Annotated in this window: 40 protein-coding genes and 2 pseudogenes (1 of these 42 only partly in view); 12 read left to right on the top strand and 30 right to left on the bottom strand. The window is 67.6% G+C overall.

The window, feature by feature from the left end; all coding sequences use genetic code 11:
- From TY25_RS05930 to TY25_RS05890, 9 genes are all read right to left on the bottom strand, one after another.
- The coding region (locus TY25_RS05930) for an AMP-binding protein (RefSeq protein ID WP_042254695.1) at nucleotides 1-2,130 on the bottom strand (2,130 nt) is incomplete at its 3' end.
- A complete protein-coding gene (locus tag TY25_RS05925; protein WP_042254693.1) occupies nucleotides 2,117-2,962 on the bottom strand; it encodes a 3-hydroxyacyl-CoA dehydrogenase family protein in 846 nt (281 codons plus the stop codon). The genes TY25_RS05930 and TY25_RS05925, both read right to left, overlap by 14 nt.
- A gap of 73 nt (nucleotides 2,963-3,035) precedes the next feature.
- Nucleotides 3,036-7,361 (bottom strand): condensation domain-containing protein, encoded by a 4,326-nt coding sequence (locus TY25_RS05920; protein ID WP_042254692.1) that lies wholly within the window; start codon nucleotides 7,359-7,361, stop codon nucleotides 3,036-3,038.
- An 8-nt stretch (nucleotides 7,362-7,369) separates the two neighbouring features.
- Nucleotides 7,370-9,226 carry a non-ribosomal peptide synthetase gene (locus TY25_RS05915; RefSeq protein WP_042254690.1) on the bottom strand — a complete coding sequence of 619 codons (1,857 nt, stop codon included), beginning with the start codon at nucleotides 9,224-9,226 and terminating at the stop codon, nucleotides 7,370-7,372.
- Nucleotides 9,223-10,245 carry an HAD-IIIC family phosphatase gene (locus TY25_RS05910; RefSeq protein WP_042254740.1) on the bottom strand — a complete coding sequence of 341 codons (1,023 nt, stop codon included), beginning with the start codon at nucleotides 10,243-10,245 and terminating at the stop codon, nucleotides 9,223-9,225. Before TY25_RS05910 ends, TY25_RS05915 begins: the two co-directional genes overlap by 4 nt.
- Nucleotides 10,245-11,228, bottom strand: coding sequence for a beta-ketoacyl-[acyl-carrier-protein] synthase family protein (locus TY25_RS05905; protein ID WP_042254687.1), 984 nt, complete (start codon nucleotides 11,226-11,228; stop codon nucleotides 10,245-10,247). The genes TY25_RS05910 and TY25_RS05905 overlap by 1 nt, the downstream gene beginning before the upstream one ends.
- Nucleotides 11,225-12,319, bottom strand: coding sequence for an acyl-CoA dehydrogenase family protein (locus TY25_RS05900; RefSeq protein ID WP_042254685.1), 1,095 nt, complete (start codon nucleotides 12,317-12,319; stop codon nucleotides 11,225-11,227). Before TY25_RS05900 ends, TY25_RS05905 begins: the two co-directional genes overlap by 4 nt.
- A complete protein-coding gene (locus tag TY25_RS43480) occupies nucleotides 12,319-12,594 on the bottom strand; it encodes an acyl carrier protein (protein WP_226887313.1) in 276 nt (91 codons plus the stop codon). Before TY25_RS43480 ends, TY25_RS05900 begins: the two co-directional genes overlap by 1 nt.
- A 140-nt stretch (nucleotides 12,595-12,734) precedes the next feature.
- The gene (locus TY25_RS05890; RefSeq protein ID WP_146153960.1) at nucleotides 12,735-13,700 is read right to left on the bottom strand and encodes a tetratricopeptide repeat protein; all 966 of its coding nucleotides are present in this window, start codon (nucleotides 13,698-13,700) and stop codon (nucleotides 12,735-12,737) included.
- A 458-nt stretch (nucleotides 13,701-14,158) separates the two neighbouring features.
- Here TY25_RS05890 and TY25_RS05885 point away from each other — a divergent pair, with 458 nt between their 5' ends.
- A complete protein-coding gene (locus TY25_RS05885) occupies nucleotides 14,159-14,890 on the top strand; it encodes a hypothetical protein (RefSeq protein ID WP_052382833.1) in 732 nt (243 codons plus the stop codon).
- A 63-nt stretch (nucleotides 14,891-14,953) separates the two neighbouring features.
- On the opposite strand, the gene TY25_RS05880 is transcribed toward TY25_RS05885, so the two are convergent.
- Nucleotides 14,954-15,652, bottom strand: a complete 699-nt coding sequence (locus TY25_RS05880) for a GntR family transcriptional regulator (protein ID WP_042254682.1) — start codon at nucleotides 15,650-15,652, stop codon at nucleotides 14,954-14,956.
- 122 nt (nucleotides 15,653-15,774) lie between these two features.
- Here TY25_RS05880 and TY25_RS05875 point away from each other — a divergent pair, with 122 nt between their 5' ends.
- The 3 genes from TY25_RS05875 to TY25_RS05865 are packed head-to-tail and all read left to right on the top strand — an operon-like array spanning nucleotide 15,775 to nucleotide 17,842.
- Complete coding sequence (locus TY25_RS05875; protein WP_042254681.1) at nucleotides 15,775-16,005, top strand: hypothetical protein; 231 nt, start codon at nucleotides 15,775-15,777, stop codon at nucleotides 16,003-16,005.
- On the top strand, nucleotides 16,002-16,958 hold the full coding sequence (locus tag TY25_RS05870; RefSeq protein ID WP_042254679.1) for an MBL fold metallo-hydrolase: 957 nt from the start codon (nucleotides 16,002-16,004) through the stop codon (nucleotides 16,956-16,958). Before TY25_RS05875 ends, TY25_RS05870 begins: the two co-directional genes overlap by 4 nt.
- Nucleotides 16,955-17,842 carry a fumarylacetoacetate hydrolase family protein gene (locus TY25_RS05865; RefSeq protein ID WP_042254678.1) on the top strand — a complete coding sequence of 296 codons (888 nt, stop codon included), beginning with the start codon at nucleotides 16,955-16,957 and terminating at the stop codon, nucleotides 17,840-17,842. The genes TY25_RS05870 and TY25_RS05865 overlap by 4 nt, the downstream gene beginning before the upstream one ends.
- Here TY25_RS05865 and TY25_RS05860 read toward each other — a convergent pair.
- Nucleotides 17,829-18,632: an LLM class flavin-dependent oxidoreductase gene (locus TY25_RS05860; RefSeq protein ID WP_042254676.1), complete on the bottom strand. Its 804-nt coding sequence runs from the start codon at nucleotides 18,630-18,632 to the stop codon at nucleotides 17,829-17,831. The two genes, TY25_RS05865 and TY25_RS05860, sit on opposite strands and share 14 nt — an antisense overlap.
- Nucleotides 18,633-18,819: 187 nt before the next feature.
- Here TY25_RS05860 and TY25_RS05855 point away from each other — a divergent pair, with 187 nt between their 5' ends.
- Both TY25_RS05855 and TY25_RS41470 read left to right on the top strand, forming a co-directional pair.
- A complete protein-coding gene (locus TY25_RS05855; protein ID WP_042254674.1) occupies nucleotides 18,820-19,599 on the top strand; it encodes a hypothetical protein in 780 nt (259 codons plus the stop codon).
- 340 nt (nucleotides 19,600-19,939) lie between these two features.
- Complete coding sequence (locus TY25_RS41470; RefSeq protein WP_162184185.1) at nucleotides 19,940-20,392, top strand: ATP-binding protein; 453 nt, start codon at nucleotides 19,940-19,942, stop codon at nucleotides 20,390-20,392.
- Here TY25_RS41470 and TY25_RS05845 read toward each other — a convergent pair.
- Nucleotides 20,389-20,841: an STAS domain-containing protein gene (locus TY25_RS05845; protein WP_146153959.1), complete on the bottom strand. Its 453-nt coding sequence runs from the start codon at nucleotides 20,839-20,841 to the stop codon at nucleotides 20,389-20,391. The genes TY25_RS41470 and TY25_RS05845 overlap by 4 nt on opposite strands.
- 42 nt (nucleotides 20,842-20,883) lie before the next feature.
- Entirely contained in the window at nucleotides 20,884-21,582 is a 699-nt protein-coding gene (locus TY25_RS05840; protein ID WP_042254738.1) for a TetR/AcrR family transcriptional regulator, read from the bottom strand.
- 292 nt (nucleotides 21,583-21,874) lie between these two features.
- On the opposite strand from TY25_RS05840, the pseudogene TY25_RS05835 reads away from it, so the two are divergent.
- Nucleotides 21,875-22,303 (top strand): annotated as a pseudogene (locus TY25_RS05835) (TetR/AcrR family transcriptional regulator C-terminal domain-containing protein); the annotation flags it as partial.
- A gap of 86 nt (nucleotides 22,304-22,389) precedes the next feature.
- Here the strand turns inward: TY25_RS05835 and TY25_RS43895 are convergent.
- The 7 genes and pseudogenes from TY25_RS43895 to TY25_RS05800 all read right to left on the bottom strand — a co-directional run bounded on the left by TY25_RS43895 (nucleotide 22,390) and on the right by TY25_RS05800 (nucleotide 28,454).
- Nucleotides 22,390-23,288: pseudogene (locus TY25_RS43895) on the bottom strand (LLM class flavin-dependent oxidoreductase).
- Nucleotides 23,289-23,365: 77 nt separating this feature from the next.
- Entirely contained in the window at nucleotides 23,366-23,695 is a 330-nt protein-coding gene (locus tag TY25_RS05825) for a hypothetical protein (protein ID WP_226887312.1), read from the bottom strand.
- Nucleotides 23,696-23,811: 116 nt separating this feature from the next.
- Nucleotides 23,812-24,894, bottom strand: a complete 1,083-nt coding sequence (locus TY25_RS05820) for a cobalamin B12-binding domain-containing protein (protein WP_042254667.1) — start codon at nucleotides 24,892-24,894, stop codon at nucleotides 23,812-23,814.
- Nucleotides 24,891-26,552, bottom strand: a complete 1,662-nt coding sequence (locus tag TY25_RS05815) for a PP2C family protein-serine/threonine phosphatase (protein ID WP_370466243.1) — start codon at nucleotides 26,550-26,552, stop codon at nucleotides 24,891-24,893. Before TY25_RS05815 ends, TY25_RS05820 begins: the two co-directional genes overlap by 4 nt.
- Before the next feature lie 45 nt (nucleotides 26,553-26,597).
- On the bottom strand, nucleotides 26,598-27,053 hold the full coding sequence (locus TY25_RS05810; RefSeq protein ID WP_052382830.1) for an ATP-binding protein: 456 nt from the start codon (nucleotides 27,051-27,053) through the stop codon (nucleotides 26,598-26,600).
- A gap of 35 nt (nucleotides 27,054-27,088) precedes the next feature.
- A complete protein-coding gene (locus TY25_RS05805; RefSeq protein ID WP_081868692.1) occupies nucleotides 27,089-27,502 on the bottom strand; it encodes an STAS domain-containing protein in 414 nt (137 codons plus the stop codon).
- A gap of 250 nt (nucleotides 27,503-27,752) precedes the next feature.
- Entirely contained in the window at nucleotides 27,753-28,454 is a 702-nt protein-coding gene (locus TY25_RS05800) for a class I SAM-dependent methyltransferase (RefSeq protein WP_146153957.1), read from the bottom strand.
- A 126-nt stretch (nucleotides 28,455-28,580) separates the two neighbouring features.
- Here TY25_RS05800 and TY25_RS05795 point away from each other — a divergent pair, with 126 nt between their 5' ends.
- On the top strand, nucleotides 28,581-29,249 hold the full coding sequence (locus tag TY25_RS05795) for a GNAT family N-acetyltransferase (RefSeq protein ID WP_236639092.1): 669 nt from the start codon (nucleotides 28,581-28,583) through the stop codon (nucleotides 29,247-29,249).
- 258 nt (nucleotides 29,250-29,507) lie between these two features.
- Nucleotides 29,508-30,761, top strand: coding sequence for a cytochrome P450 family protein (locus TY25_RS05790; protein WP_052382827.1), 1,254 nt, complete (start codon nucleotides 29,508-29,510; stop codon nucleotides 30,759-30,761).
- 26 nt (nucleotides 30,762-30,787) lie between these two features.
- On the opposite strand, the gene TY25_RS05785 is transcribed toward TY25_RS05790, so the two are convergent.
- On the bottom strand, nucleotides 30,788-31,420 hold the full coding sequence (locus TY25_RS05785; RefSeq protein ID WP_042254665.1) for an SH3 domain-containing protein: 633 nt from the start codon (nucleotides 31,418-31,420) through the stop codon (nucleotides 30,788-30,790).
- 260 nt (nucleotides 31,421-31,680) lie between these two features.
- Complete coding sequence (locus tag TY25_RS05780; RefSeq protein WP_042254662.1) at nucleotides 31,681-33,357, bottom strand: hypothetical protein; 1,677 nt, start codon at nucleotides 33,355-33,357, stop codon at nucleotides 31,681-31,683.
- 139 nt (nucleotides 33,358-33,496) lie between these two features.
- Here TY25_RS05780 and TY25_RS05775 point away from each other — a divergent pair, with 139 nt between their 5' ends.
- Nucleotides 33,497-34,162, top strand: a complete 666-nt coding sequence (locus tag TY25_RS05775) for a TetR/AcrR family transcriptional regulator (RefSeq protein WP_042254661.1) — start codon at nucleotides 33,497-33,499, stop codon at nucleotides 34,160-34,162.
- Between the two features lie 71 nt (nucleotides 34,163-34,233).
- Here the strand turns inward: TY25_RS05775 and TY25_RS05770 are convergent, their stop codons facing one another.
- A complete protein-coding gene (locus TY25_RS05770) occupies nucleotides 34,234-35,628 on the bottom strand; it encodes an amidase (protein WP_042254659.1) in 1,395 nt (464 codons plus the stop codon).
- A 183-nt stretch (nucleotides 35,629-35,811) separates the two neighbouring features.
- A complete protein-coding gene (locus TY25_RS44410; RefSeq protein WP_226887481.1) occupies nucleotides 35,812-36,270 on the bottom strand; it encodes a CocE/NonD family hydrolase C-terminal non-catalytic domain-containing protein in 459 nt (152 codons plus the stop codon).
- Here TY25_RS44410 and TY25_RS05760 point away from each other — a divergent pair.
- Both TY25_RS05760 and TY25_RS05755 read left to right on the top strand, forming a co-directional pair.
- Entirely contained in the window at nucleotides 36,181-37,818 is a 1,638-nt protein-coding gene (locus TY25_RS05760) for a PucR family transcriptional regulator (protein WP_052382826.1), read from the top strand. The genes TY25_RS44410 and TY25_RS05760 overlap by 90 nt on opposite strands.
- A 427-nt stretch (nucleotides 37,819-38,245) precedes the next feature.
- Nucleotides 38,246-39,553, top strand: a complete 1,308-nt coding sequence (locus TY25_RS05755) for a cytochrome P450 (RefSeq protein WP_226887311.1) — start codon at nucleotides 38,246-38,248, stop codon at nucleotides 39,551-39,553.
- A gap of 617 nt (nucleotides 39,554-40,170) precedes the next feature.
- Here the strand turns inward: TY25_RS05755 and TY25_RS05750 are convergent.
- From TY25_RS05750 to TY25_RS05725, 6 genes are all read right to left on the bottom strand, one after another.
- Nucleotides 40,171-41,010, bottom strand: coding sequence for a hypothetical protein (locus tag TY25_RS05750; RefSeq protein WP_042254653.1), 840 nt, complete (start codon nucleotides 41,008-41,010; stop codon nucleotides 40,171-40,173).
- Nucleotides 41,007-41,744 carry an ABC transporter ATP-binding protein gene (locus TY25_RS05745; RefSeq protein ID WP_042254651.1) on the bottom strand — a complete coding sequence of 246 codons (738 nt, stop codon included), beginning with the start codon at nucleotides 41,742-41,744 and terminating at the stop codon, nucleotides 41,007-41,009. The genes TY25_RS05750 and TY25_RS05745 overlap by 4 nt, the downstream gene beginning before the upstream one ends.
- A 16-nt stretch (nucleotides 41,745-41,760) precedes the next feature.
- Entirely contained in the window at nucleotides 41,761-42,240 is a 480-nt protein-coding gene (locus tag TY25_RS05740; protein ID WP_042254649.1) for an MTB12 C-terminal domain-containing protein, read from the bottom strand.
- Between the two features lie 108 nt (nucleotides 42,241-42,348).
- Nucleotides 42,349-43,161: an SAM-dependent methyltransferase gene (locus tag TY25_RS05735; protein WP_052382825.1), complete on the bottom strand. Its 813-nt coding sequence runs from the start codon at nucleotides 43,159-43,161 to the stop codon at nucleotides 42,349-42,351.
- 341 nt (nucleotides 43,162-43,502) lie between these two features.
- Nucleotides 43,503-44,570: a hypothetical protein gene (locus tag TY25_RS05730; RefSeq protein WP_146153956.1), complete on the bottom strand. Its 1,068-nt coding sequence runs from the start codon at nucleotides 44,568-44,570 to the stop codon at nucleotides 43,503-43,505.
- 72 nt (nucleotides 44,571-44,642) lie between these two features.
- Nucleotides 44,643-46,043, bottom strand: the 3' portion of a protein-coding gene (locus TY25_RS05725; protein ID WP_042254647.1) for an FAD-dependent monooxygenase. It continues 42 nt past the right edge of the window; only the last 1,401 of its 1,443 coding nucleotides appear in the window; its start codon lies off the right edge, out of view; the stop codon is at nucleotides 44,643-44,645.

Below are 46,043 nucleotides of genomic sequence, written 5' to 3'. Positions count from 1 at the left end.
GGGCAGCTGTGCCGCCAGCGTGTGCGTCAGCGCCTCACCGGCGAGCAGGACCCGGCGCACGCTCGAGCCGAACGGCGCCGTTACCGCGAGTCGATGTGCGGCGAGGGTGGCGGGAGTGAATTGCACGGTGGTGACGGCGTTCTCGGTGATCGCATGGGCCACCGCGCTCGGCTCGCCCTGCGCCGCCGCTGCATCGAGGACCAGCCGAGCGCCGACGGTGAAGGGCCACAGCACCTCCCACGCCGAGACATCGAACGACAGCGCGGTCTTGCGCAGCACGGCGTCGGTGCCGTCCAGCCCGTGCAGGTGCTGCATCCAGGCCAGGTGCGTGCACACGGCGGCGTTGGTGACGCCCACGCCCTTAGGCTCACCGGTGGAGCCCGAGGTGAACAGCACGTACGCCAGATTCTCCGGACGCAGCGGTGCGATTCGCTCGGCGTCGGTCACCGGGGCGGCCGACTCGTCGGCGAGGTCGATGTCATCCAGGTGGAGCACCGGAACATGCGGCGGCGCAACGAATCCGGCACGGCGGGTGGTGAGCACGCAGACCGGCTGGGCGAGGTCGAGCAGGTGGGCGTGCCGCTCCCGTGGATGGCCGGGGTCCAGCGGCAGGTACGCGCCGCCGGTCGCCGTCACGGCGTGCAGCGCGACAATCTGTTCCACCGCGGGTTCGAGCGCGAGCGCCACCACTCGCTCCGGGCCGACATCCGCTCGAATCAGCTTGCGGGCCAATCGGTTCGATGCAGCGTGCAGGTCGGCGTAGGACAGGGTGCGCTCCGGGCCGCTGAGCGCGATCGCCGCCGGTGTGCGGGCGGCCTGCGCGGCGAACAGCGCGGCCAGCGTGGTAGACGGCGCGGCCGCGGTATCCGGACGCTGTCCCACGAGCGGACCGGCCTCGTTCGGAGCGGCCAGACCCACGAGGCCCACCGGGGCGTCCGGTGTGCGGGCGAGTACGTCGAGCAGCCGGATGATCCGGTTCCGATGCGTACGGTGTGCTCCGGGCAGTGCGAGCCGCCAGCCACCGGCGGCTCGGTCATCGAGGCACAGGCCGAGAACTGCCCCCGCTCCTCCGACCGCGGTGACGGTCGCCGCGCCGAGACGATCGAAGGCCGCGCCCGGCAGCATCCGCACTTCGAGTGGCCACCGTCCGAACAGTGGGGCTTCGGCCCACGGATCATCGATATCCGGAATATAGCGGTGGCGGCGCGCTTTACGCAGTTCGCGGCCGACCTGTTTGGCGAGCGCACCGAAACTGTCCTGCGAGTTCACCGTGATGCGCAGTGGCACAGTGGTTTCCCCCACCGTGAGGGCGATCACGAATTCGCCCGTCATGGCCAGCCGGGTGCCGTAGACGGCCAGCGCGGCCAGCAGCACGGCGGGCGCGCCGCCACCACACAATCGAGCGATCCTGGTCAACTCGGCCGACGCCGCGACCTCGGCCCACAACCCGTCGGGAGTCGCCGGGTCGCCCGAATCCATGGGTACCGGAAGCGGTTCGGGCCGGAGCGCGACGGCGAGGCTGTCCGTCCAGTATTCGCGGTCGGCGGCCCACGCACCCGCTTCGCGGTAGCGGCGCTCGTGCTCCAAACGTTCTTCGACCGACCCGAACGGTGCACCGGAATCGGCGACCGCACCGGCACCGTCGAGCAGATCGCGCACCCTGGCCGCCAGCGCGAGCAAGCCCGGCTCGTCGACGACCAGGCGGTGACCACGCTGATACCAGCCGACCCGGTTCGCATCGAGTGGGAAGATCACCTGCCGATACAGCCGCTCGCCGGGAATATCCATTGCACGCGAACGCTCTTCGCTGATCCATTCGGCGACGAACTCCGCGGCATCCACCCCGTCGCAAGTCTGTACGAGGGCCGGGACAGGCGCGGCCTCGAACACCTGGATCGTCCCCGTGTCTTCCCGGAATACGCTGTGCAACACCGGACATGCCGCCGCGGCGGTCTCGACGGCCCAGCACAGGGCTGCCTCGGTCACGGACCCGCTCAGTTCCAGATACAGGTCTACGCAGCCCGTTTCGGCACCGTTGCGGTGGGCTCGCGCCGCGAAGGCGGCACGCTGCGCGTCACTCGGCGCCCGTGGTCCGGTCGTCTCGGCGCGGGGCTGCTCAGCGATAGTCATGGAATCCCTGCCCGGTCTTGCGACCGAAGTGTCCGGCGGCGACCAGCGCCGCGAGGGCGGGTGGCACCCGATAGTGTTGCGCGCCGGTCTCTTGCCGCAGTACGGCGATGGTGTCGGCCACGTTGTCGAGGCCGATCAGGTCGGCGGTGCGCAGCGGGCCCATCCGATGCCCGAGGCACTGCTCGAAGAGCGCGTCCACGGTCTCGGCGTCGGTACCGGTGCCGAGTGTGTCGGCGGCCTCGGCGATGCTCAGCATGAGCAAACGGTTCAGTACGAAGCCGGCGCGGTCGCCGACCACGATGGCGGTTTTGCCGAGTTCGGCGAGCAGACTTCTCGCCCGGTCCAGCGTCGCGGTCGACGTCCGCGCGCCGCGCACGACTTCCACCGCCTCGGTCAGCGGCGCGGGATTCATGAAGTGCAAGCCGAGCACCCGGTCCGGGCGGCCGGTGGCGGCGGCCAGCCGGGCGATCGGGATCGCGGAGGTACAGGAGGCGAGGACGGCGTCCGCGGGACACCGGCGATCGAGTTCGCCGAACAGCCGCTCCTTGAGTTCGATGCGCTCGGTGACGCATTCGATGACGAACTCCGCCTCGCCCAGCTCCTCGATGCGCGCGGCCCACCGCACCCGGCGGGCGGCTTCGCGCGCGATCCCGCGGTCGCCGTGCCCGAGCAGTAGCGCCAACCGCACCGATTCGCCGAGGCCGCGCCGCGCGCGCTCGACGGCGGCCGGATCGGGCTCGACGACCACGACATCCCGGCCCACCTGGGCCAGACACTGCGCGATACCGGCCCCCATGGTTCCCGCGCCGATCACCGCGACCACTCCGCTCATGACTGCACCTCGCTGGCGCTCGGTTCCGCCATGCGCACGGCGCGCCGGCACATGATTCGCTCACGATGTTCGCTCATCGGGTCACCTCGGCTTCCGCGACGCAGCGCAGGGCGATATCGGGCACTGGTTCCGCCGGAGTCGCCAGCAGTCCGCCCACCAGCCGGACGAGATCCGCGGCCATCTCCCGCACGGTCGATTCATCGAAAAGTTCCTTCGCGTAGGTCAATTCCAGGGCGGTGCCGTCGGCGCCGCGGTCCAGCGCCAGCTCCGTTACCGCCGTGGGGGCAGTCCGATAGCGGATCGCCGGGTCGCCCGGCCCGCCTCGCGGTTCTGCCAGTGCCGCCGCGGTCCGCTCGATCAACTCGGCCCCATCGGGCTCGTCGGCCAACTCGATCCGGATCACACCCGTCGCCAACCCCATCGGCACCTGATCGGCACCCGCGTACCAGCTCAGCAGCGCCACCCACGCGGCGAGCAGCACGTCGTCGCCGGGTTCGGCGTCGAGTGCTTGGTGAACCGTGCCCGTGGTGTATCGCACGGCCGTCTGGCTTCTCGGCCGATCGGTCGGAATATCCAGTGGCGCACGGTGTTCGATTGCGGCGTCAGCCGACGGCACCGGTGCGGCGGCGAGCTCGTCGATCGGCCGATCCGGTGCCGATCCGACGAGTTCGGTGAGGATCTTCAGATAGGTGGTCGCGAAACCCGCGGCCGTGCGCTGGGTGAACAGCTCGGTGCTGTACTCGAAGCAGGCCAGCATGTCCTGGTTGTCACTACGGTCGTAGGTGATCAGGCTGAGATCGAATTTCGCTGTCCCGGAGGGCAGTCCGCCGAACGCGTTGTGGATCGAGTGATCCAGGTCGAAGAACTCCGTCTCGCCGGTACCGAGCGGGTTGGCGGTGCCGCTGAGTTCCTGATGCACATAGAGCACGTCGAAAAGCGGCGTGCGCGAAAGATCCCGCTGATCGTCGAGCGCGTTGACCACCCGCTCGAACGGGATCTCCTGATTCTCCAAGGCGCCGAGCACGATCGCACGCACCCGGGCGAGCAGGTCGGCCAGCGTGGCGGGCCCGGACAGGTTGGCCCGCAGCGCGACGGTGCTGTTGAAGAAGCCGATCAGCCCTTCCAGCTCACGCCGGGCGCGCCCGGTCGTCGGGGTGCCGACCACGAGGTCGCGCTGCCCGCTGCGCCGCGCCAGCAGCAGGTAGAACGCCGACAGCAAGACCACGAACAGCGAGACCGATTCGCGTTTGGCGACCACCCGGGCCTGCGCGAGCAGGGCGGCCGGCACTGTGAACGGTTCCAGGTCGCCCACGAACGTCTTGCGTTTCGGGCGCGGGAAATCGGTGGGCAACTGGAGTTTCGGGGCGTCGCGCAGCAGGCTCGTCCAGTACGCCAGTTCGTGGTCGAGGGCGCCGGAGTCGAGGAGGTCGCGGTGCCAGCGCGCATAGTCGCGATAGCGCACCGGCAGCGGCTCCAGCTCGGCCGCCCGGCCCTCCTGACGGGCGGCATAGAGCAGCGGGATCTCCCGGGCCAGAATGCCCGGCGTGGCCCCATCGGTGACGCAGTGGTGGCAGGTCACCTGCAGCACATGCGTTTCCGGGGCCAGCGTCACCACGAGCACCCGGACCAGGGGGTCCTGCGCCAGGTCGAACGGTGCGGTCGCGGCCTCTCGGATCAGCGTGCGTCCTGCGGCCACCGGGTCTGGCGCGGCGGAGACGTCGGCGATCCGGAAGAACTCGCCGAGCGAAGGGCGTACCCGCACCACGGGCAGGCCGTCGACCTCCACGAGGTTGTAGCGCAGCGGTTCGTGCCGCGCGGCGAAGTCCTCGAAAGTGCCCTTGATCGCGGCGAAGTCGAGCGCGCCGCGCAGGACGTTGACCACCGGGTAGTTGTACAGGGTGGTGTCCGGCACGAGCTGGTGGTGAAACCACATGCGCTCCTGCCCCGGCGACATGACCAGCTCGTCGGTGCGCGTGATCGGCGGTACGTCGCGGGCAGGTGCGCCGGTCGCGGCGGCCACGAGATCGGCTCGGCCACGCAGCATCTCGGCAAAGTCGGCCACTCTGGGCTTTTCATAGACTTCGAGGAGCTTGGGGCGGAAGCCGTAGCTCTCGGCGACACGTTCGACCAGTTGCACAGCGATGATCGAGTTGCCGCCGAGGTCGAAATAGTCGTCGTCCAACTCGATTTCGGACTCGGTGTGCAGTAGTTCGCGCAGCACCTCGCGCAACCAGAGCGTCGGATCCGTAGGGGCGGTGGGCGCGACGGCCACCACCTCCGGCGCGGTGGGCCGGGCCGACGACGGCAGTTCGACCCAGCACCTGGTGCTGTGCAACGGATGGCCGGGCAAGCGCACGCGGCGGCCGTCGCCGCCGTTCACCCCGGCCCAATCGAGGTCGAGGCCGTGCTCGTAGAGGCGGCCGAGCAAGCCGAGCGCGCCCGATTCCGCAGTGCCGAAGACGATCCGCGCGTCGGAGCGACTCGCCAGATCCTCGGCGAGGAAACGTCCGAGGATGCCGTCGGTGCTCGGGTCGACGAAGACGACCGGACCCTCGCGCAGCAGCGTCTGTGCCGCGGCGAGCAGCCGCGCGCGGTCCACCGCCGGATCGTCGGCTGCCGCGGCCAATTCGCCCGGGTCTACGGGTGCCGTGGATCCGAGCAGTGCGCGGGACAAGAACTTGGACGCTCCCCCACTCAGCACGGCAGCGAATCGAATACCGCTCGCCCGCAACCGGCTGTGCATGGCGAGTTGACCTGCGAGCACGTTGGCGACCGCCCCGGCAGCGGGGATCTGTCCGGGCAGCGGCGCGGTCTCCTGACCTACCGGTCGCGCACCAGGCGAGAGCAGCAGCGCAACGCGCGGCGCGGCCAGCGGCTCCCGATCCGCAGCGACGGCGGGACCGCGCGAATCGAGCTGTTCGGCGATTTCGGCTGTGCTGCCGGCGATCACGGCGAGGCGCTGCGCGAAGTGCCGACGGCCGTGGCCCAGGGTGAAGGCTACATCTGGCAATTCGACCGTCTGTACCCGAAGGTGTTCTGCCAGTTCGCAGCACAGCTCGGTGAGCGCTTCCGGCGTCCGCGCGGACACCCCGACGAGACGAGGGCGCGGTGGTACTGCTTCGAGCGCCGGCTGTTCGGGTGCCTGCTGGACAACGCAATGGGCATTGGAGCCGCCGAGGCTGTACGAGCTGACCCCCGCCACGCGCGGTTGCTCGCCGGCCCACGCTCGCCCTCGGGTGAGCACCTCGATACCGGCCGCCGCCAGGTCGAGATCCCCGGTGGGACGGTGGAAATGCAGGGACGGGAACAGCACGCCGTCGGCGACGGACAGCACCGCCTTGACCAGACCCGTGACCCCGGCCGCGTGGTCGAGGTGGCCGATATTGGTTTTCACCGAGCCGATCGGCAGCGATTCGGTCCGTCCGGCGAACGCGGCGCGCAGCCCTTCGAGTTCCACGGCGTCGCCGAGCCGGGTCGCGGAGCCGTGCGCTTCGAGGTAGCCGGCGTCGGCGGGATCGGCCGCCGCATTACGCCAGGCCCGCTGGATGACCCGGGCCTGCGCGGCCGCGCTCGGCGTGCTGATGGTGACCGCGGCGTGGCCGTTGTGCAGCACGGCGCTACCCCGGATGACCGCGTACACCGGCGCGCGATCGGCGCGGGCCCGCGCCAGCGTGGTCAGCAGCAGGGCCGCGCCACCCTCACCCGGCACCGTGCCGTCTGCGTCGGCGTCGAACGCGCGCACCTGGCCGCTCGGCGAGGCGATCTCGGTCATCGTCTGCGCGGTCCACACGGGGGTGCCGCCGGCGCGCACGCTGACTCCGCCCGCGAGCGCGTATTCCGCCTCGCCGCAGCGCAACTCGCGGCAGGCGTGATGAACGGCAACCAGCGAGGAATTGCAACCACTCTCGATGGCGTAGCACGGGCCGGTCAAACCGAGCAGATGCGCGATCCGGGCGGGCGTGGCGAAAGGCAGGTTGCCGAGCATGCTCAGCGCGCCCGGGTCCACCGCCATCGCGTGGTAGCTCGGCATCGGCGCGCTGAACACCACCGCGGATGTCGCTTCGCGCAGGGTATCCGGCGCGTAGCCCGCGTCCTCGATCGCCAGATGCGCCAATTCCACCGCGATCCGCTGCTGCGGATCCATCAGGGCGGCTTCGCGTTTGGACAGACCGAAGAAGGCGTAATCGAAGCTGTGGATATCGGTGAGGTGGCCCATGGGCAGGTAGTCGACACCGCGGTCCAGCGCCGTGGCCTCGGCTCTGGCGTCGGGCATGGGGCCGATCGAGTCGCGCCCGGCCGCAAGGTTGGCGCGGAATCGCGCCAGATCCGGTGCGTCCGGGAACCGGGCGCCGATGCCGACGATCGCGATGTCGTCGTCACGAAGGGAGAATGCGGTCACGATTTCCTCTACACCTCGAATGTCATCGGCGCACTGTCCACGGGGCCGGTGGGCAGAGCCGGATCTGCTGCCAGCACACCCGCCTGCGCGGCCACGGTGTCGAGATCGAACAGCATCCCCACCGAAATGGCGCCGGGCCAGCGGGCTTCCAGCCGCACGTGCAGCGCCACCACGCGGTGTGAGTTGCCGCCCACATCCAGAAACCGTTCGTCGCGGTCGAATTCGTCGTGCACCAGCACCTCGGACCAGATCGCGCCCACTGCCCGCTCGAGCTCGGTCCAGGTCTCACGCGACGGCGCCGGTCGCCGCGCCGGTGCAACCAGCAGCGCACGCAGGGCGGCTTCGTCGAGCTTGCTGCTGCCCGGCGCGATCGGCAGCACCTCGATCGCGACGAACCGCTCCGGGACCGACTCGGGCGCCAGATGCTGGGCGCAGTAGGCGGTCAACGCGCCGGTGCTCGGCGGGATCGCGGCGCTGTCGGCCGGCACCCAGAACGCGGCGAGGAACACCGCGTCGTCGGCGTCGCTCTCGGCCAGCACCACGGCCTCGCGCACGGCGGGGTGATTCTCCAGCACGGTCTCGACCGCGGCCCGCTCGATCCGGACGCCGCGCACCTTCACCTGGCTGTCGGCCCGGCCGTGGAACTCGATGTCGCCGTTCGCATCCACCCGCGCGAGATCACCGGTGAGGTACATGCGGGCACCGGGTTCGGCGGCGAACGGATCGGCGACGAAACGGGTCGCGGTCAGGCCCGGCCGGGCCGCGTAACCGTCGGTGACCTGTCCGCCGCCGAGATACAGGTCGCCACGGGCACCGGAACGGACCGGTCGCAGCGTGCCGTCCACGAGGTAGGCCGCCGTGCCCGCGGTGGGCGTGCCGATCGGCACGATATGGCGCTTGCCGTCCGAAACCACGTGGCAGATACAGGTAACCGTGGCCTCGGTGGGGCCGTACTCGTTGTGCAGCCGAGTGCCGGGCAGGGTCGCGTAGTGCTCCTCCGCGAGCCGGACCGGCACTGCCTCCCCGCCGAGCGTCACGATCCGCAGCGTCGCGATCCGCTCCGCCAGGCGAGGCAGCAGCAACCGGTAGAACGAGGGTGTCGAGACCAGGTGCGAAACATGCTGCCGCACCGCCAGTTCGGCGACCGCCTCGACGTCCGGCAGCATTCTGGCGTCGGGCAGCACGCTCGTACCGCCCACGGCGAGTGCCCAGGCCAAACCCATCAGCGACCCATCCCAGATCAGCCGCATCGCCGAAAAAGTGACGAGCTCGCCCTCGGTGTGCGGATAGTCGCGCGATCCGATCAGGGTGGCGAGATTCGCGCGCGAGACGACGACGACCTTCGGCAGACCGGTGGAACCGGAGGTGGTGATCACGTAGGCGGGGGCCCGCATGGGCGGCTGAGCGGGCAGCTCCAGCGCGGGTGTCGGTGCGGCCGCGGCGATGTCGAGCACCGTGAGCCCGGCCTGCGGCGCAGCCGTGAGCGTGGCGGCGACTTCCGCGGGGGTGAGCGGGTCTTGTCCGTCGATGAGCACCGCGGCGCAGTCCGTCGCCGCGAGCACCGCCTGCAACGACTGCTCGCCGCGATCCGGCTCGATCACACACCACGCGGCCGCGGCACGCAGCGCGGCGATCATGCCGACGACGGTGTCCAGGTTCTGCCGCTGGTACACGATGACGGTCTGGCCCGGCCGTACGCCGGCGGCCACCAACCTGCGCGCGAGAGACGCTGTGGCGGTATCGAGTTCACGATAGGTGAGCGAGCGCGTCCCCACCACGAGCGCGGTGCGATCGGGCACCCGTTCGACCTGGGACAGGATTCCGCTCAGCAGGTCGGTCGCGCGGCTGTCCACGGTCGTGCTCATCGCCGCACCTCGACGTGGCTGGTGCCGCTGATGGTGTCCGACGGCAAGTGATGGGCCAACAGCATGCGGTCGCCGTGCTCGACCACCTCGAAGCCGGCGAAACGCAGTGACACCAGCATGATCCGGTTGCGCGGCGTCGCCACGAACTCCGCCGCCGGCCGCCGCCCCGCCGCCCGGGCCCGCCGGACCAGCTCGCCGATCAGCGCCGTCCCGACGCCGCGCGACATCACCCGGCACGACATCAGCAGCAGGAGCAGCACCGCGTCGTCGCCGCGATGCTCGGTGACCGCGAGCCCGATCGTGCCGTAGCCGCCGAACCGGTCGGTCAGGGTGGCGACCAGTACCTCGTGCCGAGGCGAGGCACACAGTGCGCGCAGCTCATCGATATCGAACGTGGTGCCCGTCGTATTGAGTTGATGAGTGCGCACAGTCAGCTCATTGGCCCGGACCAGGTCGTCCTCCGTGGCCTCCCGCACCGTCATCACCAAGTCCAAGGAGGTGAGAAACGCCGCATCCGACCCCTCGAACTCGGACCGGGACTCTTCCCTGGCCCGCTCTGCGCGGTAGTACGAACGGCGCTCCCGTGCTTCGGAAGTCGTTGTGCCCGGCATGAACTCGGGCAGGCCGGGTAGGTCGCCGATACGGTCTGCCGGATAGCAACGCACTTCGGGATAGGCAGCCGCCACTTCGGCCAGCTCGACCGGGTCGTTGTCGACGAACGCAATCGCGTCCCGGCCGATGTTCAGCGTCTCGGCGATCCGGCGGATCGCGGCCGACTTCGGGCCCCAGCCGATCTCGACCGCGGTGAACATCTCCTCGATCCCGTGCAGGCGCAGATGCGCGGTGGTGACGTCGGCTTCGCCGCGACTCGCGACGGCATGCAGGATCCCGCGTTCGTCCAGCGTCCGGATAGCCTGCAGCGCTTCAGGTTTGGGTGCCCCGCCGTCGGACTCGAGCACCACGCCCGGCCACACCGTGTCGTCGAGATCCCAGACCAGGCATTTCACCGTCGAATCCATCACACCCTCCGCACCAGGCCGGCGCTCCACGCCGCGACCGGACTGCTGTTCACCAGCAACGCGTACTCGCCGATCGCCCGGGTCACGGCCGCGGCTTCCAGATTGACCAGCATGTCCATCGAACCGAGGTGGCCGTAGGCCGCGAGGTTGCTGCGGCATGCCTTGTCGACTTGGCGGTCCAGCGCCTCCTCCCAGAAGGCGAAGGCGCCCGCCGACAGGTTCTGCATGATGATCGGCCCCACCGCGTCGGCGGGAATACCGTTGCGGTCCAACAGTTCCGTGATGATCGCCTCGAGCCGCTTCTTGCTCTCCACCGCGAGCCGGAACGAATAGGTGGGTTCGTCCGTACACTCCTCGGTCCAGGCGTCGGACGAGATATCGCGGTAGTCGATTCGGAAGAGGTCCGCGTATTTGCCGTCGCTGCGGACGATCTGATCGATGAACTCCCAGCGCCCGGGGCCCGCGGCGGTGACCAGGACGGCGGCCGCGCCGTCCCCGAGTAGTGTCATCGGGGGCCGATAGCGCTGGGGTGTAGGAGTTTTGGCTGCGGTGACGACCAGCACGGAGCGACAGTGCGGGTCCGCGCGCACCAGTGCCGCGGCCATGGACAACGCGGCCGACACCGAGACGCAGCCGAGATCGCCGACGCCCGTGGTGAATGCGCGTCGCGCGCCGAGGCGGTGTTGCAACCGGGTCGCCTCCGACGCCAGCAGATACTCCGGCGCACGACCCGTGACGAGCAACAGCGCATCGATCTCGTCGGCGCTGCGACCGGCCTCGGCCAGCACCGCCTGCGCCGCTTCGGCGGCGAGATCGACCTCCGTGCTTCCGTCTGCCGTCCGCACCGTATCGATGCCCAAGGCCAGGGCGTGGACCCGGCGCGCGGGCGGCAGCGCATCCAGCTCAGCCAGCCCGGACACCGCCGCCGTCGCGGCGGGGAACCAGGTCGCTACCGGCCCGAGTAGTACGGGTCCGTTCCTCATCGCGCGCCCCGCAAGACGTGCTCACCCATCGCCACTTCGGCGACCTCCTGTGCTCCCTCGATGATCTGCATGACTTTGGCGTCGCGATAGAACCGTCCGGCGCGACTGTCCGGGGCGCACCCGGCCGCACCGAGCACCTGCACGGCGCGTTCGCTCACCGACGCCGCGGCACCGGCGGCCACATACTTGGCGGCGATGGTGGCGACGAGCGCGTCGGCCGAACCGGCAGCGCGTGCCGCGGCCGCCCGGGCGCACATCGCCTGTGCGCCTTCGACTTCCGCCGAGCACCGCCCCAGCGTCGCGCGGATCAGCTGGTGTTCGGCGAGCGCGGTGTCACCCTGGGTGCGCGTATTGGCATGGGCGGCAGCGTCATCCAGGCACGCCCGCGCCAATCCGACACAGCCCCACCCGACCGTGAATCGTCCATGGTCCAGGGCGGTGCCGAGGACATGGGAGAGACCGAATCCCGGCGGCGCGAGCAGTTGGGCCACGGGGATGCGCACGCTGTCGAACCGAATGTGCGCCTGCCGCGCGCCACGCAGGCCGAGCCCGCCCTCGACCGGTTGGATCGAGACGCCCGGGCGGTCTCGGTCGACGAGGGCCGCGCACAAGCTGCCCGCCGCGGTGCCGAGCACCAGGAAGACGTCGGCGACCTGGCCGAAGGTCACCCACAGCTTCCTACCGGACACCAGCCTGTCGCTGCCGTCTTCTTCGAAAGTTGTTGCGACGTTGGACAAATCGGTGCCTGCACCGGCTTCGGTCGCGGCCAACGCGGCCACCGTCGTACCTGCGGCGAGCCTGGGCAGCCAGAGATCGTGTTGCTCGACCGTCCCCCACCGATCAACCGCGGCGCTGACCATACCGTGCACCGTGAGCAACGAACGCAAACTAGTGCAGGCGCGGCCGAGAGTGGCAGCGAGCAGGCCGAGTTCGTGCGCGTCGAGACCGCCGCCGCCGAAGCGCACCGGCCGGTCCGCACCGAGCACACCGCTGCCGGCCGCGAGCGCGATCATCTCGTCGGGCAGGCCGTCCCGATCCCAGCGGGCCGCATCCGTCTCGGCCGCCGCGACCAGATGCGCGACGTCGATCACTAGAGACCGCTCCCGGACAGTTTGCGTTCGACGAACGCCGCGGCACGTGCGGCCGTGCGAAAGTTGTCGAGCTCGAGATCCTCGACATCGACGGTGATCCCGTAGGACTGTTCGACGTGGACCACGATCTCCAGCGATCGCAGCGAGTTGACCAGTCCGAGCGCGAAGATGTCCTCGTCCGCGCCCAACTCCCGGGCCGCCATCGACCCGAAGTACGCCAGCAACTCCCCCGTCAACTCCGCTCGGCGCTGCGCCACCCGCTCACCGTGTTCCACCGACACTCGCTCTCTCGACGCGAACCAGACGGTGCGCCGCACAGGACCTGACCGCGTCCACGACACCATCGTCCGAGGTCACGAACAAGCCCTGGTTTCCATTGGCAAAGGAAGAAAAGGGGGGTGCCGCAGCCCGTCACTCAGCCTCGGCGGCGGTCCTCGCGCAGGCGGTCGATCGCCCTGGCTATCAGGGAGGCCCTGTCGACCAGGCCGGACTTCTGTCGTTCGAAAGCGATCAGGCGTTCGGCGGTCGCGCGGCTGCCCATCACCATCTTCAGGAGCACCGCGTAGTCGCCCGCTGAACTCGACGGAGGCTTGCCGACCATTCGAACAGGCACGTTGGCCATTGTCGGCCTTGGCTTTTCAGGAGTCTGCGCGGCCTTGCGGTACCATTCCTGAGCTTCGGCACTCTTCCCGCGCTTGTCCAGCAACTCGGCCAGGCTGCGCATCCTGCTCGTCTCACCGGCCTGGATTGCCCGGCGAAACCAGATTTCGGCTTCGTCGAGTTGATCACCCCGTTGCAGCACAGCGGCGAGACTGCCCATGGCCTCGGGGTGCCCCGCGACCGCGGCACGGCGCAGCCAGAGCTCGGCTTCGTCCAGCTCGTTCTGGTTACGGATGCTGCGCAACCAGCGCATCGGCGGGCTCCGCCGGTCGACCCGCCCTCGAAGCAGTCGAGCGAGATCGTTCATCGCGGCGGAGTTGCCACCCTCGGCGGCCCGACGGAGCCGGTCCGCCACGTTCTGCGGCTGCGGCACAGCGGGTTTCGCAGGGGCGAACCCTGAGGCGGACGGGGAGGGAGCCGGGTCCGGCGGGCCATTGCGGTATACCGCCAACGCGACGAGGCCGACGAGCACAGCGAGCGCACCCACCCCCAACGCGCCCTTCCCACTCTCGTGGCTGTCGCGTTGCGCCCGTACAGCCTGGTCATAGCTGGTGCCGCCGGCCTGCTCGCCGTTGCGGTACGTGTAACAGACCGAATTCGGGGTCATGGGCCGTTCGTCGCACATCGGCGTCGCGTTCGGATCCTGCGACAACAGGTAGACGCCCATACCGATCGAGATCACCGCCACCGGTACCGCCACCACACCCGCCAGCATCGCCACCAGAAACGCCAATTGCCGAAGAACCAACATCCCGCCCCGCTACCTAGTCCTGCGGCGCACCCGCGCCGGCCGCGACCACACGCTAGTTCTTCGCTCAGCGCCGTTCAAGCCGAATGATGCGGAGCAAACGAGGAGTTCGCGCCCGGCGACTATCACATCGCCACTCGCATGCTTCGGAGTTGAAGCCCGGCCGGGTCCGATCCCCAAGCGAGCGTCGAACTTGCCGGCTGGAAGATCAACTGCCACTTCATATTCCGATTCGGGCGGGGCAGTGCCCGTTTGCGCCCCCGGCAATTCCCCACTCAAATCCCCAGTCCGACAGCTTCTTCTGGGCTGTGCATGCTGCACATAATCGTTGTATCAATCAGAAGCATCCACATTTCGGATGACGATCTGTTACCTCGCGGCCGGCGCGTCTCGCTCGGCCGTGCACCCGGAAAGATTCGTGAGGAACGGCGATGAACAGATATTCGGCGAATTTTGTTCGCGTATCCACTATTTCGGCGCTGGTATCGCTGGCGCTGGCACCCGCGGCACTGTTGGCCGGGCCTGCTGCGGCCGACCCGGTGACGGTCAATTTCAAGTGCCAGGCCAAGCCGCCGATCGGCGCGCCGCAGGAATCGACCATGCCCATGCAGGTCACCGGCACGGCTCCGGCTACCGCGTCGCCCGGTTCGGCGGTCGCCATCAACCTCGTCGCGGGCCAGGGACAGATTCCGGCCGATCAGGGCGGATACAAAATCAATTACGTCCGTGACCTGAAACTGGTCGCCCCCTTCCCGACCAACTCCACCTACGTGTCCTCGTCGCTGACCGGCGGCACCGTCAAGGCGACGATCGACACCAGCGGCGGCAAGGCGGCGATCAAGGTGACCGACCGGCTGCCCGGCGGTTCGACGTTCACCTTGCCCGCGCTCACCGTGAATGTCACGGCAGGCAACTCCGGTTCGATCACCACCACGCTGGCCGGAACCAGTTACGCCGACCCGGGTTTGACCATGGTGGTCAACGCGCAGGCGGGACCTTTCGCGGTGAACGTGCCGGTGTCGTGTTATCCGGACCCGGCACCGATCTTCACCACGACCGTGATCGGTTCCGGTAAGTCGTCACCGACGCCGCAGCCGGTCGAGCCGGGTTCCCCCGGCGTCTTCACGCTGCTCCCCAACCTGGGACTGGGACAGGAACGGTAGCGAAAGGACCACAGAAATCCCCTGCACTGCAGGGGATTTCGTCTTTGCAGACCCAAAACACCGCTACCCCAAGGCGTTACTTGCCACCGGGTTGTTCAAACCGGTCGCGGTCAGCGTGAGGTGCCGGATCAGGATCTCGGCCGCGGCATCACCATCGCGGGCCAGCGCCGCCTCCTCCAGGCGGCGGTGTTCTTCCACACCGTCCCGGTCCGGGTTGCGCTGCGCCGACCAGCGCCGGGTCAACTCGCTCGCGGTCCACATCCGATCGAAGGTCTCCAGCAGAACCGCATTGGCACAGCCCTCCAGCAGCGCCCGATGGAAGATGCGATGGGCTTCGGCCCATTCCGCGCTGTAGTGCTCGGGATCTTCCGGCGTGTACGGCGGCGTGCGGGCCAGGCGGTGATGGGCGGCGCGGACCTGCGCCTCCCAGTCGAGATCGCCACGCGCGATGGACATTCGGAGCACGACCGGCTCGATCGTGCGCCGCGCCTCGGCTATCTCCTGCCAGCGCCGGTCGGACGCGGCGGGAACTGCGAAGCCGCGATTGTGCAGCCGGTCGGCGAGCCCGTCACCGACCACCCGCACCAGAGCCTCACGCACGACAGCCAGACTCACCCCCTGCTCCCTGGCCAGATCCTGCGGCTTGAGTGCCGCCCCGGGCGCGTACTCGCCACGCATGATCGCGTCCCGCAGATGTGCGTAGACCTGCTCGGAGAGCATCAACTTCCCCGGTGCGGCCGCGGATTCGTCCGTCTGCGTCATGCCACGAGCATAGACTATTGGACAGATAATCGATTATTAGTGCTATTGTCGATCATGGCTGACGCTTCAGCCCCGGGTGCGGATTGTGTTCCCGCCCGTAGACGCTCTCCCTGGAAGACGCCATGAACAGCAACAACCCCTTCGCCCGCCTCCCCGAGGCCGCGGCTTTCACCGTCACCAGCACCACCGTCACCGACGGCGACGCGTGGTCGCCCGAGCAGTTCTCCGCCGTCGTGCCCGGCGGCAAGGATGTCTCCCCGCACCCGACCCCCGCCTACCCCGGCTTCACCATCGCGGGACATATTCTCGGTCGCGCGGTTTCGACCGCCACCGCCGAGACGGTCGCCGCATGACGACCGAACAGTGGCAGATCGGCGATATCTCGATCACGAAAATCGAAGAGCTACAAGGCTGGACGCCTGTCGAATTCCTGCTCGAGGTGTTTCCGGCCGCAACGCGGGCAGAGATAGCACGAATCGACTGGTTACGCCCGACCTACTTCGACGGCGACCGGATGAACGGCATGGTCCACTCGCTGCTGGTGCAAACGCCCACACACAAGATCGTGGTCGACACCGGAATCGGTAACGGCAAGCAGCGCATCGCGCCCGCCTTCGATGATCTCGACACGGATTTCCTGGCGAGATTCGAACGGGTGTGGCGGCGCGAGGAAGTCGACGGGGTCCTCACGACCCACTTGCACATCGACCATGTCGGCTGGAACACGATCCGCGAGAACGACGATTGGCAGCCGACCTTTCCGAACGCCCGATACTTCTTCGTGCGTGCGGAATACGAGCACTGGGCGAGCTTCGCGCAGGACCCGCACGCGCATACGGCGTATTCCGAGTTCGGCCACAGCATGGTCGACGGTGCCGCCGTCTTCGCGGACTCCCTCGCCCCGATAGCGGACGCGGGACTGATCACCTGGGTAGAACCCGGTCAGACCGTCGTTCCCGGTATCTCGCTGCTCAGCACGGCGGGGCATACGCCCGGTCACGTGTCGGTCCTCATCGAGGACGGCGGCGAAAGTGCCGTCGTCACCGGTGATTTGATGCACTGCCAGTTCCAGGTCGCGCGGCCGGACTGGTCGGTGGAGATGGACACCGACAGCACGGCCGCCGCCAGCAGCAGGCGGAACTTCCTCGAGCGGTTCGCCGACTCGCCGACCCTCGTGCTCGGAACACATTTCGGCACACCTACCGGTGGCCACGTCGTCCGCGACGGCGACACCTACCGGTTGATCCCGGTACACGGCCGAGAGTTACAGCCCGACGAGCTATCTCACGAAGGAAGCCGCCCATGAAACTCATCGCCTTCGAATCGCCCACCGGACCGCGGATCGGCGAAATCCGCGGCGCGGCAGTGCGCGACCTCGGCCCGATCGACGACTACTACGCCGATCCCGAGGCTGCCGCGAGCACCACCACCGAACCCGACCTTCTCCTCTCCGAATTGCGCTCGGTGCCGCCTGTGCCGAAGACAGCCCGGATCTTCTGCGCCGGCATCAATTACCGCTGCCACGCCGAGGAAGCCGCGCGGGCGGGCGTCGGCGAGCCGGCACTGCCGCTGATCTTCGGTCGCTGGCCGAGCACCCTGGTGGTCGACGGCGACCCTGTTCCGGTCCCGCCGAACGAGGAGGGCCTCGACTGGGAGGGCGAACTGGCGGTCGTGATCGGCCGAAGCACCTGGTGCGCAACCGAAGACAACGCGCTGGCGTCGGTTCTCGGGTACACCGCCTTCAACGATCTCACCGCCCGCAGGAAGCAAACCGACACCATCCAATGGACGCTGGGCAAGAATGCCGACCGCAGCGGGCCGATCGGCCCGGTCCTGGTCACCGCCGACGAAATCGGCGACCCGCACCGGCTCGACATCAGCACCCGGGTGAACGGTGCACTCCGACAGCACGCGAACACATCCGAACTGCTGCACAGCATTCCGCGCTTGATCGCCTACATCAGCGACACCGTGACCCTGCTCCCCGGCGACGTGATCGCGACCGGGACGATGGCCGGCATCGGGATGGCCATGACCCCACCGCAGTACCTGCGACCCGGTGACAGCGTCGAAGTGGAGATCGAATCGATCGGCGTGCTCAGCACCCCCATCGTCGGGCCGGACGTATACCGCCCAGCAGAATCGGCGGCTGGGCGTGCACGTTTCGGGGCCGGGTCTACCGTCCGCTGAGCTCGGCGACGACCGGGGCGAAGCGTTCGGCGAAGTCGGCGCCGAAAATGAAGTAGGAGAAGCCGTTTTCCTCGCGACGGCGCTGGATTTCTTCGATGGCGGCGGCCGGGTCGTCCGGGAGCACGGTCAAGGCGTCGGCGGCGCGCAGGGCGGCGGGGTCGGTGGTCGGTGGCGCCATGTGCGGTGCCACGGCGTCGCCGATGACCGGCACGGCGAGCGCGAGTTCTACGTCCCCGCGGGAACGCACATCGAGGGCGAGCCGCTCGACTTCGGCGCGCGACTGCGGGCCCAGGGCGAAGGTGACCGTGTCGGCGATCTCGGCGGCCAGCGCCCGGGCTTTCGGACCGAGGACGGCCATCCCGACCGGGGTGTGCAGGCCGGGGCCGTCGAGGTCGCGCAGCGCCCGCACGGTATCCCGGATCTGATCCAGTCGCTCGGTCGGCGGTACAACGGGCAGTCCTTTGTCGCGGAGCTCGTCCTCGATTCCCGGCCTGCCGGTGCCGATGCCCATCTCGAAACGACCTTCGGTCAGCACCGACAGCGAGTGCGCTTCCCAGGCGGTCAGCCACGGTGGCCGGAAGGGCGAGGCGTACACCCAGGGGCCCACCCGCAGATCAGTCAGGGCCGCGGCGGTCGCGAGCATGGCGGCGGGCGCGGGTTGGGTCAAGGGGAAGTCGGGTACCAGCAGCGTCGAATAGCCGCTGTCGGCGATGCGGCGCACCCGATCTCGCCACGTCGGCACCTCGCTCATGAGCGGTGCCACAACCCCGAATCGAAACGGCTTCGTCATGCCTGACTTCCTTCTGTTGAGCACGTCTTCGGTACAGACGTAACGACGATCCGGCCGTCCGGGATTCATCGGTGCCGCCGGCGGTACCGGGCCACGTCGACCGGACTAGGTTCGGTGGTATGAGACCGGCCGTGGAAAGCGACTCGCCGCCAGTGGTCCGAGCGACAGCAACCTGCGATGGTGGCCGATGCATTTCTTGGTGATGGTCGTCGGCGGGGACGTCGAACGGCAACTGGCGCTCTACGGCGAGCGCACGCGGCTCACCCCGTATCGCCGCTACGTGGCCGAAGCCGACCTCGAGGTCGACCGACGGGTGCTGCGCGAACACCCGGTCGACGGCGTCGACCCCGACGACATACCGGCGGTATTGCGTTGGGGCGCAGGTGATGCGATGGCAGCCGAGGGTGTCGGCCACGACGAGCGCGGATGGTACTACTGGGACACCGAGAACTGGCAGGCACGGTGGGACTATTGGACCGTCGGCGGCCGCTGGTCGCATCACCTGATCATCCGCGCGGGCAGCACGGCCGTCCGCCCCGACACTTGGTGCTACACAGGGGAACCCGATCCGCACCGACCCGAATGCTGGGAGCCGGCGCACCCCGGCAAACAACTGCACGCCGCGCAGGCGCTGAAGCGCGACATCGATGTCGACGCGATGCGGCGCGCAGCACAGGCCCACGCGGACGAGCAGTGGGACGAGTGGCAGGCCGGTGTCCGGAAAGGACAACATGATCCGCTGCTGGAACGGTACGTCGGCGGGTTCACCCGCGAGCAGTATCGAGTCCGAAATTCCTGGCACCCAGGCTATCTCGTCATCGACGGCCGATGGCACGAACGCGGCGACCGCGGCCTGCGCGCCGACATCAGCGATGAACGAGCAGCGGAGTGGACAGCATTCGTCACCGGGCAATTCGCCCGGCTCCCCGACGACACCCTGATCACCTGCGTAGATTGCCACACCTGAACCGGTTGCGCCGCAGCGGACCTCGCCACGGCGCACGGCACCGTCAGCGCAGCAGACCCAAGGGTAGAACCACCGCCACGCTCAAACCCGAAGCCGCAATGGCCGAATAACCCACCCAGTGGATGAACGTGGCTGCCACCACCGGCAGGTACCGCACTGCCGGAGCATGAGGTGTCCTGTTGGTCGTCATAGCCACCGCCATACCCACTCGGTGCACGGCCATGCACCCCGATCCGAATTCTCGGTGTGCCGGAAAACGCGACAGCGCAGCGGGTTGCGTGCACACGAAGCGGGTATTGCGAGTGCTATCGCGAAAAAGGACGGAGGTCGTACAGCCACGATGACTCGAGCCCGCCACTCCCCACGCCCCCAGGATCCGCAGTTCTCGAGCGGCAGCGCAAGCGCTCCGGCCGATCCGCTCGACCTCGACTTCCGTGCCGACGCGGCGCAACTACCCGTGGTAAGGAACGCACTGCGGGACTGGCTGAGCAGGTCGGCGATGACCGCAGACCAGCAGATGGATGTCGTGCTCGCGGTGGGTGAAGCGTGCACCAACGCCGTCGAACACGGGCATCGCGGCGATGGCGCGACCATCCGGCTTCGGGCGCTGATCGCGGCGAACGTCCTACGGGTCACCGTCCGCGACACCGGGCGCTGGCGACCCCCGGTGGACGATCCGGCATCGTTTCGCGGTCACGGCGTCGCCATGATGCGCGCGCTGATGGATTCGGTGCGGGTGTGCCCAGGGGACTCGGGCACGGTCGTCGAGATGGACGTGCGGGTTCGCCGTTAGCCGGACTGTTCGGCTTGGCTATGTCGGTCTTCGGCTGGCTCGGTATGCGTGGGACGCAGCGCCGCACGTGCCTCGGCGATCGTCGGGTAGACGCTCAACAGGTCGGTCAAGCCGGTCAGCTGCATCGGCCGCAACGTCGCGGGATGACTTGCTACCACGACCAGTCGCGTGCCACGCGGGTTCGGTTGCGCGCCGGCCGCCAGCACGGTCAGGCCCGATGAGGCCATGAAGGTCACTTCGGACAGGTCCACGATGAGACCGTGCGGCGTATCAGTGGTTTGCGCGTCGTCGATGGCGGTGGCCAACTTCGGCGCGGTCAGCACGTCGATCTCGCCGCCGACCCGCACGACGGCCACGCCGTCGAGCATTTCGCGGGCGGTCGTCAGCCAGGTCCCAGCGGGACGTGCAGTTCGCTCCGGCGTCGGTATCCCTGGCTCGTAGTCGGTCACGGGGTGAGTTTACATTGTATCCTCGCCCGCACCGGGTCCGCGTCAGTCCGTGGTGAGCGTGTGTTCGAGCCGGTCCAGCAGCGCTTCGAGGGCCTCCTCGAACTCCGCGGCGCTGTGGTCCTGGGAAAGTTTGGGCTGCAACCGGAACAAATGCGGGAATTCTGCCAGCGAACCGGCCGGCGCGCGCTCCGGCTCGGGGCCGGGCATCGGCGCTCGCGCGGCGACCTCCAGCAGCAACTGCCCGAGCAGGAAGGTCGTGTACGAGCGGTAGGCGCCGACAGCCGCGTCGTCATCGAAACCGTAGGACAACAGGGTATCGAGAAACGTCTCCATCCAGCGCAGGCTCCGCAGCGGCGGACGCACCCACGGCGCCTCGGGCGGACGAGTGGCGGCCAGCGGGAACAGTTCCGGATGATCCGACGCGATCTGCCGTACCCCGTGGGCGAGGCGCACCAGGAAATCCTGCCAGCCGTCTTCCTGCCTGCGGGCGGCGAGCTGGTCGGCATGCAGGTCGTCGATGAGCAGGTCGACCATCCCGCTGAGCAAGTCCTCACGACTGTGCACGTATCGATACAGCGCCATCGCTTCCACACCGCACGCCGAACCGAGCCGGCGCATGGTCAACTTGTGCAGCCCCTCCTGATCGACGAGCTCGATGGCCAGCTCGAGGATCAGGCGGCGACTCAACGGTGCCCGCGATTCATCGCGCTCGCTCGACTCCGAGTCGCGAGAGTCCGGCACCGTCGCCAAATCCTCTACGCGATCGTCGTGATGTTCGTCCACCGGGACTTCCCCTCACTGCACGCGTTGAAGCAAGACCAACGGCCAGACTATTTCACCCTCGACCCACTACCCAAGTGCGCAACGGCAACGACACCCGCCGCCGTGTCCATCCCGCCGCTGACCTGCACAGTTTACAAGGTAAACGTCGCCAGCTACATTGTGTCGAATGTGCGGTCATGGCTCCGTCGACGGGCGTGCCACCGAGACCGGCGATGTGATCGACAGGTGCCTGATCGACGCCTCATCGTCGGACAACTGGCAGGACTTTCTGGTGCGGCTGGCGCACGGGGTGCGTCAGGTCGCGTTGGACCATCCGGAACTGTTCCCGCTCGCGGCGACGGCTCCGGCGCAGGCACCGTGGGTGCGGCCCCCGCTGGGCAGCCTGCGGTGGATGGAGACGTTCCTGAACACGTTGCTGGCGTACGGCTTCGACGATGACGCCGCGGTCAACGCCTACCGCTCGTACACGACCTTCCTACTCGGGCAGCTGCTGCTACAGGTCGCCGCGCAAGGTCCGGCCGCGACGGAACTGCACCGGTCACGCGACGACGGACTGACCGGCTTCCCGAACCTGTTCCGCTTGCAGCCCAAGCTTTCTCAGGACCACAGCGCCGCCGAGTTCGACGACGCGCTCGAAGCCGTGCTGGACCGGATCGAACGGATGCGCGCCGCCCGCTGACGCGACCGTCACTCGATGCCGTGGATGACCTGCCATAGCCGTTTCGTCAGAACGAGAACCGTTGCGGTGGAGCGTGTGCGGAGGGATCAGCGGAGGCTGTGCGCGCGGGTGTCGATGATCTCGGCAGCGAGCTGTTCGATCGCGTCCCAGGCGCGGTTGTCCTCGGCGACCGTGCGCGACTCGGGCGCGTTCGGCATGAACGGGTGGCGCACCGGGTCGAAGACGACACCGGTGATCGCCCGGTCGGCCAGATCGCGCAGATCGGCGGCGATCTGATCGACCGAGCCCACGCCCAGCGGACGGTCCGGTTCGGGTGCGGGCTCGGCCTGGATCGCGAGCCGGATCCGGGGCGCGATGCCGGGTGGACGCGTACCACGCTCGGCGGCAAGCGTATTCGCGGTGCGCATGCCGCTGTCCAAGCTCGCCAGGGTGGGAAAGGTGGGATGCCATACGCCGTCGTGGTCCACGGCTCGACGGAGGGCAGGTGCGGCGCTGCCGCCCACCCAAATGGGCGGCCCGCCGCGCTGGGCGGGCGACGGCGTCGCCAAGACGTCGTCGAAAGTGACGAATTCGCCTGCGAAGCCGGTGCTTTCGCCGCGCCAGAGTTGGGTGATGACGCTCAGGTATTCGTCCGCGATGGCACCGCGACGGCGAAAGTCGACACCGAGCGCGCGGTGCTCGAACTCGGCGCCGCCGACGCCGATACCGAAAACGACTCTGCCGCCACTGAGTTGGTCGATCGTGGCGATGGCCCGAGCGGTGTGCCCACCTTGATCGTTCGAGTGAGCGCGGCGAGATAGGCCAGTGTGGCGAAGCTTTCGTAGAAGTCCTCCGGATACGCCCGCCGCACATCGGCGGGTTGCGCCAGATGGTCGGTGACCATCGCGAGATCGAAGCCGAGACGTTCACAACCCGAACCCCATTCGGCCAGTCGTTCACCCGAGACCGCCGCGCCGAAATTGGGGATTGAGACACCGAACTGCATTGCCGCCGCTTTCTGTCGATCAGCCACCGAGGTCGAACGCCGCGGCCGAGCAGCGAGCCGCCCGGCCGCCGAGTCGGTCAGGACGGGTGGATCCAGGAGCCGATCGGGGTCGGCGGCAACGCACGCACGACGGACATCACCGGGTTGCACCAGAATTGTGACGACATGCAGACGAACGCGCCGGTCTTGTCGTAATTCCAGGCATCGCCGTGCCAGGCCCAGGTCAGGCCGTCTTCCGACGGACTGAACGGGCATTGGTCCGGCGCCTTGCCGTTGCACCCGTCCACGCCCCAGGGGCCGACCGGATAGGCAGCCGCGGTCGGCGTCAGGGCCGCTCCCCCGGCCATCGACACCACGGGAACGGAGATGCCCGCCACGGCGGCGAGCAGCATTGCGGCACGTTTCATCGAAAATCCTCCTCGGTTCATCAACCGTGATCGGCGATCACAACGTGATCATCGTCTACCCGCCTCGCAATGTTAGCAACATAGTGGCTATTGCCACACGCAGACATCCGCGAGGGTCACACCCCGGCGGACGGCGCGGCTGTGGTCATATCGTCGGTGCTCGTCGTTTCGGCGCGGAGCGCCGCAGCGGCCTCGGCGAGCAGGCGGCGTGCACGGGGGAAGTCCTGCAACGCACCGGTCAAGACCTCGAGGGTTACCTGCAGGGACACCGTAGGAACACCACGGGCGGTGAGGATTTCGGCGGTCCACACGATGAAGTTTCGGAACAGGTCACTGTCGTCGGCGTACAGCCCGGCGGCCAGGAAGTCGACGATGTGCGCGATGTCTTCGACGGTGCGGTCCCGTTGCGGACCGGAGTAGGACCGCATGGGCGGAAAGCGGTTCTCCAGTTCGGCCACCGTGGCCCCGACCAATTGCGGTGCACTGCGGGCGACCATCGTGTACTCCTGGTCAGCCAGGTGCGCCAGCACGGCGGTGCCGCCGCCGGTACGTCGCAGCCCGCGATCGAGGCAATCGGCCGCGGCCGGTGCGTCCGGCGCCCACGCGTCCGCGCCGAGCAACCGGGCGTAGCGCCCATCCGGCCCGAATGCCGCCCCGCCCACCAGCACCGGCACGCCGGTGGCCTGACACGCCGTGATGGCGGCGTGCGCGGCGGGCAGCCGAGTCGGCAGCGACGAGGACAGCGCCACCGCCACCGGATTGTGCTGATGCAGGTGGGCGACCAGGTGGTGCGTGGGCACCTGCGCGCCGAGGAAATCCACCTGCCAGCCGCGCAGCCGCAGCACCTCGGCGACGAGCCGGGCGGGCAACGCGTGCCATTCCCCGTCGACGCAGGCGATCGTGACACGACCCGCTGCCGTCGTCGGCCTGCTGGCCGGATGATGGGCGAGTGCCGCGATGACGCGATCGTTGATCGCGGTGGCGGCGTGCTCCTGCGCGACGGTGATCCGGTTCGCCGCCCATTCCGTCCCGACGCGCAACTGCACCGGCGCGATCACCTCCAGCAGCACCTGCTCCGGACTCAGGCCCGCGTCTACGGCCGCCAGCACGAGATCCGCGGCCGCGTACTCGTCTCGTCCGGAAACGGCGTCCCACAGGCGATCTCGCAGTTCGGTGACCGGCACGGGGTCCAGGGTCACGCGGCGCTCACACGGTCGCCGCCGGCGGCGCGGACGCGGCGTGGCGCGGTGATCGCGACTACCGCGATGTCGTCGTGCTGACGTTGGCCCACCCAGTGGGCCACGCGCATGCGAATGTGCTCGACGACGGCATCGGCAGGCATCCCCGCACAGTCGGACAGGGCTGCCGCAAGCCGTTCCTCGCCGAACATGTCCGCGCCCAACGGGCCGCCGCGCGCCTCGGTGACTCCGTCGGTATAGAGCAGGCAGGTCTCTTCCGGCGCCAGCACCGTGGTCACCGTGGTCGCACTGACGCGAGGCAGCACGCCGACCAATTGTCCTTGTGTCGCAACCTTTTCCACCGTGCCGTCGCATCGCACGATCAGCGGTGGCAGGTGACCGCCACAGGTCAACCGCAGGCGCACCCCGGCGTCGTCGCGCCGCAGCGACGCCAGCACCAACGTCGCGAAACGGGTCGGCCCGGCAGACAACAGCGCGCTGTTGAGCAGATTCAGCACGCGCTCGTGATCCTCGGCCATGGAGACCAACGCGTGCAAGGTGTTACGGATCTTCCCGGTGAGAATGGCGGCTTCCAGGCCTTTGCCGCATACATCGCCCAGCACGACGAGCGATTCCCCATCGGGTGTCACCGCCGGATGCACGTCGTAGAAGTCCCCGCCGATGATCTCGTGGTTTTCCGCGGCCCGATAGCCGCCGGCCAGTTCGATGCCGTCCATCCGATGTAGTCGCGGCGGGAGCAGCTCGCGCATCAACGCACCGGTGATGCTCGCCTGCTCGGCATAGAGCCGGGCCGCGGACAACGCGCCGCCCGCCCGCGCGGCGAACAGCTGCGCGAACACCTCGTCCCGTTCGCTGAACGCCTGCTCGCCGGTGCGACGCAACAGCACCAGCGCGCCCGCGGGCACCCCGTGGCCGGGCAGCGGGGTGATCACGACCGAACCGACCGGGCCCGGAAAACCCTCGGGCACAAGCCAGTTCGGCAACGTGGTGGAGTCGATCCAGCGGGACGGCACGGGCGGGAATCCGCGCAGCGCCTCGCTGAGCCCCGCCACGGTGGCCGGATCTTCCTCGATGGTGTGGTGGCTCACCCGATCGCCGGAACAGCAGTAGGTGATCGGCAGCCGGGCGCCGACGGCCGGGGCCACCAGCACGGCGGCATCCGCGATATGGCGGGCCGCCATCCGCACCGTCGCTTCCATACAGCGTTCGACGTTCAACGACGCCAGCAGCATGTCCGATGTCTCGGCGAGGAACGCGGTCCGCTCCCGTTCTTCGTGCAGCGCCGCGTGTGCTCGGCGCAACGATCGGGCGTCGTCTTCGACCAGCCACCAGACCACCGACCGATCGGCCAGGGGCGTGGCGTGCGCTTCGACCGGCTGGTCGCCCAGCTGTCCCGGCACCACCGCGCTCGACGTGGCCGTCCCCGCGGCCAGAGCACTGTGCGTCTCCGACAACCAGTGCAGCGCGGTGTCCTCGAGCCGCGCACCCGTGGCGAGGGCAACCGGCAGATCGCGCACTCCGGGACTGGTCGCCACGACGATCCCCGCGGGGTCGGCGATCAGCGCCGGATACGGCACCGTCGACAATCGAGCGCGGTACTCGAGCGCGGGCAACGGATCCCCGACCGGATGCGCCACGTCGACCGACTCCTCCAGCAAATCTCCTCCAAAGAATGACGACGCGGCCGCACCGGTCCGGCTGGCTTACCGCAGGCCGGCTCGATCGAAACCTTCCTGATCGGTATCACGCGGCACGGTCGCGGCACCGCGCGGTGCGACGAATTCGACCGTGGTACCCGACTCGTCGGAAGTGACGCGGGTATCGGGCACCAGCGCGCGCATCATCGCGAGACCGCGCCCGCGGTCCGTCGTCCGGTCCGGCGGGCGGTCCAGCCAGTGCCCGGTATCCGACACGACCACCCGAATCACCGTGTCCACGCCGGCCCGAAGCGTGATCGGCCCACCGTCACCGCCGTGGCCGTGCTCGATCGAGTTGGAGCACGCCTCGTTCACGGCCAGCAGCAAATCGTAGGCGAAGCGCTGCTCGATACCGGTCTGCGCCAGCCACGACCGCAACGCCTCGCGCACCCGGCCCAGCTCCTCGGCCACCGCGCTGAACTCGAGCTGGAGTGACGGAACTCCCTGGTGCAAACCGTCCAACGCTGACCTCGTCCGTTCGTTCGTGTCTCGTCCGCTCACCGATGATCGCTGGTGTCACCGGTGGCGGTGATCGCGTCGTCGACGCGGTCGAATATCCGCAGCACTGTCGTCAACCCGGTGACTTCGACCAGCCGTCGCACGACCGGCGAGGCCACCACACGCAACTCCGCTGTCGCTTGCATGCCACGCAGCAGCACGTTCAATCCCGAAGAGTCGAAAAATTTCACTGCGGACAGGTCGACGACCAGCGGTCGCGCTGCGTGGGTGACAGCCTGCTCCAGCGCCTCCGCCATCCGCGGCGCCGTATAAATGTCGACTTCCCCGGCGACGACCACGACGATCGCCGCGCCCTTGGCAACAACGTCGACCGCGAAACCGGGCAGTTGGTCTTCATGACGCACTAGACGGCCTTTCTGACAGTACCGAGCACCGCGCCCCGCCGCCCGCACGACTCATACCCGACCGGCGCAGATCCCCTCCGCGACCGTGGGCACAAGACAATGCGATGCACCGGACGCGACAGGGGTGGGTCCACCCGAGTCCGCCGTCAGGGCGCATGCGCGGCTGTGTTTTCAACCACGACGCAACATCCGAGTCTAGTCACGCGACGCCAGCCCAGCCCTCCCGGTCCCTGATCGGCGGCCCCCAGCGATGTTTCTTGTCGGCTGAACGGTCGATGCCGCGCGCGACCGGTACTACTCAGCAACCAGTAGCGGTCGGCGTGCTGGCGACATAAACATGGAATGCGCGCTCGGACTCGCCGATCCGACGATCCTCGTGCACGGTGAATCCCGCCCGCTGTATGAAGTCGACGACCTGTACGGCCGGCCGGTTGATCAGGCCGTCGCGCCACGGCGCGGCCTCGATGTAGGACGGGTCTGCGGCTCCGACCACCAGACGGCCACCTGGTCGCAACACTCGCCCGAGCTCACACAGCGACGTTGCGAGTTCGTCGTCCGGGATGTAGTAGATGGTGTTGACCGTCGCAATGCCGTCGAGAACACCGTCCTCGAAAGGCATTTCACGCATCGGCGCCTGGATCAACTGCAATCGCTTCTGCTCGAGGACTTCCTCGAACCGCTTCTGTGCCGTGGCGATCACCGTGGACGACGGATCGATACCGAACACGCAGCCTTTCTCATGGACCTGGTCGAGCAATATCCGCAGCCCGTGGCCGCCACCGAACCCGATGTCAGCGATGTGCTCACCGGGGCGTGCTGCCAACGCTGCGATCGAGCCGTCGATGACCGCCCGGTTGAAAATGTTGAGCCCGTTGGTGATCTGGCGGCCCCACCAACCGGTCGGGAAACCGAGCTGACGAGCGAACGGGCCCATGAATGGAAGCCGAAGGTGCACGAACCCAAGCATCGCATAGTTGATCACCGCAGGTTCGACGTGCACCGAACCACCTCCACAACCCTGCGCTCTGCACCTACGCCGGGCAAATCACGGCCAAGGGTTCTGCCGCCCCACGCTTGCGTTGAGTCAGTTCTCCTTCGAAGACAACGCACAACCGAGCGTATAACGTTGACCTGCTTCGGATTACGCACCCGATCAAACGGCAATTCAGGAGGTCCCGACGTGTCGATCACGACCCGAACCGCCGCACCGGTCGACATCGGCGCCTGCGCGCGCGTACTCGCGGAAGCTTTCGCCGAAGATCCGGTCATGTCCGCGATTTGGCCGGATCTACCGAAACGACAGCGTGCGCTCCCCCGCTACTTTGCTGCCTCCCTGCGCCACTTCCATGTGCCCGGCGGCGGCGTGCAGGTTGCCGAAGACCCGGACGGCCATCTCGGTGGTGTCGCGGTGTGGGACCCGCCCGGACAGTGGGATCAACCATTCTCACGCACCCTGCGCGCGATACCCGAACTCCTGCCGGCGCTGGGCCTGCGGACCAGAGCTGCGATCGAAATCCGCACCACTCTGGACACGCACCATCCCGCCACACCACCGCACTGGTACCTGGCCAACCTCGCGACTCCAGCGACCCACCGCGGGCGAGGCTACGCCGCCCGACTCCTCGATGAGCGCCGCACGCAATCACCCGGCACCGCCGCCTACCTCGTCTGCACCCGAGAGAAGAACGTCAGCTTCTACGAGCGATTCGGATTCGAGGTCACCGATACCTTCTGCCTGCCCGTTGGTGACAGACCGATGATGTGGGCCATGACTTATCCAGTCGGCAAGGCCTAGCGCCCGGCCCTTCAGGCCGCTGAGCCGCTCCGCTGACAATTCAGCCATTCGCGGACGCTTGGCACGAAATCCGTTGCTGCAGAGACTGTTACTCTCTGCAACCACGTCTATCGGTGCCTCCGTCGCTGATGCGATGTTTTTTGCCATTGCGGATGGCCATTGCGGATGCCGACAACGAGGCCCAGTCCTCGCAACATCGACTGACAATACGTTTCCATTACGAATCAGTTGTCGACCCGACGCTGATAGCTTCGGTAGATGGAGATCGAAACCGGCACGGCGGTAGATGGATTGGTGGCCGAACCGGCCAGCCCGTTCGTGTTGTCCCCCGACTTCTACCGCGACCCGCAGGGTGCCTACGGCGCGTTGCGCGCTCGGGGACCGGTCAACCGGGTGGCGTTTCCCGACGGCAGTACCGGATGGCTGATCACCGGGTATGCCGAGGCGAAAGCGGCATTCGGTCATCCGGGGATCAGCAAGCGACTGGGCTCGGCGGGCGCTCGGGCAGCGCTCGAAGCGAACAATGCCGGTCACCAGCTCCAGGCCGGTCCCTTCGAGCACATGCTGGTCTTCTACGATCCACCTGAGCACACACGCCTGCGCTCCTTACTCACCAAAGCGTTCTCGACTCGCGCGGTGCGCGGCCTCGCTGCGCGCGTCACCGAGCTCGCCGACGCTCTGCTCACAGAACTGGCCACCGCCGGCGAAGTCGTGGATCTACTGGACCGCTACGCGGTACCGCTGTCGATGTCGGTGATCTGTGAGCTACTCGGAGTGCCCGACACGGACCGAGCGAGGTTCCAGAGCTGGTCGACGGTCATCGTGTCCAGCGAGCACGCAGCTCGGGATCGGGTAACGGCCACAACAGAGTTCGTCGCCTATATAGATCACCTCATCGTCAGCCGCACCACCGAACCAGGTCCTGACCTGCTCTCCGAACTCATCGCTGCGGGTGCGGACGGTGAACGTCTCACGCCACGTGAACTGCGCAGCATGGTGCTCGTCCTGCTGGTCGCAGGCTTCGAGACCACTGCGAACCTCATCGGCAACGCGGTGGTCACCCTGTTGTCCGACAACGACTCTCGTCGGCAGCTGTGCGGTGACGCCACACGCATTCCGGCGTTCATCGAGGAGGTTCTCAGATTCAGGTCGCCGACCAGCGAAACCACGTTCCGATACACAACGACGCCAATCACGCTGGGCGGCATCGAGATAGCCGCTGGCGAGCTGATCGTCGTATCGGTGGCGGCAGCGGGGCGCGACCCTCGTCGGTTCGCCGATCCACACCGGTTCGACATCGATCGTCCCAGCAACGCCGAGCACCTCGCGTTCGGGTATGGAATCCATTTCTGCGTCGGCGCGCCCCTCGCCCGCATGCAGGGCCGTATCGGACTGGAGCGGCTGCTGGCGCGCCACCCCGACCTGGCACTTTCGCCCGCCGACGAACCCACTTGGCGCACAAGCTTCGCCATCCGGGGGCTGACCGCCTTACCTGTACGTCTGCGCCCATGATCGGCAAGCGTGGACGCCCGAAGGTTTCAGAACTGTAGAGCACCCCAGACCCAGCCGGTGCCGCCGGGGACGGCAGGGCCGGTGACCTGGCACCAGTCGTCCTTGTTGCAGTTTCCGACGAGGGTGACCTCTTGGCCTTGGCGCAGTATGCCAAGGACATCCCCGGCGCCTCCTGGGGCGTCGTAGACATCGACGTCTTGGGTGACGGTCGCGACGTTCTGCTGGGAAAGGCAGGGGAACGGGCGAGTCGAACTCCAGGCAGCCGCGGAAGGCTCTGCGCCGGAACCGAGTCCACGGGCGAAACCGTCGTTCTCCACCCGGCCGGAGTAGTGCGCGAAGCCGGTGTCGTCCCAATGGATGGTGAATCGGACGTCGCGGCCGGTGATGGTGGCGTCGCTGATGTTTCCGCCCTTCAGGTTAGTGCCGTTCTTCATCGCAGTGATCGCACGCCCCTGATGCGTTTGCTGAATGTCCCCCGCATTGAGGAAATACACAAGCCAACCATTGCTCTGATCGATGGTCGTCGCTTGCGTATTGAATCCATACTGACTACAGACCGGGACAGCCCCCGCAGGCTCCGCCGTCACGACCAAAGCGGTCGCACCCAACGCGCCTATCGCGGCCCCGAGAACCGCCTTCTCGATTATTTTGCTGGACATGCTGCTCCTCCAGTTCCGGTCGGCGAAACACCCGCCACCGATGTCGGTACTGGAAAGGTAAAACCACCCCCACCCCAGGTCCTGAGTAGCCAACTACCCAACTTCCCACAACCCGCCTGATAAGCACCTTCGACGCGATGAGATCGAGCAGCGGCGGCCCCTCATTTGCCCCCTGCTGCCATTTCGGCACGATGTTGCGGGCTCAGCTGGATGAGCTGGAGGTAGTTGCCGTCGGGGTCGATCGCGGTGGCGAACAGAAGTCACTCCGGCACGGCCGACCGCGGCCCCGCCAGCACAGCATCCGACCGCACGGCGACATAACCACCGCCGACCACCACGACGCGATCGGGCCCTTCGCTCCAGTACAATTCCGAGTAGCTGGACTTGTCGTCGAACATCTCCGGCGGCAGCGGGATATACGTGCGGTCCTCCGGGAAGTAGAGCACCCCGACGTCGCCCTCGTCATTACCACCGAATTTCAGTAGCAGCCCGCCGTCCGGCCCCGGCCGCACCGCCATCACATTCGTCCAGGCTTCGACATGCCGGACCGGAGTCCCGCCGCGATGGATCTCGTGCAGGCGGCGGTCGGACAGATAGAAGAACCCGTCGTCCCCCGCGGGCACCGAGGTGAACTCGACGAACGAGCGCTGAGCACCCATGTCGAACGCACGCACACAGCCGGTGCCCGCCGCGTTCAGCTCGTATCCGTTTCCGTCCCAGATCAATACGGTGCTGCCGTCGGCCAGCCGGGCAGCGCCGGTCATCGGACGCGCCGCGTCGCCGAGTACACTCTTCACCACGGCAGCGTCCGGAATACCGGGAATCTGTTCCCACACACCGGAGTCCGCGAGCCACAGCGGACCGGGCAACGGGTCACCCACATTCATCCCGCCGAAGCGCAGCAGGTGCGTCTTCACCTCGTGCAAGACCACGGGACGCGCACCGAGGAAATAGCATTCGTGCGCGTAGAGATCGGCGTCGCCGGGCCCTTTGGCAGGCAGCACTCGGGGCGCGTCGTCCGAGCCGTCCACCAGGATCGGCCCGAATACGCGTGGGCGCGCCTTCGTGTCGGCGGTGGACTGCGCGAGCCATCCACCGCGGGGCGACCGCGCCGCCGCCACCCAGAATTCGTTGCGCTGCAACGCCAAACGCGGCGGCCACGCAGCGAGGTCCCACAGCTCCACCCGCGGCGTGCGCCCATCGCTGTGCGACAACAGGAATCCGTCGACGATGTCATCGAGGACGCTCGCGATCGGCGAGGCCGGCGCGGTCTCCACCGCGGCGGCCGGAGTTCCGTCGTTGCCCAGGTACTGCGCCCACATCAGTTCCGGATCTCCCGGGAACTCCCCGGCGGCGGGCACCGCGAGATCGGTTGCCTCCCAATACCCCAGCTTGCGGTCGACCGCCGCCCGCAAGGTCGCCACGATCCCCCGATACTTCCGCTGTTCACCTTTCGGCAAGGGCGCGAGCTGCTCTTCGACCCACTCCAGCACCTCCGCGACATGATCAGCGGGCACGTAGAGGCCGGTCGTGTAGTTCCCACCGAACCACCCCGACGTGAACTGCCCGCTCAAATGCGGATGTGCCGCAACGACTTCGGCGAACAGTCCGTCCGGCGCGTACGCCGCCTTCGGCGCGAACACCGAATCCGGGAACACCCGTCCCGTCTCGAACGCGAGGCTCAGCGCCAGTCCGCGCTCGTATCGGTAGGGCAGCATCGAGGCGCTGAACATGACCGCCGCGACGGACACCGCGGCCGCCGCGGCCCGGCCGTCCGTGCCATGCAGCAGCTCTCGTACCTGCCGCCAGAGGTCCTCACTATCCGGATGCACTCGATCCAACGCCGTCGGCCCGGAGGCGCTGCCGAGCAGCCGGGGCACGAACTGCTCCCGGATCGCGTCCTCGTCCACCAGATGCAATGTGCAGTCGTATCCCATGTTCCTCCGCCTCATCCTGCGCACCCACATGCAACCACGGACGCGCGCAGCGGGCGAGCACGGGGCGGCGAGCAAGACAGGCGCACAAACTACTATGAGCAATTACTCGCTTTCCCTCGCCCGTCCCGGAGGTGCCTCGATGCCGGACCAGCGTCGGCTCAACCCCCGCAAACAGCCGCGCCAATATCGGGCCGAACTCACCAGGCAGCGCATCCTCACCGCGGCCGCGCGCGTTTTCGCCGAGCACGGCTACGCCGCCGGTACCACCAATCGAATCGCCGAACAGGCGGAGATCTCGATCGGCTCGCTGTACCAGTACTACCCGAACAAGGACGCGATCCTCGTCGAACTGATGACCCGCCATCTCGACGCGGGTGCAGCCACCGTCGAACGTCTCCGCAACGAGCGGCTGCCCGACTCGTTGGCGGAGACCATGCGGATATTCGTGCGGGCCGCGATCGAGAACCACCTCGACGACCCGCAACTGCTGCGCGTGATGATGGAGCAGACACCCCGCTCGGCCGAACTCTTGGCGAAGATCGCCGCACACGGCGAAGAGCGCGTCGTTTACCTGCAGCACATCCTCGACCGCCATCCGGAGGTCCGGGTCGTCGACACCTACACCGCGGCCCGGCTGGTCGTCTCCACCGTGGAATTGGTTGTACACCACCTGATTGCGTCCCACGAGCCGATCGAACTCCCGCGTTTCGAGAACGAACTCACCGCGATGCTCTTCCGCTACCTCAGCGGAACCTCGTCAGATCGCGTCCGGCTCGAAGGCTTTGCGGCAGCGGACAATACGTGAAACAGCCGGTCGAATAGCCCAGGGCGCGCAGCAAACCCGTTGCGCCAGAACAGCACAGAACGACGCGGGGTCTACCCGGTCGGGCGACGATCCCGCCATGGTGCCGCGAGCTCCAGTTGCGTAGCGACCTGCAGCAGCAGGTCTTCGCGGCCGGGAGCGGCGACAAGCTGAATGCCGATCGGCAGGCCGTCGGCAGTGACGTGGAGGGGCAGGCTGATCGCGGGTTGGCCGGTGAAATTGGCGAACGGGGTGAAGGGCGAGAACTGCACGCTGCGCTGCAGGGCCGCCATCGGGTCCGCGGCGTCGGAGAGCAGCGCGCCGGCGGGCAGGGGCGGTTCGGCCAGGGTCGGGGTGAGCAGCAGGTCGTGCTCGTCCCACCAGCTCAGGACGGTCCTGGAGAACGCGGCGACCCCCTCGACCGCGGCCTGTCGCTGCGCCCAGGTCACCTCGCCGCCGTGCACACCGAGCAGCCAGTTGAGCGGTTCGACGTCGGCTTCGGTGACCGCGCGGCCCAACCGGCACGCGAGCCCGTCGAGGAGCGCGGCCATGCCCGAGGACCAGAACGTCCCGAACAGCCCGTCCAACGTCGAATCACCAAGGGCCGCCGGGAATCCGGGCTCCAGGTGATGGCCCAGCGATTCCAGGAGCCGTCCCGAGACGCGCACTGCCTCAGCACATTCCGCGGCCACAGCGGAGCCGTCGAACCGGGTGTCGAGCACCCCGATGCGCAATGTGCCCGGCTCGACGCCGGAGGCGGCGAGATAGCCGTCTGCGCCCGCGGTGCCTCGCGAAATATCCAGCAGCAGAGCGGAATCGCGCACCGAGCGGGTGACCGCGGACTCGGCGATCAGGTCGAACACCGAATCGACCGCCCGCCCGGCCGCCCGCGAGGGCTTGAGCCCGACGAGGCCGCAACACGAGGCCGGGACACGGATGGAGCCCCCGGCATCGGTGCCGTGCGCGGCCGGCACCATCCCGGCCGCCACCGCGGCGGCCGCACCACCGCTGGACCCGCCCGAGAAAAGTGCAGTGTTCCAAGGGTTCCGGGTGGCGCCCCAGGCGACGGAATCGGCGGCGGGCACGGTACCGAACTCCGAAGTCGACGTCCGTCCCGCGAAGATCAGCCCCGCCGCCCGCAAGCGCGCCACCAGCGGACCATCGGCCGCGGCCGGGCGGGCCTGCGCCGCGAGCGCGACATTGCCGTCGGTGCAGACCTGGCCCGCGACGTCGGTGAGCAGGTCCTTGATCAGAAACGGAACGCCGGCCAACGGCCCGGTCGAATGCACCGCGGCCGCGCGCGCCTGGTCGAAATAGCGCAGCGTCACCGCGCCGAGGGCCGGATCCAGTTGCTCGATCCGATCGATCGCGGCCTCGACCAGATCGATCGGTTTCAACTCCCCTGACCCGGCGAGCTCGGCCTGATCGGTCGCATCCAACCAACGAGTCAGTTCTGAAATCAAGTTCACCCCATCGTGTCTAATACCGGTTCCGACACCGGCGGATAACTGCGGCCTCACTTCGCCGTCATTTCGGCAGCTCCGCACCCGGATTCGTTATCCGGTTGGGCCACAACGGCTTGCGATACAATGGCGGCCCCGGCTACCCCTGGTCGCCCGAGAGGTAGCCGGAACCCGTGCGGGAACGAGAACCTACGCGCGGGGAATGACGGGGAGCAGCACGTACGGGCGCCGATCGGCCGTCCCGACCAACGTGGTCCGACCGTCGAAGACCGGATTGTCGCGGTCACCCGGCAATTCATGCCAGTACGCACCGCTGCCCAGCAGTTCGCGACCGTAGACGCTCTCCTGTGCACCGGGCAGGCCGTGCGTGTAGTCCTGACCACGCACCGACAGACCGATCTGATACCCGGCGGGCGCGACGATCGAGAAAGGCCAGATCTCGACATCGGCTTCGTACACGGTCCCCGGCGTCACCGGCGCCGAACAGCGTCGGGCAGATCTCCGGCGCGCTTCCGTACTGTCGGTCGACGGGACATTCGAACCAAAGGAGCAGGCTTCGTGTTCACCGGCACAGCAACGGTCGACAGTCTCGTCAGCAGCCTCGCCAAGAAGCCGCTCACCGTGGTGGCCGGTGCCCGTTTCGCCGATCGGCAGGTCTCGACCATCGAGTTCTACGATCCGGTGCGCGGTCTCCCCCGAGACGGGGCCTTCATCCTGGTCGCCGCCGACCTCGGCCCGAATTGCCTGCACGACGTCGTCTACGACGCGGCGCGCCACAACGCCGCGGCGGTTGCCGTCAAAGGTGAGATACCGCCGCTGCCCGCCTCGTTACCGCTGACGATCGTGCGGGTCCGGTCCGACGTTTCCTGGATGGACCTGGCCAGTGCGTTACGCGAGCAGCTGCTCGAGCACGTGCAAAGACAATGGTCCCCCGCCGAAGCCGCCGCCGATCTGTTCGCGGTCGCCGACACCATCAGCGCCGCGGTGCACGCGCCGGTGACGATCGAGGACTGGCGCTCCAACGTGCTCGCATGGTCCGCGCAGCAGACGACGGCAGACCCGATGCGCACCGAATCGATCTTCGCCCGCACCGTCCCCGGCAAACACCTTCGTGCACTGGAACAGCACGGCATCTTCGAACGGCTGCGGACGAGCACCACTCCCGTTTTCGTCCCCCAGGGCGTCGCCGGCGACGGCGCCGCGGCCCGGGTGGCGATAGCGGTCCGTGGCGGCGGGTCCGTCCTGGGCTACGTCTGGCTCGTCGTACCGCAGCCGCTGTCCGCCCGGCTGTCCCAGCGCTTGACCGCGGCGGGCGAACTGGTCGCCGCGCACTTGATGGCCGCGGGACACGACACGTGCGGCCGAGCGCAGCGACGTCGCCGTGAGCTGGCCGAAGCCTTGATCACCGGCGGACCGACCCGAATCGCCACAGCGGAAAAGCTGGGCCTGTCCGAGGGGCCGGTGTCGGTGCTGGCGCTCGGCTTCGCACGGTCCGCGACGGCTCGCCGCGCGACTCCTTCCGCCGGAATCTCCGCGGAAACAGCCGATTTGCGACGCATCGAGGATTCACTCGCCCATTACCTGGCCGCGGTGCACACTTCGGGCGTGGCGATCAGGTCGGACCATACGGTCTACGGAATACTTGCCTGGCCGCACCGGACGCGTAAGCAAGCATGCGCCGCAGCGCAATCCTTGGCGGCCGACTTCGCCGGACGAACCCCGCTTCCCGTTTCCTGCAGAATAGCGGTGAGCCCGCCCGCCCAGTCCGTTTCGGATTTAAGCCAGGCGCGCATCCAGGCCGAGGAAATATTGCGGACGATGTGCCACCCCGCGGTCGCCGCCGATGCCGTGGCGAATCTCGACGGCACGTTGCTACCGCTGGCTTTGCTACAGCTGGCCAATTACGCCGATTCCATCGCGCTGCCCGAATTCGTCGGCGCACTGCGGGTGCTGGCAGATCAAGACGGAGAGCAAGGACCACTCCTGACCACCCTGCGGGCCTACCTCGACAGCGCGGGCCGGGCCGAGGTCGCGGCGGAGACGCTGCGACTCCACGTCAACACCGTGCGGTATCGCATGCGGCGGATCAGGGAGGTCTGCGCCCTGGACCCCGAAGACGCCGACGCGATGCTGCTCGCCCAACTCCAACTCCGCGTGCGCGAGCTACGACGCCGCAACCATCCGGCACCCCACTGAACGACTCCGCGCTCGCACGCCCGATCGGCGGAACCTATTGCGCTGGTGTGAAAGTCGCGCACGCGGCGTGGTAAACGCCGGAAGCGCCTACCGGCTCCGGACTCGACGTGGCCATCACGGCGAATTCTTCCGCCGCGCCATTGTTCGGCGCTGTTATCGCGTAAATCGTTCCGCCGCAAGTCCGAACAGGTAACAGTTCAGTGTGTCGCCCTCCATAACGCGGCTCGGATCGGGACGTCGCGGGGAGCCGAACAACGCGTCCGCGTCGGCGACGATCGCAGTAGGACAAACGTTTTCGCTTGTCGCCCCCGCCGTCAGGGAAATCCGAGCTAAGGTAACGTGTTGATCGACAGCGGGCCTCAGCGAGAGCGGCCGGATCCGCCGAAGTCCTCGACCTTGGACCTACCGAAAGAAAGGGCAAGACACAGTGGACCTTCGTGACGTCCCGTGCGGTCCCGGACGTTTGCCTGTTGTCGGACACGGTTGGCGGTTGGTGCGCGACCCGGTCCAGTTCATGGTGGATCTGTCCAGCGTCGGAAAGATAGCCCGGGTCGATATCGGCAGCCGTGTCGTCTACGTCATCACCGATTTCGAACTACTGCACAAGGTGTTGATCGAGAATTCCAGCACCTACGAGCGCGGGCTCCTCTTCGAACGCATTCGTCTCATATTCGGGGAATCGTTCATCGTCGCGGACGGCCAAGAGCACAATGATATTCGTCGCATGCTCCAGCCCGCGTTCCATCGCGCCGAGCTGGAAAGCTACGCGTACATCATGAAGCGTAACGCGGATGCGCTGGCGGATTCGTGGCAGTCGGGCCAGGTCGTCGAGTTCACTTCCGTCCTGCTGCGTTTGGTCATCACCGACCTGCTGGGGTCCATGTTCTCGCACGAACCCAGTGACGAAGACATCCAACTCATCTCGGGTCTGATCAACGATATCGGCGCCGGCGCCATCGTGGGCAGCATCTTGCCGAAACGAGTAGCCAGCCTGCCATTGCCGGTGAACCGTAACTTCCGGTCGGGAGGAGCGCGACTGCGCGGCTTCTGCCGGGAGCGGCTGGTCGCGCGCCGGGCCAGTGGTGTCCGCCGCAACGACCTGATCGATATCCTGCTGGACTCGCCGGAGGCCGCACAGCGTGGTGACGAGTTCCTGGTGGAGCAGGCGATGACGGTGCTCTTCGGCGGTATCGACGCCCTGACCGCCACGCTGACCTGGACGATGTACGAGCTGGGACAGCATCCCGCGGTGGCTTCGAGACTGCAGGAAGAGATCTCTGCCGCAGGCGATTTCAGTCCCGGCAGCCTCGATAAACTCGACTACCTGAACCAGTTCCTGAACGAGGTCACCCGATCTCATTCGGCACTGCTGCAGACCAGGCGCAGCGTCACCACGGTCGAACTCGACGGTTTCGAATTCCCCGCCGGAACCGATATCGGCTACAGCCTCGCGGCCATTCACCGCAACCCGAACATCTTTCCCGATCCGGACGTTTTCGACCCCGACCGGTGGTCGGCCGCCGGGGTGAAACATCGAAGCTTCGCTCCGTTCAGCATGGGCAAGCAGATGTGCATCGGCAATAACTTCGCCTGGATGGCACTGCAAACCACGCTCTTCAGTCTGCTGTCGAAGTGGGAGTTCCAGGCCGTCCCGATCAAGAAGCCCGGGCGAGCCATGGGACCGATCCCGGTGATGAAAAGGCTTCCGCTCGAGGTTCGTCCGGTCTCCGGCTAGGTTCTGTCTTCTGTCGCTTGGTTTGCTCGCGTTTGGGCTTGTTGGCTGGCTGCCGAGGTGTGACTTGCTCAGGTTGGCGTGCCTGCCGCGGGAGTTACAGGGATGGTGCTGGGCGCGTCAGGTGCCGTGCCCGGCTTTAGGCGCATGTCGGGTGCGTGAAGGTGGGGTTCCGGCGTGGTCGTCTGGCTGTGGTGCTGTTTCGAGAGTTCCTTGACGAGGTGTCAGCGGTTTCGGGTGGGTGGCGTTGTGGCTCGGCGTGTTTGGTGGGTGAGTCGCGGGGTCACAGACCTTCCGTACGGTTCACAGCAGCTGTAGCCCCTGTGAGCAGTAGGAAACCTCTGTGACCCTCAACCTATCTGTCGCTTGGTCCAGACCAACCGGTCCGCTCCCCAACCGCCCTCTCTTTCCCAAGCCGCTCGAGACGCCACCACAGCCAGATGACCACGCTGGAACCCGCCTCATACACCTGACGTGCACCTACAGCCGGGTACGGCACACGACGTGCTCAGCACTATCCCGGTAACTCCCGCGGCAGGTACACCGAACTAGGCACGCGCGCATGGGACTTCGAGACAGAGCCCGGTCGAACAATCGACGCCGTAGCCACCACGCTCAGCTCAGGGTGCACTCGATTTGGTGAGCGTCGTTCTGCGCTGTCCGGACACGCGGCGAAGCAGGATCGGCAGGGCGGCCGTGACGACGAAAAGGATCGCGGCGACGACGACGAAATAGAGCAGAGATCCGTTACGGCCGAAGCGCGGGAGGAAGGCGACCTCCTGGCCGGTGGCGGCGACGGCGTTGAGGAACGGGGCGTACGCCTGCAGGGTGAGGCCGTGCGGTAGCAGATTGACGGAGTTCTCGGCGACATAGACCCAGAACAGCAGGACGGCAATGGCGGCGGACGGGGTACGGATCACCGATCCGACCGCGATGCCCACACCACATGCGGCGAACGCGTAGCTCGGGACGGTCCAGAGGAACCGGATCCCGGCGGCATCCGTGATGTCCACCGCCCCATAGATTTTGGGGAATTGAGCGGGCAGCGTGACCATGACGACGACGAGCAGCACCGTCGTCGCTATCGCCGTGATGACGCCGTAGTACATCCACCGGGCCAATGCGACCGTCCAGGACCGGGGAAACAGGAAGGAGTTGAGATCGCTTGTCTGACCGCGCCATTGGGTGGCGTGGGCGTAGGCGGCGGTGACCATCATGACCGACACGGACAGGGTGATCACCCAGTACACGGAGTTGGTGGTGGAGACCGTGGCCACATAGCTCTGCCCGGGGAGGTCGGCGAGTCGTTCTGCGACAGCGGCGATCGCGAAGGTGACGATCAGCGGCAGCGCGAAGGTGAGGGGGACGGACACGGTCCACAGGAAGCTGCGTCCCGCGGTGCGGGTCCATTCGGCGGCGATGCCGCGGCGGATCAGGGTGGCCGGGCCGGGGCCGCTCATGGCGTCACTCCCGACGGGAGTTCGGTGGGCAAGCCGGCGATGCGCAGGTAGGCGTCTTCGAGGCCGGCCTCGCCGGGCTCCAGGGTGTTCATGAGGTGGGCGAACGGCTGGTCGGCCAAAACGCGTCCGTTTCCGATGATGACGATGTGATCGGCGTTGCGTTCGACCTCATCGAGCAGGTGGGTGGCGACCAGGACGCACGTCCCCGCATCGGCGAGGTCGCGCAGCAGTCCGCGGATCCAGCGGATACCCGCGATGTCGAGGCCGTTGAGCGGTTCGTCGAGCAGCAGGGTCTGCGGCTCGGAGAGCAGTGCGGCGGCGATGCCGACCCGTTGCAGCATGCCGAGCGAATAGTGCCCCAGCCGTCGGTCGGCGACCCGGACGAGATCGACGAGCTCGAGGACGTCGTCGACCCGGCCGGTGCGCAGTCCACGGGCCCTCGCGATCCAGCGCAGGTGCCGACGCGCGGTGTGGCGCGGGTCGAAGGCTCGGTAGTTGAGGTGCATGCCGAGCGAGGCCGGTGTGCTGTGGTGGGCCCGGACGACGGTGTCGTCGACCCGGACCGTACCGACAGCGGGCGTGATGACGCCGCAGATGCACCGCAGCAGCGTGGTTTTGCCGGTGCCGTTGAGACCGATGAGATAGGTGAGTGCCCCGTCTGCCACGCTCAGTTCGGGGACCTCGAGGACGGTGACCCCTGGATAGCCCAGGGTGAGGTCACGGATTTCGATCACGGCGCGCGGCGGCCGATCAGAAGTCGCAGCCCATGGCCAGCCCGACGGCCTTGACGCCCTCGCAGACGGAACTGTTGGACAGCTTCCAGACACCGTCGATCCGCTTCCAGACCACGCGCGCAACAAGATCCGGCTGTCCCGCCGACTTGCTGCGCAACATGGCGGTGTGCACGTTGCCCTCGTGGGTTTCCGGACCGGTGATCTCGTTCGACCCGCGCGGAGCCCGATACCAGCCGATGTTGTACAGGGTGCGGGCAACCACGACCGCCCGCATGCCGCCTTCCATATGGGCGGCCTTGGCCTCGTCGGAGCCGGGCAGCTCGATCAGGAACGCGACCTGGTCGTCGAGTTCGTTCACGGTCGGGACATCGGCGGTGACGAGATCCCCCGGCGACGCGGCGGCGAGAGGGGCATTGACAACCGAGGCACCGGTCGTGACCACGGCGACCGTCATGATCGACGACACGACACCAGCGACAGTTGTGAGGGTCTTCATTATTTCATCCTCTTGATCGACTGGGACAGCACCTGATGCACGCTCGAATGTGCAGGCGGCCAACAACAAATTGGCGTACCCGACATTACTCCTGTTCCTGCCGGATTCTCAGGGTTTGCGGCCGATGGCGGCGTCCATGATCATCCGGGTTTTCGGCAAGTCGGGGCGCAGCCACTCCTGCACCGGGACCACGCCGGGTTCGAGCAGTTCGAAGCCGTCCAAGAAGGCTTCCGTCTGCGCCGGGGGCCGGAAGCAGACCTGGGCGGACGTGTTCTTGGTAGCCGTGAGCACCTCGAGTACCTCGGGGGCGGACGAGGTGGACCCGTGCGTGATCGCCAGCAAACTGCCCGGCGCCAACCGGTCACGGAGGGCGGCGATGATACCGGCGGGGTGCTCTTCGTCCATCACGTAGTGCAGCACACCGATGATGGTGATGGCCACGGGCTCATTGAAATCGATCAGGGTCTGGTTCTTCAGCTGATCGAAGATCTCGTCGGGATGGCGAATGTCGCCCAATAGTGCTGTGACGCCGCGCGGGCCGGCCAGCAGCGCGTCACAGTGGGCGTGCACGACCGGGTCGTAGTCGACATACACCACCTGCGCCGAAGGCTCGATCTCGCGTGCCGCCTCGTGCACGTTGGGCGAGGTCGGGATACCCGAGCCGAGATCGATGAACTGCCGGATGCCGGCATCGGCGGCCATCTGGACCGCCTTGAGCATGAAGCTGCGGGCGAACCACGCCACAGTCTTGATTTCGGGTGCGCGAGTGAGCATTTCGTTGCCCATGTCTTCGTCGACCTCGCGATAGTCCTTCCCACCCAATAGGTAGTCGTACACCCGCGCAGAGTTCAGCGCGCCGGGGTCGAACGGTTCCGGCTTTCGGTCGTTCTCCGGCGCAGGCCCTTCAGTTGCTTCGACCACGGGTGTAACCGTAGCCGATCACCCCCGCAGGCGTGTGCTCCTCCACGGATCTGGCGCGCGGATGTGTTGGAATTCGTGGCGCCGTACCCCGTAGCGCCCCTTTCAAACCGGCCCTTCGGTCTGTGCCGGAGCGAACCGCGCTCCGGCACAACGGTGTTCGCGACGCAACCGACAGCCCGATATACGCCGATTTCGCCGACCCGGCAACCGGATCTCGGCGCGCGACTGCGGCTTTCGCCGCGGTCCGGACTGCACTCGGAACGTCACGGTGTGCACCATGTCCGTGCATGTTCACCTCGGTCGGCGACGTCCGACAAAGGCCACTGTGACCAAAGACCGTTTCACAGATCCGTTTCCGCCAGGGCTACCGCGTGCGCGACCGCGGATCGCGCCCGGTCGACGGTCGTATAGCGCCCTAGACCGCAGGGCGCCGCAACGTCCAACGGCCCGCCGTAGGCCGCCTCCGCGACCGCCAGTGCCTGCCGGGCCTGCGCGAGCGGCTGCGCCGCATGCGCGAGCCCGGCGGCGACACGCGTATCGGCGGGCAGTTCGAGGCGGGCCAGGGGCGCGTAGTACCGCGGCCGAACCGGCGCCTGTTTGCCGTCACCGATGGGCATGTGGACGAAATCGAGATGTCTTCCCGCGGGCCAGTATCGGGCTATCGCGTTCGCCAGATCGACGACCGCCGCCGCCGATCTCGGCGCCACGGCCGGCTTGTCGTCGAGACTGCCGAAGCAGAGATGGACGCCGAAGTGGGCGTCGTGGGGCGCCCGTGCGACGAGCCGGCCGATCGCCCGGCCTGCCGCGTTGGCCGGCCCCTGCCGCAAGGCCCCGGGCATCCGCGCACAGATGAGCGTCTCCGCGGCCAGCTCGAGTTGGAAGACGACGTTGTTCCCCAACTTCTCATGGATTCGGACGATCTCCCGGACAGTCGCGTCGACGATCGGGCGGTAATAAGGGAAGGCTCGCGCGCCGCGCTGCGCCGAACGTCGACGCCACACGAGCATCCGCGCCTCGAACGCGATGAAGCCGATGACGAACGGCGTCGGTATGCCCACCTGAAAGCGCAGTCCGGGATCGGTGCGCCGCATATCCGCCAGCGCCTCGAGGGCACGATCGGTCTCCGCAGCGTAGCCGAGCGCGGCGTCGAGATCGGCTTCGATCAGCGACCGGCCCTTCCTGAGCCGAAAGGTGTTGCGGGAACGCAGCGTCGACCAATCCCCGCGGCGCACGGGCGCCAGCGCCGGGATACTGTCGAGCCGGTCGATGATCGGCCTGATGTACCACTGGGCGCGATAAGGGTCCGCCTCGCCACCGGGTAGCACGCCGTCCAGATATTCACCGGCGGTGTCGACGGCGAACGCCATAGCCTTCTCTGGAGTGTCCAACTGTCCGGGCAAGCTGCCCACGAAGTGAATCCTGCGCTTAGGCTGCACCGCGTCAGTGTTGCACATCTGCTCTGCGACAGGACCGTCCGAGGGTCATCCCGACGGTGCCGGGTCGGTGCGCGCGGCTATATGCCCATCGGGACGAACGAGGATGAGCGTTCCGGGACGAGCGTCGTAGTCGCGGAAAGCGTGACCATCGACGTCGATGACGTGGCGGCCGATACCTGGATCGTTCGGGCGGTGTCCAGTGCCCCGCACCGCCCAGACGTGGACGTCGGAATCTGTTGCGCAAAGCGCGGTTTCACCGAAGGACAAAAGGGTGTGCTGCGGCCCGCGGTAGAGGTCGAACAGCCGTAGCCGCTGTCCGGCGATATCGGTGACGGATGCGTCGGGGGCGCGGTCGCCTGGAAGGAGGGTGCCGGTGGCGGCGGGATCACGGTAGGTGATGTCGAGCTGGTGCGTGTGGTCGCGGCGGTGGGCGTCCTCGGCCCCGCTGGTGGCCCGGTGCAGCAATGCGGTGCTGAGGCCGAGGACAGCAGCCGCGACGGCGCGGCGTTCGATGTCGTAGGTGTCGAGGAGCTCGTCGTCACCGGTGGCGAGTTTCCAGCCGAGGTTGTAGGAATCCTGGACGCCGGTGTTGAGACCCTGCCCGCCGGTGGGCGGGTGGACGTGGGCGGCGTCGCCGGCCAGCAAGACCCGGCCGGAACGGAATCGTCTGGCCAGGCGGATGTTCGGACGCCACACGGTGCACCAGGTCAGGTCGGTCAGGCGGATGTCGGAACGGCCGGAGCAGGTGTCGACGGCAGCTTGGAGGGGGCCGAGGCCGGGTTCGATCCCGGCGGGCAGCGGCATGCCGACTTGGAAGTGCGGTCGCCCGGGTAGTGGCGAGAAGACGACCCCGATGGCCGCATCGGCGGATGCAAAACAGTGACCGTGCGTGTGATCGAGAGCGTCGGCGCGAACATCGCCGAGCAGCAGACGCGTGGATTCGTCTGTGGAACCGTCGAATTCGATCCCGAGCGTGCGGCGCGCGAGGCTGTGCGCGCCGTCCGCGCCGATCAGATAGTCGGCTCGGACGGTTTCGGTGGTTCCCGCGTGTGCCAGAGTTACCGTGACTCCACTGTCGTCCGCGGCGAACCCTGCTGTTTCCGTGGCGAGTTCGACCTCGACACCGAATTCGGCCAAGCGGGCGCGCAGGATCGCCTCGGTGTCGGATTGGCCGAGCGTCCACGGATTCGGGTAAGGCACAGCAGAACTCGGCGGTATCGGGTCGGTCATCCGCAGTTCGCGCTCCGGGGCGCCGGCCCGGTAGACGAGGACGATCGGCTGCGGCGCACCGGCTCGCAGCACGCGGTCGATGATGCCGAGGTCGTCGAAGACTTCGAGGGTGCGTGGCTGGAGGGTGTCGCCCCGGGAACCGGTCGGATGCCGCACTGCCTTGTCGACGATCCGGACCGGGATACCGCGGCGGGCGAGGTCGATGGCCAGCGTGAG

It is taken from the genome of Nocardia brasiliensis NBRC 14402 (assembly GCF_000308475.2).
Lineage (GTDB): Bacteria > Actinomycetota > Actinomycetes > Mycobacteriales > Mycobacteriaceae > Nocardia > Nocardia brasiliensis.
The sequence above is the reverse complement of the archived record's forward strand: the minus strand, read 5'-3'. Positions and strand labels throughout refer to the sequence as shown.

What these genes read in the sequence shown, in the direction of transcription:
- TY25_RS05925 (WP_042254693.1), bottom strand. Translation starts at nt 2,962, where the DNA reads ATGAGCGGAGTGGTCGCGGTGATCGGCGCGGGAACCATGGGGGCCGGT.
- TY25_RS05915 (WP_042254690.1), bottom strand. Translation starts at nt 9,226, where the DNA reads ATGAGCACGACCGTGGACAGCCGCGCGACCGACCTGCTGAGCGGAATC.
- TY25_RS05910 (WP_042254740.1), bottom strand. Translation starts at nt 10,245, where the DNA reads ATGGATTCGACGGTGAAATGCCTGGTCTGGGATCTCGACGACACGGTG.
- TY25_RS05905 (WP_042254687.1), bottom strand. Translation starts at nt 11,228, where the DNA reads ATGAGGAACGGACCCGTACTACTCGGGCCGGTAGCGACCTGGTTCCCC.
- TY25_RS05885 (WP_052382833.1), top strand. Translation starts at nt 14,159, where the DNA reads ATGAACAGATATTCGGCGAATTTTGTTCGCGTATCCACTATTTCGGCG.
- TY25_RS05880 (WP_042254682.1), bottom strand. Translation starts at nt 15,652, where the DNA reads ATGACGCAGACGGACGAATCCGCGGCCGCACCGGGGAAGTTGATGCTC.
- TY25_RS05875 (WP_042254681.1), top strand. Translation starts at nt 15,775, where the DNA reads ATGAACAGCAACAACCCCTTCGCCCGCCTCCCCGAGGCCGCGGCTTTC.
- TY25_RS05870 (WP_042254679.1), top strand. Translation starts at nt 16,002, where the DNA reads ATGACGACCGAACAGTGGCAGATCGGCGATATCTCGATCACGAAAATC.
- TY25_RS05865 (WP_042254678.1), top strand. Translation starts at nt 16,955, where the DNA reads ATGAAACTCATCGCCTTCGAATCGCCCACCGGACCGCGGATCGGCGAA.
- TY25_RS05860 (WP_042254676.1), bottom strand. Translation starts at nt 18,632, where the DNA reads ATGACGAAGCCGTTTCGATTCGGGGTTGTGGCACCGCTCATGAGCGAG.
- TY25_RS05855 (WP_042254674.1), top strand. Translation starts at nt 18,820, where the DNA reads ATGCATTTCTTGGTGATGGTCGTCGGCGGGGACGTCGAACGGCAACTG.
- TY25_RS41470 (WP_162184185.1), top strand. Translation starts at nt 19,940, where the DNA reads ATGACTCGAGCCCGCCACTCCCCACGCCCCCAGGATCCGCAGTTCTCG.
- TY25_RS05825 (WP_226887312.1), bottom strand. Translation starts at nt 23,695, where the DNA reads ATGAAACGTGCCGCAATGCTGCTCGCCGCCGTGGCGGGCATCTCCGTT.
- TY25_RS05790 (WP_052382827.1), top strand. Translation starts at nt 29,508, where the DNA reads ATGGAGATCGAAACCGGCACGGCGGTAGATGGATTGGTGGCCGAACCG.
- TY25_RS05785 (WP_042254665.1), bottom strand. Translation starts at nt 31,420, where the DNA reads ATGTCCAGCAAAATAATCGAGAAGGCGGTTCTCGGGGCCGCGATAGGC.
- TY25_RS05780 (WP_042254662.1), bottom strand. Translation starts at nt 33,357, where the DNA reads ATGGGATACGACTGCACATTGCATCTGGTGGACGAGGACGCGATCCGG.
- TY25_RS05775 (WP_042254661.1), top strand. Translation starts at nt 33,497, where the DNA reads ATGCCGGACCAGCGTCGGCTCAACCCCCGCAAACAGCCGCGCCAATAT.
- TY25_RS05750 (WP_042254653.1), bottom strand. Translation starts at nt 41,010, where the DNA reads ATGAGCGGCCCCGGCCCGGCCACCCTGATCCGCCGCGGCATCGCCGCC.
- TY25_RS05740 (WP_042254649.1), bottom strand. Translation starts at nt 42,240, where the DNA reads ATGAAGACCCTCACAACTGTCGCTGGTGTCGTGTCGTCGATCATGACG.